Source organism: Streptomyces sp. NPDC012510 (genome assembly GCF_042955065.1).
In the GTDB taxonomy this organism is placed as follows: Bacteria; Actinomycetota; Actinomycetes; order Streptomycetales; family Streptomycetaceae; genus Streptomyces.
The window spans coordinates 409,840-467,067 of record NZ_JBIBEN010000004.1 but is presented as its reverse complement, the minus strand read 5'-3'; the positions used below and the strand labels follow the sequence as shown (position 1 = coordinate 467,067).

48 protein-coding genes and 2 pseudogenes (1 of these 50 only partly in view) are annotated in these 57,228 nt (G+C 70.7%); 26 read left to right on the top strand and 24 right to left on the bottom strand.

The window, feature by feature from the left end; all coding sequences use genetic code 11:
- Positions 1–561: 561 nt before the first annotated feature.
- Together helR and ACFY9I_RS09865 are read left to right on the top strand one after the other, a co-directional pair.
- On the top strand, positions 562–2,829 hold the full coding sequence (gene helR / locus ACFY9I_RS09870; protein WP_390999009.1) for an RNA polymerase recycling motor ATPase HelR: 2,268 nt from the start codon (positions 562–564) through the stop codon (positions 2,827–2,829).
- A gap of 110 nt (positions 2,830–2,939) precedes the next feature.
- Positions 2,940–3,560 carry a dihydrofolate reductase family protein gene (locus ACFY9I_RS09865; RefSeq protein WP_390999007.1) on the top strand — a complete coding sequence of 207 codons (621 nt, stop codon included), beginning with the start codon at positions 2,940–2,942 and terminating at the stop codon, positions 3,558–3,560.
- Here the strand turns inward: ACFY9I_RS09865 and ACFY9I_RS09860 are convergent.
- The 3 genes from ACFY9I_RS09860 to ACFY9I_RS09850 all read right to left on the bottom strand — a co-directional run bounded on the left by ACFY9I_RS09860 (position 3,557) and on the right by ACFY9I_RS09850 (position 6,294).
- A complete protein-coding gene (locus ACFY9I_RS09860) occupies positions 3,557–4,099 on the bottom strand; it encodes a hypothetical protein (protein ID WP_390999004.1) in 543 nt (180 codons plus the stop codon). The two genes, ACFY9I_RS09865 and ACFY9I_RS09860, sit on opposite strands and share 4 nt — an antisense overlap.
- Before the next feature lie 95 nt (positions 4,100–4,194).
- Entirely contained in the window at positions 4,195–5,571 is a 1,377-nt protein-coding gene (locus ACFY9I_RS09855) for a helix-turn-helix domain-containing protein (RefSeq protein WP_390999002.1), read from the bottom strand.
- Positions 5,572–5,766: 195 nt separating this feature from the next.
- Entirely contained in the window at positions 5,767–6,294 is a 528-nt protein-coding gene (locus ACFY9I_RS09850) for a hypothetical protein (RefSeq protein ID WP_390998999.1), read from the bottom strand.
- A 439-nt stretch (positions 6,295–6,733) separates the two neighbouring features.
- Here ACFY9I_RS09850 and ACFY9I_RS09845 point away from each other — a divergent pair, with 439 nt between their 5' ends.
- Positions 6,734–7,285 carry a DUF1062 domain-containing protein gene (locus tag ACFY9I_RS09845; protein ID WP_390998997.1) on the top strand — a complete coding sequence of 184 codons (552 nt, stop codon included), beginning with the start codon at positions 6,734–6,736 and terminating at the stop codon, positions 7,283–7,285.
- Between the two features lie 155 nt (positions 7,286–7,440).
- A complete protein-coding gene (locus tag ACFY9I_RS09840) occupies positions 7,441–8,076 on the top strand; it encodes a TOPRIM nucleotidyl transferase/hydrolase domain-containing protein (protein WP_390998994.1) in 636 nt (211 codons plus the stop codon).
- Positions 8,077–8,300: 224 nt separating this feature from the next.
- Here ACFY9I_RS09840 and ACFY9I_RS09835 read toward each other — a convergent pair whose 3' ends face one another.
- Both ACFY9I_RS09835 and ACFY9I_RS09830 read right to left on the bottom strand, forming a co-directional pair.
- On the bottom strand, positions 8,301–8,666 hold the full coding sequence (locus ACFY9I_RS09835; RefSeq protein ID WP_390998992.1) for a hypothetical protein: 366 nt from the start codon (positions 8,664–8,666) through the stop codon (positions 8,301–8,303).
- A 46-nt stretch (positions 8,667–8,712) separates the two neighbouring features.
- The gene (locus ACFY9I_RS09830; protein ID WP_390998989.1) at positions 8,713–10,059 is read right to left on the bottom strand and encodes a GH25 family lysozyme; all 1,347 of its coding nucleotides are present in this window, start codon (positions 10,057–10,059) and stop codon (positions 8,713–8,715) included.
- A gap of 150 nt (positions 10,060–10,209) precedes the next feature.
- Between ACFY9I_RS09830 and ACFY9I_RS09825 the strand changes: the two genes are divergently transcribed.
- The gene (locus tag ACFY9I_RS09825; RefSeq protein WP_390998987.1) at positions 10,210–11,277 is read left to right on the top strand and encodes a helix-turn-helix domain-containing protein; all 1,068 of its coding nucleotides are present in this window, start codon (positions 10,210–10,212) and stop codon (positions 11,275–11,277) included.
- Between the two features lie 16 nt (positions 11,278–11,293).
- On the opposite strand, the gene ACFY9I_RS09820 is transcribed toward ACFY9I_RS09825, so the two are convergent.
- Genes ACFY9I_RS09820 through ACFY9I_RS09810 form a run of 3 tightly spaced genes read right to left on the bottom strand, consistent with a single transcriptional unit; the run spans position 11,294 to position 12,733 of the window.
- Entirely contained in the window at positions 11,294–11,752 is a 459-nt protein-coding gene (locus ACFY9I_RS09820) for a peptidoglycan-binding domain-containing protein (RefSeq protein WP_390998984.1), read from the bottom strand.
- A gap of 28 nt (positions 11,753–11,780) precedes the next feature.
- Positions 11,781–12,233, bottom strand: a complete 453-nt coding sequence (locus ACFY9I_RS09815; RefSeq protein WP_390998981.1) for a peptidoglycan-binding protein — start codon at positions 12,231–12,233, stop codon at positions 11,781–11,783.
- Between the two features lie 41 nt (positions 12,234–12,274).
- Positions 12,275–12,733 carry a peptidoglycan-binding domain-containing protein gene (locus tag ACFY9I_RS09810; RefSeq protein ID WP_390998979.1) on the bottom strand — a complete coding sequence of 153 codons (459 nt, stop codon included), beginning with the start codon at positions 12,731–12,733 and terminating at the stop codon, positions 12,275–12,277.
- Between the two features lie 324 nt (positions 12,734–13,057).
- Between ACFY9I_RS09810 and ACFY9I_RS09805 the strand changes: the two are divergent.
- A pseudogene (locus tag ACFY9I_RS09805) lies at positions 13,058–13,222 on the top strand (transposase); the annotation flags it as partial.
- Between the two features lie 281 nt (positions 13,223–13,503).
- Here ACFY9I_RS09805 and ACFY9I_RS09800 read toward each other — a convergent pair.
- Positions 13,504–15,594, bottom strand: a complete 2,091-nt coding sequence (locus tag ACFY9I_RS09800) for an RICIN domain-containing protein (protein ID WP_390998977.1) — start codon at positions 15,592–15,594, stop codon at positions 13,504–13,506.
- Positions 15,595–15,907: 313 nt separating this feature from the next.
- Here ACFY9I_RS09800 and ACFY9I_RS09795 point away from each other — a divergent pair, with 313 nt between their 5' ends.
- Positions 15,908–16,933 carry a substrate-binding domain-containing protein gene (locus ACFY9I_RS09795; RefSeq protein WP_390998975.1) on the top strand — a complete coding sequence of 342 codons (1,026 nt, stop codon included), beginning with the start codon at positions 15,908–15,910 and terminating at the stop codon, positions 16,931–16,933.
- Positions 16,934–16,973: 40 nt separating this feature from the next.
- Here ACFY9I_RS09795 and ACFY9I_RS09790 read toward each other — a convergent pair whose 3' ends face one another.
- Both ACFY9I_RS09790 and ACFY9I_RS09785 read right to left on the bottom strand, forming a co-directional pair.
- Positions 16,974–19,454, bottom strand: a complete 2,481-nt coding sequence (locus ACFY9I_RS09790; protein ID WP_390998973.1) for a caspase family protein — start codon at positions 19,452–19,454, stop codon at positions 16,974–16,976.
- The gene (locus tag ACFY9I_RS09785) at positions 19,451–19,849 is read right to left on the bottom strand and encodes a hypothetical protein (RefSeq protein WP_390998970.1); all 399 of its coding nucleotides are present in this window, start codon (positions 19,847–19,849) and stop codon (positions 19,451–19,453) included. The genes ACFY9I_RS09790 and ACFY9I_RS09785 overlap by 4 nt, the downstream gene beginning before the upstream one ends.
- Positions 19,850–19,991: 142 nt before the next feature.
- Here ACFY9I_RS09785 and ACFY9I_RS09780 point away from each other — a divergent pair, with 142 nt between their 5' ends.
- From ACFY9I_RS09780 to ACFY9I_RS09760, 5 genes are all read left to right on the top strand, one after another.
- Entirely contained in the window at positions 19,992–21,197 is a 1,206-nt protein-coding gene (locus ACFY9I_RS09780; protein WP_390998968.1) for a histidine kinase, read from the top strand.
- The gene (locus tag ACFY9I_RS09775) at positions 21,194–22,063 is read left to right on the top strand and encodes a response regulator (RefSeq protein WP_390998966.1); all 870 of its coding nucleotides are present in this window, start codon (positions 21,194–21,196) and stop codon (positions 22,061–22,063) included. Before ACFY9I_RS09780 ends, ACFY9I_RS09775 begins: the two co-directional genes overlap by 4 nt.
- A 116-nt stretch (positions 22,064–22,179) precedes the next feature.
- Complete coding sequence (locus tag ACFY9I_RS09770; RefSeq protein WP_390999169.1) at positions 22,180–23,364, top strand: serine hydrolase; 1,185 nt, start codon at positions 22,180–22,182, stop codon at positions 23,362–23,364.
- 80 nt (positions 23,365–23,444) lie between these two features.
- Positions 23,445–24,581, top strand: a complete 1,137-nt coding sequence (locus ACFY9I_RS09765; protein ID WP_390998964.1) for a Rieske 2Fe-2S domain-containing protein — start codon at positions 23,445–23,447, stop codon at positions 24,579–24,581.
- 10 nt (positions 24,582–24,591) lie between these two features.
- Positions 24,592–24,951, top strand: coding sequence for a hypothetical protein (locus ACFY9I_RS09760; RefSeq protein ID WP_390998962.1), 360 nt, complete (start codon positions 24,592–24,594; stop codon positions 24,949–24,951).
- Between the two features lie 154 nt (positions 24,952–25,105).
- Here the strand turns inward: ACFY9I_RS09760 and ACFY9I_RS09755 are convergent, their stop codons facing one another.
- Both ACFY9I_RS09755 and ACFY9I_RS09750 read right to left on the bottom strand, forming a co-directional pair.
- Positions 25,106–25,579, bottom strand: a complete 474-nt coding sequence (locus ACFY9I_RS09755) for a carboxymuconolactone decarboxylase family protein (RefSeq protein ID WP_390998960.1) — start codon at positions 25,577–25,579, stop codon at positions 25,106–25,108.
- A gap of 186 nt (positions 25,580–25,765) precedes the next feature.
- Positions 25,766–26,266, bottom strand: coding sequence for a signal peptide protein (locus ACFY9I_RS09750; RefSeq protein WP_390998957.1), 501 nt, complete (start codon positions 26,264–26,266; stop codon positions 25,766–25,768).
- A 251-nt stretch (positions 26,267–26,517) separates the two neighbouring features.
- Between ACFY9I_RS09750 and ACFY9I_RS09745 the strand changes: the two genes are divergently transcribed.
- Complete coding sequence (locus ACFY9I_RS09745) at positions 26,518–28,182, top strand: alpha/beta fold hydrolase (RefSeq protein WP_390998954.1); 1,665 nt, start codon at positions 26,518–26,520, stop codon at positions 28,180–28,182.
- A 288-nt stretch (positions 28,183–28,470) separates the two neighbouring features.
- A complete protein-coding gene (locus ACFY9I_RS09740; protein WP_390998952.1) occupies positions 28,471–29,292 on the top strand; it encodes a hypothetical protein in 822 nt (273 codons plus the stop codon).
- A 53-nt stretch (positions 29,293–29,345) separates the two neighbouring features.
- Here ACFY9I_RS09740 and ACFY9I_RS09735 read toward each other — a convergent pair whose 3' ends face one another.
- Entirely contained in the window at positions 29,346–30,149 is an 804-nt protein-coding gene (locus ACFY9I_RS09735) for a hypothetical protein (RefSeq protein ID WP_390998949.1), read from the bottom strand.
- Positions 30,150–30,525: 376 nt separating this feature from the next.
- Between ACFY9I_RS09735 and ACFY9I_RS09730 the strand changes: the two genes are divergently transcribed.
- Positions 30,526–31,098: a hypothetical protein gene (locus ACFY9I_RS09730; RefSeq protein ID WP_390998946.1), complete on the top strand. Its 573-nt coding sequence runs from the start codon at positions 30,526–30,528 to the stop codon at positions 31,096–31,098.
- 108 nt (positions 31,099–31,206) lie between these two features.
- On the opposite strand, the gene ACFY9I_RS09725 is transcribed toward ACFY9I_RS09730, so the two are convergent.
- Both ACFY9I_RS09725 and ACFY9I_RS09720 read right to left on the bottom strand, forming a co-directional pair.
- Positions 31,207–32,019: a HEAT repeat domain-containing protein gene (locus ACFY9I_RS09725; RefSeq protein WP_390998943.1), complete on the bottom strand. Its 813-nt coding sequence runs from the start codon at positions 32,017–32,019 to the stop codon at positions 31,207–31,209.
- A gap of 484 nt (positions 32,020–32,503) precedes the next feature.
- Entirely contained in the window at positions 32,504–33,832 is a 1,329-nt protein-coding gene (locus ACFY9I_RS09720) for an alpha/beta fold hydrolase (protein WP_390998941.1), read from the bottom strand.
- 74 nt (positions 33,833–33,906) lie between these two features.
- Between ACFY9I_RS09720 and ACFY9I_RS09715 the strand changes: the two genes are divergently transcribed.
- Complete coding sequence (locus ACFY9I_RS09715; RefSeq protein WP_390998938.1) at positions 33,907–34,566, top strand: WHG domain-containing protein; 660 nt, start codon at positions 33,907–33,909, stop codon at positions 34,564–34,566.
- Between the two features lie 313 nt (positions 34,567–34,879).
- Here the strand turns inward: ACFY9I_RS09715 and ACFY9I_RS09710 are convergent, their stop codons facing one another.
- Positions 34,880–36,745, bottom strand: coding sequence for a lysyl oxidase family protein (locus ACFY9I_RS09710; protein ID WP_390998936.1), 1,866 nt, complete (start codon positions 36,743–36,745; stop codon positions 34,880–34,882).
- A 528-nt stretch (positions 36,746–37,273) separates the two neighbouring features.
- Between ACFY9I_RS09710 and ACFY9I_RS09705 the strand changes: the two genes are divergently transcribed.
- Positions 37,274–38,446, top strand: a complete 1,173-nt coding sequence (locus tag ACFY9I_RS09705) for a hypothetical protein (protein ID WP_390998934.1) — start codon at positions 37,274–37,276, stop codon at positions 38,444–38,446.
- Between the two features lie 117 nt (positions 38,447–38,563).
- On the opposite strand, the gene ACFY9I_RS09700 is transcribed toward ACFY9I_RS09705, so the two are convergent.
- Positions 38,564–39,256 (bottom strand): TetR family transcriptional regulator, encoded by a 693-nt coding sequence (locus ACFY9I_RS09700; protein ID WP_390998931.1) that lies wholly within the window; start codon positions 39,254–39,256, stop codon positions 38,564–38,566.
- A 235-nt stretch (positions 39,257–39,491) separates the two neighbouring features.
- Between ACFY9I_RS09700 and ACFY9I_RS09695 the strand changes: the two genes are divergently transcribed.
- From ACFY9I_RS09695 to ACFY9I_RS09685, 3 genes are all read left to right on the top strand, one after another.
- Entirely contained in the window at positions 39,492–40,670 is a 1,179-nt protein-coding gene (locus ACFY9I_RS09695; protein ID WP_390998929.1) for a cytochrome P450, read from the top strand.
- Between the two features lie 35 nt (positions 40,671–40,705).
- A complete protein-coding gene (locus tag ACFY9I_RS09690) occupies positions 40,706–41,617 on the top strand; it encodes a phosphotransferase (RefSeq protein WP_390998927.1) in 912 nt (303 codons plus the stop codon).
- Between the two features lie 122 nt (positions 41,618–41,739).
- Positions 41,740–43,170 carry an alpha/beta hydrolase gene (locus ACFY9I_RS09685; protein WP_390998924.1) on the top strand — a complete coding sequence of 477 codons (1,431 nt, stop codon included), beginning with the start codon at positions 41,740–41,742 and terminating at the stop codon, positions 43,168–43,170.
- A gap of 137 nt (positions 43,171–43,307) precedes the next feature.
- Here the strand turns inward: ACFY9I_RS09685 and ACFY9I_RS09680 are convergent, their stop codons facing one another.
- A complete protein-coding gene (locus ACFY9I_RS09680; protein ID WP_390998921.1) occupies positions 43,308–43,913 on the bottom strand; it encodes a hypothetical protein in 606 nt (201 codons plus the stop codon).
- Positions 43,914–44,032: 119 nt separating this feature from the next.
- On the opposite strand from ACFY9I_RS09680, the gene ACFY9I_RS09675 reads away from it, so the two are divergent.
- Positions 44,033–44,464: a Rid family hydrolase gene (locus ACFY9I_RS09675; RefSeq protein ID WP_390998918.1), complete on the top strand. Its 432-nt coding sequence runs from the start codon at positions 44,033–44,035 to the stop codon at positions 44,462–44,464.
- Between the two features lie 36 nt (positions 44,465–44,500).
- Here ACFY9I_RS09675 and ACFY9I_RS09670 read toward each other — a convergent pair.
- A pseudogene (locus ACFY9I_RS09670) lies at positions 44,501–44,792 on the bottom strand (hypothetical protein).
- 425 nt (positions 44,793–45,217) lie between these two features.
- Between ACFY9I_RS09670 and ACFY9I_RS09665 the strand changes: the two are divergent.
- The gene (locus ACFY9I_RS09665; RefSeq protein WP_390998915.1) at positions 45,218–45,478 is read left to right on the top strand and encodes a GntR family transcriptional regulator; all 261 of its coding nucleotides are present in this window, start codon (positions 45,218–45,220) and stop codon (positions 45,476–45,478) included.
- A 5-nt stretch (positions 45,479–45,483) separates the two neighbouring features.
- Complete coding sequence (locus tag ACFY9I_RS09660; protein ID WP_390998912.1) at positions 45,484–45,669, top strand: hypothetical protein; 186 nt, start codon at positions 45,484–45,486, stop codon at positions 45,667–45,669.
- A 506-nt stretch (positions 45,670–46,175) separates the two neighbouring features.
- On the opposite strand, the gene ACFY9I_RS09655 is transcribed toward ACFY9I_RS09660, so the two are convergent.
- The 4 genes from ACFY9I_RS09655 to ACFY9I_RS09640 form a co-directional block, all read right to left on the bottom strand.
- Positions 46,176–46,436 carry a hypothetical protein gene (locus tag ACFY9I_RS09655; RefSeq protein WP_390998910.1) on the bottom strand — a complete coding sequence of 87 codons (261 nt, stop codon included), beginning with the start codon at positions 46,434–46,436 and terminating at the stop codon, positions 46,176–46,178.
- A 407-nt stretch (positions 46,437–46,843) separates the two neighbouring features.
- Positions 46,844–48,298, bottom strand: coding sequence for an argininosuccinate synthase (argG, locus tag ACFY9I_RS09650; protein WP_390998907.1), 1,455 nt, complete (start codon positions 48,296–48,298; stop codon positions 46,844–46,846).
- 107 nt (positions 48,299–48,405) lie between these two features.
- Positions 48,406–48,999: an exonuclease domain-containing protein gene (locus tag ACFY9I_RS09645; RefSeq protein WP_390998904.1), complete on the bottom strand. Its 594-nt coding sequence runs from the start codon at positions 48,997–48,999 to the stop codon at positions 48,406–48,408.
- A 95-nt stretch (positions 49,000–49,094) separates the two neighbouring features.
- Positions 49,095–50,537, bottom strand: coding sequence for a serine hydrolase (locus ACFY9I_RS09640; RefSeq protein WP_390998901.1), 1,443 nt, complete (start codon positions 50,535–50,537; stop codon positions 49,095–49,097).
- 494 nt (positions 50,538–51,031) lie between these two features.
- On the opposite strand from ACFY9I_RS09640, the gene ACFY9I_RS09635 reads away from it, so the two are divergent.
- From ACFY9I_RS09635 to ACFY9I_RS09625, 3 genes are all read left to right on the top strand, one after another.
- The gene (locus ACFY9I_RS09635; protein ID WP_390998898.1) at positions 51,032–52,024 is read left to right on the top strand and encodes a phosphotransferase; all 993 of its coding nucleotides are present in this window, start codon (positions 51,032–51,034) and stop codon (positions 52,022–52,024) included.
- Positions 52,025–52,377: 353 nt separating this feature from the next.
- Positions 52,378–56,361 (top strand): glycoside hydrolase family 2 TIM barrel-domain containing protein, encoded by a 3,984-nt coding sequence (locus ACFY9I_RS09630; RefSeq protein ID WP_390998896.1) that lies wholly within the window; start codon positions 52,378–52,380, stop codon positions 56,359–56,361.
- Between the two features lie 269 nt (positions 56,362–56,630).
- Positions 56,631–57,228, top strand: partial view of a ricin-type beta-trefoil lectin domain protein gene (locus tag ACFY9I_RS09625; protein ID WP_390998893.1) — the start only. It continues 1,409 nt past the right edge of the window; 598 of the gene's 2,007 nt are visible here — the first part of the coding sequence; it begins with the start codon at positions 56,631–56,633; its stop codon lies off the right edge, out of view.

The window sequence follows — 57,228 nt, the reverse complement described above, 5'->3', positions numbered from 1 at the left end:
CGCTGCTCAGGGCTAGGGGTGCTGGAATTGCGGCTAGCCTGAAGGGCGAAGACGAAGGGAGCGAGAGTCCGAGGATGTGAACGGGTGATCGCCTAGAGAACGGCACTGAATACGGGCTCGGACGGAGTCACGCGCGGGGCTCGACGGAGTGACGCGCGGGGCTCGAACGGCGGGCCCCACGCGGGCGGGAACGGCGGCCCACGCAGGCGGGAACGGCCCGGAGGGGGCGGAAAAAACAAAGGCAAGGAGGTAACCCACTCCTTGCCACTCTCAACGTATAGCGCACCGGGGGGCTTGCGGCAAGGCCCCCGGTGTACCGCAGAATCTCCGGCCTGAGCCAAAATCCATGAGAACCGGGGGGCACGCAATGCGTGTGCTGTTGACGAACCACGACTCGCGAGGCGGCCTCGAACCACTGGTCGGGCTCGCTTGCCGTCCGCGCGAACCCGGTGCGGAGGTACGGGTGTGCGCGCCGCCGGACGAGGAGTTCGCACGGCGGCCGGCCCACATCGGCGTATCTCTCGTGCCTTTCGGCCCCTCGGAGCGTTCGGAGCGAATGAAGTGAACCCCCAGACCACCACCCCCACCGCGTTCGACCTCCCCGACCGTCTCTCCGCCAAGGCCGACCCGTCGCTGATCGCCGACGACGAGCGGCACTTCGTGGCCCTCGCGCAGTGTCTCGACCGATCGATCGCCGAGGTCTCCGCCCAGCTGGACGCCGCCCGCAAGGCACCCGGCGGCACGGGGCGTGCGGCGATGGACCGGGACACGGAGATCCACCGCCTGACCGCCCGTCTGCGCACCCTGCGCCGCTTCGGCCTGGACCTGTGCCTGGGCCACATGGTCAGCGCGGACAACCCCGGAGAACCCGTCTACATCGGCCGCCTCGGCCTCAACGACAGCACCACGGGCCGCCGCCTGCTGATCGACTGGCGCTCCCCCGGCGCCGAACCGTTCTTCGGCGCCACCCACGCCAACCCCATGGGCCTGACGAGCCGCCGCCGCTACCGGTGGACGGGCGGACGGGTCAGCGACTACTGGGACGAGGTGTTCACCTCGGACGGCTTCGCCGGACACCATGCCGCCCTCGACGACCAGTCCGCCTTCGTCGCCAGCCTCGGGGCCAACAGGTCGGAGCGGATGCGCGATGTCCTCGGCACGATCCAGGCCGACCAGGACGCCATCATCCGCGCGGGTTCGCGGGGTGCGCTGGTCGTGGACGGCGGCCCCGGCACCGGCAAGACGGTCGTCGCGCTCCACCGCTCCGCGTACCTCCTCCACTCCGACCCCCGCCTGGGCCACCGCCGCGGCGGTGTCCTCTTCGTGGGCCCCCACCGCCCCTACCTCTCGTACGTCTCCGATGTCCTGCCCAGCCTCGGCGAGGAGGGCGTGCAGACCTGCGTCCTGCGCGACCTGGTGACCGAGGGAGCGGAGGCCGGTGTCGAGTCCGACCCGGAGGTGGCCCGTCTGAAGTCGTCGGCGGATCTGGTGGGTTCGATCGAGAAGGCCGTCCGCTTCTACGAGGAGCCGCCCACCAAGGGCATGACGGTCACCACCCACTGGTCCGACATCTGGCTCGGCCCCGAGGACTGGACGGCGGCCTTCGAAGCGGCGGAGCCCGGCACCCCCCACAACGAGGCCCGCCACCAGGTCTGGGAGGAGCTGCTGACGATCCTCATCGACAAGCACGCCGCCCAGCGGAATGACCAGCACGGCGACCAGCACGGCGACCAACGCGAGGGTGACGTCCCACCCCACCTCCTGCGCAAGTCGCTCCTCCAGAACAGGGAGCTGGTCACGGCCTTCAACCGCGCCTGGCCCCTGCTGGAAGCGGCGGACCTGGTCGGCGACCTGTGGTCGGTACCGGCGTACCTCCGTCTGTGCGCCCCCTGGCTCACCCCCGACGACGTACGCAGGCTCCAGCGCGCCGACCCCCAGGCGTGGACGGTCTCCGACCTTCCCCTCCTGGACGCGGCCCGCGGGCGCCTCGGCGACCCGGAGACGGCCCGCCGCAAGCGCCGGCACGAGGCCGTCCTCGCCGCCCAGCGCGAGCGCATGGAGCAGGTCGTCGACAACCTGATCGAGTCCGTGGCCAACTCGGGCGCCGACGGCGACGAAGGCATCGGCCTGGTCAGGATGTTGCGTGGCGAGGACGCGAAGGTCAGCCTGGTCGACGAGTCCGAAGTGGACGCCCTGGACCCGGACTTCCTCGCCGGGCCCTTCGCCCACGTCGTCGTGGACGAGGCCCAGGAACTGACCGACGCGGAATGGCGGATGCTGCTGGCACGCTGCCCCTCCCGCAGCTTCACCATCGTCGGCGACCGGGCCCAGGCCCGGCACGGCTTCACGGAGTCCTGGCAGGAACGCCTGGAACGCATCGGCCTCGACCGGGTCACCCTGGCCTCGCTGACGGTCAACTACCGCACGCCGCAGGAGATCATGGCGGAGGCGGAACCGGTCATCCGAGCGGCACTCCCGGACGCCAACGTCCCGACCTCCATCCGCAGCGGCGGCGTCCCCGTCACCCACGGCTCGGTCGCCGACCTGTCCGGGACCCTGGACGACTGGCTCACCACCCACCCCGACGGCATCGCCTGCGTGATCGCCGCCCCGGCCCCCGGGAACGCGACATCCCGCCCGCCCCTGCCGCCCCTCCCAGCGACGCCCCGTATCCGCTCCCTGACCCCCGAGCTGTCGAAGGGCCTCGAATTCGACCTCGTGGTCCTCGTCGACCCGGAGAACTTCGGCGAGGGCATCGAAGGAGCGGTGGACCACTACGTGGCGATGACCCGGGCGACCCAGCGACTGGTCGTCCTGACGACCACCTGAGCCCGGAGGGCCGCACCGGAGGAGGCCGATGAGTTCGGCGTCGTCGAACGGTCTACGTCCGTGGATGCCAGACGTACCAGGCAGCGCCCCCGGAGAAAGGTCCTCGTCCCATGAGCAAGGTGGTCCTCCACGTCACGATGTCACTCGACGGTTTCATGGCCGGTCCGGACATCAGCGTCGAACATCCCATGGGCCGGGGTGGTCTGCGGCTGCACGAATGGATCTTTGCGTCGGACAGTGACGTCGACACCGTGGTGAGCCGGGAGGTCTCGGCTTCCACGGGTGCCGTCGTGCTGGGCAGAAGAACCTTCGACGTGGGTGTCGAGGTCTGGCAGGACACGCCCTTTCCCGTGCCGTGCTTCGTGCTGACCCACGCCCCGCGGAGCCGACTGGTCATGAAGAGCGGGTCCTTCACCTTCCTCACCGGTGACGTGAGAGGCGCGCTTCGGCAGGCAGAAGCGGCGGCGGGCGGCAAGGACGTCACGCTGATGGGTGCGGACATCGCTCAGCAGGCTCTCCGAGCCGAACTCCTCGATGAGATCAACCTGCAGATCGCGCCGGTGCTGATGGGCGAGGGCCGTCGGCTGTTCGATCATCTGGGCACGGAACACATCGAGCTGGAACGGACCAGAGTCCTCACCTCACCTCACGTCACACATCTGCGATTCCGGGTCAGGTACGCCCGCGGCACGCCCAGCGGCGAAACGTCCCTCCAGGGCCTGGGTTCCTAGCCGCTCCCCGGGCGCCCGTCGCCCCCCGGCCCGGGCTCCGGCGCTCGACCTCGACGAGCGGCCCCGTCCGGCCACACCACGTCCACGGGAACACCGGCCGCCCGCGCTTCGAGGACGGCATCGGCGGTGCCGCCGCCCTCACCGGTGGGCGGGGCGCCGTCCCATACGGCTACCAGACGGTCGGCCCGCTCGATCAGTACGGCGTTGGCTGCCTCGTACGCCTGCCGGCCGGCCGTCTCGTAGGGGAGCACGACGACCTCCACGGCGGCCTCGGCCAGTCGGTCGTAGGAGGCGTGGTGTGCGGGCTCGACCGTGCTCCGCCGATAATCCCGGGAGGGCACGACCACGACCAGCCGCCCCCCGACGGCGAGCACGGCTTCGGCGAAGAGCGTGTCGGCCCCCTTGGCGATGCAGGACACCCCGACGAGCGGACCACCGTCCCCGGCGTACGGCCTCAGCAGATGGTCCAACGCCGCGCGCACCCGAGGGACGGTCCCCTCGGTCAGATCCAGGTGCCCGGTCACCGCGATGGTCGTCATGACGTGGCGTCCTCCCCCATGAGCCCGACATCAGGTCGCGGATGGTATCGCCTGGGCCGGGACGACCACAGGGAGGGCGACGTGGAGACGTCTCCCTAGTGGCTGTCGAGCGGGACCCAGGCCCGCCCTCCCGCGTCGTCCCTGCCGTACCAGTAGTGCGGCAGTCCCTTGATGCTGGTGGTGCGGAACGGGCGGCCGTGGTCGTCGACGCGAATCGTGCCGGTGCGCCCCTGGGAGGACCACTCGAGTTCGAGGTACCAGCGGGCGTCGTAGGCCTGAGTCGTGGCGTCGACCTGCAGCACCTCCGGGTCCTCGGCGGAGACCTGGTACGGGAAGTGAACGGCCGGGATGGTGTGTCCACCGTCGGCGCCGTCCTTCGGGTGGGCGATGGGGCGGTCCACGTCGAGGTTCACCGTGAAGCGCCGGGGAGTGAGATCGCTGCCGCAGCCCTGGCCCATGGCGTAGGCGCTCCCGCCGCCCGGGGTGCCGCGGCTGACGATGCGGACGCGGAGCGCTTTGAGGACCACGGCCGTGGACGACCGCCCCTGCACCGAGATCTGTACCTTCGTCTGCCGCCCGTGCACCGCGTCCTGCGTCGCCGCCCACACCCCGGCGTCCTGCTGGAACGGCGGCGGAGGCACCTGCGCGGGTGGCTTGCCGATGACGTAGTCGTGGTCGCAGCCCTTGTCCCAGACCAGGGAGTCGACGCTCCAGGCCAGGGGCGGGGCGACGGCCGGCTTCGCGGTGGACGTGGGAGCGCTGCCGGAGGCGGACGGGACGGGGGTATGCCGGGGACCGGGCGACGCGGGGCTCCGGGTGGGGGCGGTGGCCGGCGGTTCCGCCGAACGGCCGGGTGCGCCGGCGGCGGTTGTCCGGGGGCTCGCAGAGTGGGAGGCATCCGCCTCGGAGGAACGGTCGTCCGACAGGGCCGACAGGCTGCCGACGGTGGCGAGCAGTGCGCAGGCGACGGCTGCGGGGGCCATCACCCGTCGGCGGCGGTACCAGGGGTGGGGGGCGGAGGAGGGGGAGCGGTCGTCCGGGTGGGGGTGTTCTCCTGCGTGGTCTGCGGAGCGGCTCTCCTCGACGCGTGCCCTGTCCGCGTCCATGTTCATGTCCGCGTCCACGTTCGCGCTCGCGTTCTCGCCCGCGCCCGCGTCCGGGTCCATGTCCGGTGCGGGTGTCAGAATCGCCGCCTCCGGTGAATCGGCCGTACGCACCCGCTGCCGAGCCGCCACTGCCGACAGCCACAGGCGGTGCAGTTCGAGCCGCTCCTGCGGTGTCGCCTCGCAGAAGGCCGCGAGCCGCTCCACGGGCGCGAAGTCCTGCGGCACCGCCTCGCCCGCGCAGTACCGGTGCAACGTGGAGGTGTTCATGTGGAGGCGGCGGGCCAGGGAGCCGTAGCTCCGGTCGGTACGGTCCTTCAACCGGCGCAGCAGCGCCGCGAACTCCTCGACCTCGCCCAGACTCGACATCGTTCCCCCGTCGTCCGCCCGCGATCCCGCACCCCGGTCCCTGATATGACTGCACGTCAGGCGAGCTGGAACGGTTCCACCGTTGCCCTCGGGAGCGGCAGTCGTCGCGCCTTCCTACTCGTCCCGGCCGCCGCTGTGCACGGGGCCGGTGCCCCGCTCGGCCGGGACGGGCCGGGGAGCGGAGCGGCTCCGCCGTCAGCGGACGCTCGTGGTGCCGATGTCGGCGATGCGGTTGTACCGCTCGACCAGGACGAAGAGCTTGGTCTTCTGCGCCGTGTTCCCGCTGCCGAAGGTCAGGGTGACGGTGACCTCATGGCTGTGCCCCATGCTGCCGTTGTCGGTCACCGTCCACTGCGACGGGACGTTCTGGGCACGCAGGACGCCGTCCGCCCCGTTCTTCTTCTCCCAGGCCGCCAGCCGCTCGGCGAAGTCGGGCGTCAGGTAGTGCTTGCGGAGCGCCGTGGCCAGCGTGACGTCCGGGTCCGTGTAGTCGCCCTTCGCGTCGATGTACGCGCCGTAGAAGTCGGCGACCCGGGTCACCGCGTGGCCGGGCGTGCCGGTGACCGACTTCGGTACGGCGACGGACGCCTTCGCGGGGGCGTGGACGGACGCCCGTCCCGGCCCCTGTGCGCACACACCGAGTCCGACAGCCAGGACGAGGCCGGCGGCGGCCGTGCGGAGGCCGGGACGACGGTGTGCAGGGGACTGCCTGTTCATGCTCATGCGCGTCTTCCTGTTCATGGGCGTCTTCCTGTTCATGGGCGTTGGGTGTCGTCGTGTGCCGCTGCTCGGGGCGGTCGCTATGCCTCGGCCGGTGCGGCACCCAGAGCTTCAAGGGACGGCCGTCATCCCCACAACCTCTGCCGCCACATCAGCGGCGGTGGAACGGTCCCACCTCTGTTGACCTGCGGAAACAGCAGTGCCTGGGATTCCCTGGGATGCCGTCCGGACGCGGCGGACCGCCCGCTGGGTCCGAAGGCTCGAAAAACCGGTGGAACCGCGCCGCCGTGCGCCACTACCGTGCTCGCGGACCAAGTCGTCTAGGCGAGGACGTGCCGTTGTACACCGTGTGAGACCCCCCAAGCGCTGATCGGTCGCGCGTCGCGCATCTGCGCCGCGCTGCTTTTTGCTGCGGATCTCTCACTGAAACCGGTGTGCTTCTGTGCTCGAAAACTGGGTGGTCATGCCCACCTGCCTGCCCCTCGTTCGCCGTCGTTGCCACTCGTGCGCGTCAGACCGCTTCCGGGCAAACGGAAAGTTTCGCGTCAACGCCAACCACAAGGTCCTCGACGCCTGGCTCCTCGTGCTCTGTACCGGATGCGGGGACACGGCGAAGCTCGCGCTCCTGGAGCGGATGAACGTACGCTCCGTACGACCTGAGCTGCTGGACCGGCTACATGACAACGACCTCGGTCTGACGGCTGAGTTGCTCCAGGATCCGGTCGTGCGGCGCCGTAATCGCATCGCCCTCGACTGGGACGACGCCTGGCGCCTCGACACCGGCGGATCGGATCACCTGCTGGACCGCGAGGTGATCGACGTCTCGGTCCGGTTCGAGGCGCGAATCCCGGTCCGGCCGGTGCGACTGATCGCCGAAGGCTGCGGTCTCTCGCGGGCCGAGGTCGAACGACTGATCACGGAGGGCAAGCTCGTCTCGGCGGTCAGGCTGAGCGGCAAGCTCTCCGGCGACTTCACCTTCACGCTCAAGCGCTGAGCATCGACCGGGGCCGGGGCCCGTCCGCCGAGCCACGCCGGACAGGCCCTGCCCCGTACCGACCCGCGCCTCCGCCCCGCCACCCTGCTCGCTCCCTCTCCTCCGCATCCGAGTATTCCGTGCCGAAGCCTGGGTGGAAGCAGCAGACTCAGCCCATGGTGACCATGAGTGCGTTCCGGGACGAGGTCAGAAACTGGGCGGAAGGCGGTTCCGGGGGGCCGGCCAGGGAACTGGCCGCGCGCCTGGGGGTGCGGACGGCGGTACTGCTGGAAGGGCTCAGCGACCTCGCGGCCGTCGAGGCGCTGACCGCCCGGCAGGGCCGGGACCTGGCCGCCGAGGGGGTGTGCGTGGTGTCGATGGGCGGCGCGATGAACGTCGGCCGCTACGCCGCGCTCCTCGGGCCGCCGGGTCTCGGGCTCCGCCTTGCGGGCCTCTGCGACGAGCGCGAGCAGCCCTACTTCGACCGAGGCCTCGACCGTGCGAAGGCTCCGCGCCGCGAGGACGTCTTCGTCTGTGTGTCGGACCTGGAGGACGAACTCATCCGCGCCCTGGGCGAGCCCAGGGTCGAGCAGATCATCCACTCCGAGAACGAATCACGGGCCTGGCAGACCTTCACCCGCCAGCCCGCCCAACACGGCCGCCCCCGCCATCAGCAACTACGCCGCTTCATCGGCACGAAGAAGGGCCGCAAGATCCGCTACGGCACGCTCCTCGTGGAGGCCCTGGATCTCGACGGCGTCGGCGTCGGCAACGTGCCGGCTCCCCTCATGGCCCTCCTGGCGAACCTGTGACGAGTACGGATGCGCAGGGCCGAGTGACTGAACGTCAGCTTGCCCCGGTCCGGGAAGAGGGCTTCCCTGCCCCTTCCCTGCCCCCTCCCGGGTGCCGTCATCGTGCAGCAGGCTCTTCTCAGCCCTTCGCGCCCGCCGGACCCCGACTGGCCGGAACACCCAGAGGTGCTCCGGCCAGGGAGAAGAGAAGCCCCGTCAGGTCAGCCGATCCCTTTCCGCGCGGATCAGTCCAGCTCCCGCAGCTCCGTGCTGTACACGGTGCAGTTCTCGCAGCCCTTGTGCTGGGCTCTGGTGATACGGCCGGCCGGGCTCTTGAGCTCCGCCTCGGTCGAGTCGTGCACCCACCCCGTCCACCCCGTGCCGGAGGCGTGGACGCGGAGCCAGGCATGCCCTGCGCAGGACCCGTTGTTCTGCTTGATGGTGACCGCGTACGTCGGGGCGACGGCTCCCGCGTACACGGTGTCGCAGTCCCTCCGCCATTTGATGTTGTTCTCTCCCGCGGTGATGATGCTGTCGGCGGAAGCGGCGGTCGTGGTGAGCAGGAACGCGGCGACGGTGGCGCCGAATACCGTGATGGCACGTTTACGCATGAAGAGTCTCCCTATTGGGTGTGATCAGGGTGTCGCTGACGCGAGGTCACCGATGGGCGAGGCGGTCGAGGTCCGCCTGGGTGCCGTTGAAGACGTCCGCGTTCACCGGGGCCTTGATGGCGTCGTAGAGCGCGGATTCCGTGTACTGCCACATGAGCCAGCTCGTCGAGCCGTTCGGCAGCGGGGGCTGGGTGATCGACTGGCGGTAGTCCGCGAGTTGGAGCGCGTACGAGGAGAAGGCCGTGGTCGAGCCCATGCAGTCGTCCAGGAAGGACTTCTGGGTGTAGATGACCGGCTTCCGGCCGAAGGCCGCCTCGACCCGGTCGAGCCAGGCCGTGACGTCGGCGACCGAGGCGTACGTGGGGCAGCGGCCCGTGCCGTCGTCCATGCGCTCCAGGTCGAGGACCGGGGGCAGGTCGCCGGGACGGCCGCCGGTGTAGCCGGTCGTACGCACGGCGGCGATGAAGAAGTCCGCCTGGGCGGGGCCCGTGGCGCCGGTCGCGGCGGTGTAGAAGTGGTACGGCGCGACCGCGAGCCCGGCCGTCCTGGCCGCTTCGAGGTCGGTGGCGAGGTAGGGGTCCGTGACGTTGAGGCCCCGGGTGGCCCGGACGGTCGCGAACTCGACCCCCGAGGCGCGCAGGGCCTTCCAGTCGATCGGCGCGCCGCCGGGGTGCTGGTACGTGGAGGTGTCGACGCCGTCGACGGGGTAGCCGCCGGGGCGGGGCGGCGTGCAGTACGCGTTCCGGCCGGACCAGTCCACGAGCTTGGCCCAGGTGTTGGGCCCGACGACTCCGTCCGAGCCCAGGCCGGCGCAGCGCTGGAACTCCATGACCCGGTTCTCGGTCCCACCGCCGAAGTCACCGTCGATCACCAGGGGGGTGTGGTGGCCGGGCTCCATCGCCAGGTTGAGCCGGCACTGCACTTCCTTCGCCTCGACCCCCTGGGCGCCCCGGCGCAGGGTCGGGCGGGCGTCGGTGTGTCCGCACACGGCCGCCTGGGGTGCGGTCGCCGTTCCCCCTGGGGTGCAGGTACGAGGCTGGGCGGACCAGGTGTTGAGGGCCGCCCAGGTCCTGGGGCCGATGGCGCCGTCGGCGGTCAGGCCCGCGCAGCGCTGGAACACCTTGACGCGTTCCTCCGTGGCGGAACCGAAGGAGCCGTCCACCGCGATCGGGGTGTACGCGGATGCCTTCGTCGCCAGGTTGAGTTCGCACTGCGCTTCGAGCGTGGGTACGCCGGTGGCGCCGGTTCTCAGCTCGGGCTGCGAGGCGGTGTGTCCGCAGACGGCGGTCGCGGCTACGGCCGTGTCCGCGACGCCGACCGCCGGGGAGCCGAACAGCAGCATGACCGCCGCTCCGGCAAGCGTGAAGGTCTCTCGAAGCATTCTTCGCCGCATGCGTTCCTCCTGGTGCTCATGGGCAGGACGTGGTGAGGCCGGCTGCGGGCCGACGCCGAGGCGGGCCCCGCAAAGGCACTTCTGGCATATTTGGCGCACCCCGGGGACGTCGCTCGCGTCCCCGGGGTGCTGTACGACTTGGGGGTTGCTTTGACGGGGTTCAATGAGACCGAGCGGTTCGCGTCCCGGCTGCGCGAGCTGCGGCAGAGGGCCGACTACAGCTACGAGGTCCTCGCGCAGAAGACCGGCATCAGCCGCTCCAGCCTGCACCGCTACTGCACGGGCACGTCCGTCCCCCAGGACTACGGCCCGGCCCATCGCATCGCCACGGTCTGCGGAGCCTCCCCCGCCGAGCTGCGCGACCTGCACCGGCTCTGGGCCCTGGCGGACGCGGAGCGGGCCGGGAACGCCCCCCTGGAAGACACCGAGGACGCGAAGGACACAGAGGCTGCGGAGGAGGAGACCGAGGACACCGCCCCGACCGGACGTCCCGGCCCCGACTCCGACCCCGTACCCGACCCCGACCCCGTACCCGTTGCCGCGCCCGCCCCGGTACGGAGCCGGGGACGGCGGCGCCTGGTCGTGACGAGCGCCGTCACCGCCCTCGTCCTCGCCCTCGCGGCCTGGGGGGTCTCCGCCCTCGCCACCGGGCCGGACACGAAGAAGGCGCCGGACGAGCGGCTGCTGTTCTCGGACAAGTGCGGACCCGTGATCAGCATGGGACAGAACGACGAGTGCGTACGCGAGGTACAGGCGCTACTCAAGGAACGGGGCGCCCGCATCGGGGTGGACGGCTCGTTCGGCCCCGAGACGCTGCGCCGGGTGACGGCGTTCCAGGTGCTCGCCGGCCTCGTGCCGAACGGGGTTGTCGGGGACCCGACGAAGGAGGCCCTCCACGAATCACGCGTACGCATGGAGACCTGGTCGCCGCAGAAGGTCCGACAGCGCGTCCGCGAGGTCTTCGCACAGGCCCCGGACGACGCCGTCGCCATCGCCGACTGCCAGTCCTTCCTCGATCCCCTGCACATCCTGCCGAACACCAACGGCTCCAGGAACTGGGGCGTGTTCCAGATCTCCGACGCGCGCCTCGGTGAACTGGGCGGCACTCCGGCCAAGGCGCTCGACCCCGAGTGGAACATCCAGGCCGCCCAGAAGCTGTGGAGCCGGGGGCACGACTTCAGCGACTGGCCGCACTGCGAACGAGCCCTGAAGAGATGAGGCCGGTTCTTATGGATCAGTCGCCGACGGAACTGGCGAACTTCGCGAACGCGGCCCTGGTTCCCGGTCCGGCGATGCCGTCGATCGCACCCTCGTAGTCGTAAAAATCCTCCAGGAACCGCTGGAGCGCCCTGATCGTGTTGGGGCCGGGAATCCCGTCGATGTCGTCGTCGTAGCCCCATTCCATATGCAGGTGGCGCTGGAGCGCCTTCCAGCTGTTGGTGCCCAACCGCCCGTCGATGGCGTCTTCGTACCCGTAGTGCACGGCCAGCCAGCTCTGGAGGTTCTTGGCCTGCTTGCTGGTCAGGCCGAGGTTCTCCGTCGCGAGGATGCCGACGGCTTTGGGGCTCACGGCCGGCCGGGGCGCCGGGGCGGACGCCGCGAAACCCGTACCGGCACCCGCGAGGATCCCGACCGCCAGCCCGGCCACGGCGGTGACGCTGACGATCGACCTGGTCATCATGTTCGGTCGCATGTTCTCCCCCTCGTTCGTTCGGTCCGGATCAGTCGGATTCGGCGAACCGCGCGAACGCGGCCCTGGTGGCCGGTCCGGCGATTCCGTCGATCGCACCTGTGTAGCCGAATGCCGCCTTCAGATACCGCTGGAGCTCCTTGATCGTGTTGGGACCGGGAATCCCGTCGATCTCGTCCTCGTAGTTCCAGTGCGCCGCCAGGAAACGCTGGATCGCCTTCCAGCTGTTGGTGCCCAACCGCCCGTCGATGGCATCGGTGTACTTGTAGCGGACGGCCAGCCAGCGTTGGAGTTTCTTGGCCTGGTCGCTGGTCAGGCCGAGGTTGTTCGTCGCGAGGATGCTGACGGCTCCGGCGCTCACGGCCGGCTGAGCCTTCGGTGCGGACGCCGCGAAACTCGTACCGGCACCCGCGAGAGTTCCCATCGCCAGCCCGGCCACGACGGTGGCACTGAGGATCGACCTCGTCATCACGTTCGGTCGCATGCTTTCCCCCTCGTTCGGTCCTGTAGTGAGGTGAGCGCGGATCAGTCGGTGTAGATGAAGTTGGCCCAGTTCGACCACGCGGCCCTGGTGCCCGGTCCGGCGATGCCGTCGATCGCACCCTCGTAGTTGGAGTGCTCCTTCAGGAACCGCTGGAGCGCCTTGATCGTGTTGGGGCCGACGATCCCGTCGATCGCGTCCTCGTATTTCCAATCCTTCGCCAGGTAGGTCTGCATCGCCTTCCAGCTGTTGGTGCCCAGCTGCCCGTCGATGTCGCCCTTGTAGCCCCAGCCCTTCAGCCAGCGCTGGATGCCCTTGGCCTGCTTGCTGGTCAGGCCGAGGTTGTTCGTCGCGAGGATGCTGACGGCTCCGGCGCTCACGGCCGGCTGAGCCTTCGGTGCGGACGCCGCGAAGCTGGTACCGGCACCCGCGAGGGTTCCGATCGCCAGCCCGGCCACGACGGTGGCACTGACGATCGACCTCGTCATCACGTTCGGTCGCATGCTGTTCCCCTTCGTTCGTTCGGTTCCGCAGTGACGGGAGGGACGCTGTCAAAGCGCTCGGAACGCCCGCAACGGAACACGGCCGGGTGGGACGCCGGGACGGTCTTACGCCTGTGACCTGGTATTTCCGCTGCTTGCCGGGACGGAGATGGGACAGGAAGGGACGAGGAGCGGTCAGAGGCACGCGCACCGCGTGAGTCAGTGCGTTGTGGCGAACCGGATCTCCCGCGTCCATCACGGCCACTCCGGAGCGTGACTGCCACGTGCACAGGTTCGGTTCGATCGCTCCGGGGCGGCGGGCGCGGTGCTGTCCGACTGACATGCATGACGGACGCGGAGTGGGCCGAGGTCCGCTCCGCGATGCCGGTACCGGCCTGGCTGCTCGAACGAGGTGGGCGTCCGGAGGCGCACTGCCACCGCGAGATGCTCGACGCTGTGCGCTACCTCGTCGACGACGGCGTGAAGTGGATGGCAGTCCCGGTCGACTTCCCGTACTGGCGGGTGGTCTACGACTTCTTCCGCCGCTGGCGGACCTACGACTTCTTCGCCGCTGGCGGACCTACGTCTACCCCGGCAGGGCGCGTCGGTGGGTCCGGCCTCTCCTACCACTGTGTCTACGGGCCGGATGCCGTGTCCCACGGGGCGGTGGCGAGTTCCGCAAGGCTTGCCGAACGCGGAAGCCCCAGGTCAGGGCCTGGGGCTTCCTCAGGGCCGTGGGGCCCCGGTTGTTCTGTGGTGAGGGGTGGCTACCACCCGGTGGGCTGTCCGGTCTACGAAACGTCGGCGTCCTTCGAGGCCGCCGCAGTCGGCGTCACGTCCGTCAGCTTCCAGCGCTGGTTCAGGCCCGAGTTCGGGGTCCAGACTCCAACGCCAGCGCCGTCGTTCGTCGACTGCCCGTGCACGTCCGCGAGTTGGCCGGTGGCCACGTTCACCAGGGTCCACGTGCCGTCGCCCGTGGAGGACAGGATCCACTGGGCGGCCTCGTCACGGGTGGCCGTGTCGCGTTCCGCCACCAGGGAGTCGAAGCGGATGGCCAGGCGCTTGCGCGAGGTCGGCTCCGTCAGGGCGTAGCGGGTGCGGTTGTCGGTCGCGCCCTTGCCGATGCGGTCCAGCGTCCACTGCTGGGCGTTACCGGTCGCGGTGCTCGGGGTCTTGATGACCAGGCTCTTGCCGTCGGGGCCGACGGCGAGGTTCTTGCCGCTCTGGACGCCCGTCAGGGTGTACGCGTGGTTGTCCTGGAGTTCGGCCTTGGAGGTCGCCACCCCCGAGACGCCCTGCACCAGGAAGGAGGTCACGGACTGCGCCGGGACCGTGATCGTCGCCTTCTTGCCGGTGACCTTGACCGCCTTCTTGCGGATCAGCTTGCCGGCCGCGTCCGTGACCACCGGGGTGATCGTCGCCTTCTTGGAGACCTTGCCGAACTTCGAGAGGTCGACCGTCACCGCGCGGGACTCGGTGGTGCTGTTGACGTGGACGACCGTCGCCTTGTCGCCCTTCTTCGCCACGGCGGCCGTGCTCGACTCGTCGTTGGTCTTGATCAGGCGGTCGCCCGGCTTGATGTAGTGCGTGAAGTTACGGGCCGTGTCGAACTTGGTGTTCGTGTAGATGGGGCAGGTCTTGAGGGTGTCCGACTTCTTGCAGGCGAAGGAGAGCTGGATCGAGCCCCAGTTGCCGCCCTTGGCGGACTCGCCGCCCGGCTTCATGTTGTCGTAGTCCTCGACCGGCTGCCAGAAGACCCAGGCCTGGGGCTCCAGTTCACGCAGGTCGTCGACGATGCGCTGGGCGAGGCCCAGGCCGGGGCGCATGTCGGTGAAGCTCTGGCCGTCGCCCCAGTCGCCCTCGACCTCGCTCATCCACAGCGGCTTGTCGGCGGCCTTGGCGAGGTCGCGGACGGTGGTGCGCTGGCTGGTGCCGTAGGTGTGGACGTTCATCTGGTCGACGAGGTCACGGACCTCCTGGGGGTAGGAGTTCCAGTTCGTGGCGAACGTGCCGGGGTTCGTCTCGTCCATCGCGGAGATCTTCGCGTGGCTGCGGGAGTCGTCCAGGACCGGGCCGAGCGCCCTGAGGACCTTCTGCTGCAGCTCGGGGCCCATGTGGGCGCCCTCCTGGCGGCCTCCGGTGGGCTGGCCGTCGGCGCCGAGCTTGGTTCCCCAGTAGTTGGTGTTGGGCTCGTTGAAGGGGTCGAGGGTGTCGACCTTGATGCCGTGGGCCTTCTCCAGGCGCTCGGTGGCGCCGACCAGGTACTTGGCGAAGTCCTCGACCGACTCCTCCTTCAGCTGGTCCTTCGAGGAGTCGAAGCCGCCGGAGACGTAGCCGCTCTCCGTCATGAACCACGGCGGGGAGTTGCTGAAGGTCTCCCAGTGCGTGATGTCCTTCTTGATGCGGTCGACCCACCAGCGCTGGGTGGCGTCGGCGTTCTTGTTCCAGTCCTTCTTGTCCTCGGCGCTCCACCAGTCGACGTCCTCGCGGGTGGTGCCCGCCGGGGCCTTCCACCAGCCCTCGACCGCGCCGCCGGCCCGCAGGTAGTCCTTGACGTCGGGGGCGTTGCCGCCGCCGATGTTGTAGCGGGCGATGTTGAGGTCGAGGCCGTCCTTGCCGAACAGGAGCTTGGCCAGCTTCTCGCGGATCGCGGGCGGGTAGTCGCCGGTGGCGTTGGCGAACCAGACCAGACTGGTGCCCCAGCCCTCGAAGCTCTGGCCCTTGTAGGAGGGGTCGGGGCTGACCGTCACCGATGCGGCCGCGGCCGCCGCCGTGTCGGCGTGTGCCATCGGCAGGGAGGTCGTGGCCATTGCCGTTCCGGTGGCCAGGGCCGTGATGCCGATGGCCCCGAGGAGCCGTCTCGTACGGGTGCGGTGTGCCATTCGAGTACTCCAACTCTTCCGTGTGCGCGTCCCTGCGAGACACGGAGATCGGGGCCGACGTTCAGCGTGGTGCGGGTGGGGCGACGCTCGTACGATGACGCTTCCGTTGTGGTTCGTCGCACTCTCGTATGGTTTGTCTCAGCGAATGTTTACGTAAACATTCACTGAGGCGGATGTCTACACTGTCCGAATCTCGGCGGTCAAGGAGTCGTCAAGAGTCCCGCGGGAAAGAGTCGAAAGTCGGGGGAACAAGGTGGACATGACCGACGGTCGTACGCGCGGACGCACCGCCCGGCCCCGGCAGGGGCCCTCCATGGGGGACGTCGCACGGCTCGCCGGAGTCTCGTCCCAGACCGTCTCCCGGGTGTCCAACGGGTTCGCCGGGGTCACCGAGGACACGCGGCGGCAGGTGCTGGCCGCGATGCGCGAGCTGGGCTACCGGCCCAACAGTGCCGCGCGGGCGCTACGGCGCGGGGAGTTCCGTACGCTCGGCGTGATCACGTTCTCCCTGTCCACCCTGGGGAACATCCGCACCCTCGACGCCATCGCCACGTCCGCCGCGCGCGAGGGGTACGCCGTCACGCTGCTGCCCGTCGCCGTGCCGACGCAGGACGAGGTGAACGGGGCCTTCTCGCGGCTGGGCGAGCTGGCCGTGGACGCCGTCATCGTGATCATGGAGGTCCATCTGCTCGACGCGGCGACCGTCTCGCTTCCGCCGGGCGTCCAGGTCGTGGTGGCCGACTCGGACGCCGGTGACCGCTACACCGTCGTCGACACCGACCAGGCGGGCGGCGCGCGGGACGCCGTACGGCATCTGCTGGAGCTGGGGCACCGGACGGTGTGGCACCTGGCCGGGCCCGAGGACTCGTTCGCAGCGCAGCGGCGGGCGAACGCGTGGCGCGCCACGCTCGACGAGGCGTGCGGGTGGCGGCAGGCGCCGCCGCTGGTGCGCGGCGACTGGTCGGCGGAGTCCGGGTACCGGGCCGGGCTGCGGATCGCCGAGGAGCCGGACTGCACGGCCGTGTTCGTGGCCAACGACCAGATGGCGCTGGGACTGCTGCGGGCCCTGCACGAGCGGGGTCGGCGGGTCCCCGCGGACGTGAGCGTCGTCGGCTTCGACGACATCCCGGAGGCCGCGTCCTTCCTGCCGCCCCTCACCACCGTCCACCAGGACTTCGCGGAGGTGGGGCGGCTGTGTGTGGAGGGGGTGCTCAGCAAGATGCGGGAGGGAGCGGGGGACGTCGCAGCCGCGTACGACGGGCAGGGGCAAGGGACGACTCTCGTCCCGACGCGGCTCGTGCGGCGGCGGAGCACGGCACCGCCGCCGGGTGACCGCTGAGCACGGTCGGCTGAGGGCGGGTCAACCGACCGAGGGCGGGTCACTTCCGCTTCGGGGCCGTCTGGCGGAGCAGTGCCATACGGGTGTGACGGCGGCCCGCATAGCGGGCTATGGCCTGGTCCAGCTCTTCCGGTGGGGCCTTGATCCCGTAGTCCTCCAGGGTCAGCAGGCGCAGCCCGCCGTGCCGGCGCCGGACACCCAGCCACAGCGCCCTCGGGATCACGGCGCCGTGGCGTGGCCACAGGACGAGGGCGTGCTCCTTCGGATCGGCGCGGACCACGATGCCGACGCGGTCGATGTCCCCCCAGGGGATGTGGAGCTGGTGTCTGCCCAGGAGCCAGGCCCGCAAGGTCAGTCCGGCCGGGCCCACATGGAGGTGGACGTGGTGTCGGCCGGTGAGGAAGTACGCCGCGTAACCGAAGACGAAGAACGGGATCACCAGCGCGTTCATCACCACCGGAAGCCAGTCGGGCGGTCGTGCCCTGTCGGTCGCCAGCACGCCGACCGCGAACGGGGCGAAGCATGCCGCGCCCACGAGGACGGAGATGTGTTCCCGGTGGCGGCCGCGGAAGGTGCGGCCGGTGACGGGCAGGGGCGGCGCGTCGGGCCGGGTACGCAGCCAGGACTCGCTCGGCAGAGCGAGCTGTTCCTCGTCGGCGAACCGCGAGAGCGCGGCCTCCAGGAGTTGCCGGTCGAGTACGACCTCTGGCAGGACGCACAGGGTCAGGGCTCCCGGCACCAGTCTCGGCAACAACCTGTTCGTACGGTCGACCCGGCCCTCCATGCTCCCGGCGGGCCGGACCACCAGCAGCCCCGGATAGGGAAGCCCGCGCGGCCAGTTCACCACGCCGATCCGCTCGATCTCCGTCCAGGCGTACGCGATCTTCAGCTCGCCCCGTGTCAGGGTGAGCCCGGCCGCGCCGACCGTCAGCCGAACGGGACGGACGCATCGCAAGGCGGCGAACCAGGCCGTCCCCAAGTAGAACGCGCACATGGCCAGCGATACGTACTCCGTCAGGATCTCCATGGGCCGGACGAGCACACCGAGGGGGGCGACGTCGAAACCCTGGGCCGCGCAGAGCACCGCCACAGCCGCCAGCGCGCGGCGGTCGGCCGTGAAGACCTGCTCGTTCGCGGCGGCCGGCGCCGGATGCGCGGCGATGCCGGGACTGGGAGCCCAGGCCGTCCCGGCGTAGAGGGCGAGCGCGGCCTCGACGGCCTCCGGGGTCGTCCTGAGCCTGCGCAGATCCGCGAACCGGAGGGTGCCCTCGGTGTCGTCCTGGTGGGGCCCGGGGGACCTCCGGCTCCCCGTGTGCGGGTAGACCCCGGGCATGGGGCGGAGCATCAGGTCGTGCCGGCGCCCCCGCAGCCGGCCCGGGGGCCGCTGCCGCAGCCAGCACCGGCTGATCCCGTGCCATGGGTACGAGAAGTGTTCGGAGACCCCGTACCGCAGCTCGATGCCGTCCGGACTCAGCACCAGCGAGTAGTCGGCCGGATTCCGCTTCCAGAGGGCCCCGAACAGGGTGACGGCGCCCACGAACGCGAGAATCGCGGCCATGTGGCGCCAGTCGGCCGGGTCGATGTTCTTGTCCTCGTCGGGGAACAGCGCTTTGCCCAGCAGCAACAGGCCGACGGAGAGCGGCGCTCCGATGACCCAGTTGCGGAGCCGGTGATAGGTGAGACTGGGCTCGAACCGGATCTCACCGCTCGCGGGGTGGTCGTCCGGTGCCGCCTCCCTCTCACCCGCCGTACCGGCCCCCGCCGCCGCCCCGGCCGACAGGGTCGCCGCCCGGTTGCGCACCAGCCCCAGCCGCGCGTGCCCGTCCGAGCTCTGCTGGCGGGGCTCCGGGTAGCCGCGGCGGGCCAGGGACTTGGCCAGCGGGTCGTAGAGGGCGCTGAGGGTGAGGAGGTCGGGCCCGCCCGGGACGCCTTCGCGCAGGAGGCGGATGAACTCGCCGGTGAAGGCGGTGTGGCGCTCGCCGACGGGGGCGTAGGAGGGGGCGTTCGCGGAGGACGTGAGGATGTAGGTGCCCCGGATGGTCAGGGCTTCGGCCGACTCGGTCGGCGTGCCCATCAGCGTGTCCAGGACGCGGCCGCTGTTGCAGCAGTCGAGGATCAGGATCTTGTTTGGGCAGGGCGATTCCTCGAGGATCTCCCGGATCGCGTCGAACGGGATGGACGTCCAGCGCAGATCGCTCTCGTCCGTGCCGGTCAGCGCGAGATGCAGGAGCAGGTTGTCGTTGAGGACGCCGTGGCCGGAGAAGTAGACGAGCAGGGTGTCGGTGGCCGTCATGGCGGCCTCGCGGATCGTGGCGCAGACCGGGCGCGGGTCCGGGGCGTCCTGCACGACCGTGCAGGACGCCCCGCTCGGGAAGCCGCCTGAGGCGTCGAGCGCCAGCGCCTCCCGCAGGTCCTCCAGGTTGTTGCGTACGGCGAGGAGGTCCCGCAGGTCGCTGTCGTAGACGGAGGTGCCGATGAGGACCGCGCGCGAACCTCGGGGGTCCGGCAGTCGGAGGGTCACGGCCGGCGGTGGTCGCGCAGCGCGGTGTCGAGGAGGGTCCGGGCGTCGTCGGCGGAGTCGGCGGTGACCTTCACACTGCGGCCGTCGGGCAGCGTGAGCTCCACGGTGGCCGCCGCCCGCCGTGCCTTGAGCAGCGCCGGGAGCGAGCGTACGAGGGCGGTGACGGCGCCACTGCTGCCGAGGGCGATGGCCAGCAGCTCGATGCCCGAGCCCATCTGGCCCTCCTCGGGGGCCTTGGTCACCAGGCGTACCCGGCCGCGCAGTTCGGGCTCGGCCACCAGGCCTCGGCGCAGGAGGGCCAGGTCGTCCTCGATGCTGTCGTCGGTGGCGTCGTCGGGGAGCAGTCTCAGCGTCACGTCCGGCATGTCGTCCCCCGCCCGTTGTGTCTCGATCACGCACGTGCAGGACAGTGTGCAGCACGGAGGGGGTCGGGCACAGATCTCCGGCCGGACATGATGGGACATCAGATGCGAGTGTCAGTACGACAGTTGCTCATGCGCCGTCATCGGACCCGTGTGGCCATTACGGTGAGGAACCGTGACGGGCATACGGGGTGCGCGGGGGTGGTGGGAGCGGGGGCGGGCGCTCGCGCATGCCAACCCGCTGGTGGTGGACGTCGGCGTCGCGCTGCTGGTGCAGGGGGCGATGACGATGCCGTTCGTGGTGCCGAGGGGGGCCGGGCTGGCGCCGGCGACCTGGGCGGCGTACGGGCTGATGACGCTCACCGTGGTGCCTCTGGTGTGGCGGCGGAGGGCTCCGCTGGCCGTGCTGCTGGCGATTCTGCTGACCAGCATGGTCTACAAGCTGGCCCCCGACGGGCCCGGGCAGCCGTTGCCGTACAACGGACTCGTGATCGTCTATACGATCGCTGTCCTGTCCCCGCCGAGGAAGCGGCTGGTCAGCGGGGTGCTGGTGCTGATCGCCGTGCCCGTGGGAGTGTGGCTCAACAGCCGGTCGGCGCGTGAACTGACCTTCTCCGCGTTCGTGTTCGCGGCCGCCTACGTCTTCGGGCGGCTCACCGACGCCCGTCAGCGCGCCCATCGGGTCGAGGCCGAGCAGGTCGCCGCGCGTGAACGGGCCCGCATCGCACGGGAGATGCACGACATCCTCTCCCACGCCGTCAGTCTGATGATCGTGCAGGCTGAGGCCGGCCCCGTGGCGGTGCGTACGGCACCGGAGCGGGCCGAGGCCGCCTTCGACGCGATCTCCGAGACCGGGCGGGACGCCATGGTCCAGTTGCGGCGGATGCTCGGCGTCCTGCGGGACGGCGAGGGGGGCGACGCGGGGGTGCGTGAAGGATACGCGCCCGGGCTCGCGCCCCGTGAGCCTCAGCCTGGGGTCGGGGATCTGCCCGCCCTGTTCGAGCGGGTACGGGGCAGTGGGCTCGCGGTCGGGTACGAGGTGGTGGGGTCGGAGCGGGGGCTGCCGGGGGCCGTCGGGGCGACCGTCTTCCGGGTCGTCCAGGAGGCGCTGACGAACACGCTCAAGCATGCGGGCGCCCGTACCGCCACCGTCCTACTCAACTACGGAGAACGCGACTTGAAGGTGCGGGTGTGGGATGACGGGCGGGGGCCGCGGGAGGGATACGGCGGCGGTGGGCACGGTCTCGTCGGGGTGCGGGAGCGGGCCGCCGCGCACGGGGGTACGGCGGAGGCCGGGGCCGGGCCCGGTGGGCGCGGGTTCGAGGTGCGGGTGCGGATACCCGTGCCGACCGTGGTGGCGACGGCGGAGGTGGGGCGGTGAGCGGTCGGGTGATCCGCGTGGTCGTGGCCGATGACCAGGAGCTGGTGCGGAGCGGGTTCGCGTTGATCCTCGACGTGCAGCCGGACATCGAGGTGGTCGCGGAGGCGGGTGACGGGGTGGAGGCGGTCGAGGCGGTGCGGCGGCACCGCGCCGACGTGGCGCTGCTCGACGTGCGGATGCCACGGATGGACGGGATCGAGGCGTGTCGGGAGATCAGTGCGGACGGCGCACCGGGCACGACTGGTGCACCGGGCGCGGGCGGCGCACCGGGAGAGGGTGGTGCACCGGGAGAGGGTGGTGCGGAGGGTGCGCGCGGCGGCTGTCGTGTGGTCATGCTGACGACCTTCGACTCCGACGAGTACGTGTACGAGGCGCTGCACGCGGGGGCCAGCGGATTCCTGCTCAAGGACGTCCGGCGGGACGATCTCGTGCATGCCGTGCGGGTCGTGGCGCGGGGCGACTCGTTGCTCGCGCCGTCCGTGGCCCGGCGGCTGGTCGAGCAGTACACACGGCCCACCACGAACGCCGCCCGGTCCCGGCGGCCCGATCCCCGGCTCGACGTGCTGACCGGCAGGGAGCGGGAGACCCTGTTGCTGCTGGCGCGAGGGCTGTCGAACGCCGAGATCGCCGCCGAACTGGTCGTCAGCGATCACACGGTCAAGACCCATGTCGGCAACGTGCTCGCCAAGCTCGGCCTGCGCGACCGCATCCAGGCGGTGATCTGCGCGTACGAGACGGGGCTGATCGCGGCGGGGGGCGCTCCGCTCGGGGCTGGGGGTTCCGCGCCCGGGGTCGGAAGTCCCCCGGCCGGGGGAGTCGCCCGCCCCGGGTTCTCCCCCGTGGCGGCGAGGGAACGGCGCCGCTAGGACCGCTCGCTCGGGCGATCCGTGCGAAGCCGCCGGTCACAAGGATGGGGCCACGACCAGAACACCGGCTCACACCAATGGAGTTGACCATGGCGATCGCGCTGTCCATGCCGTCCATGAAGGGCACCACCCGTACGCTGCTCGCCGCCGCCCTCGTCCTGGGGGTGGCCGCCGGGCCGGCGGTGCTGCCGGCCTCGGCGGCCGGAGGCACCGCCTCCCTGCGGTCGCAGTCGCAGCCGGACCCCGACCCGGCCGCCGCCCTGCGGGCCGCCATCGCCGGGCTGCCCTCCGCCGACGCGACCGCCGCGCTCGTGCGGGTCGGGGGGAGCGAGGGGGTATGGCGCGGCAGCTCGGGCGTGCACGACCTCACCACCGGGCGGGCGGCCGACCCGAACGGCCGCTTCCGGGCCGGATCGGTGACCAAGGTGTTCACAGCGGCCGTGGTGCTGCGACTCGCCGCCGAGGGGAAGGTCGACCTCGACCGGAGCGCCCGCTCGTATCTGCCGGAGCTGGTTCCGGCGTCGTACGGCGGTGTCACCGTACGGCAGTTGCTCAACCACACGCACGGTATCCCGGCACCCGACTTCCCGTGGACGACCGTCGAGGGGGCGTACGCGAACCGTTTCCGGATCCACGACCCGGAGGAGATGGTCCGCTCGGCGACGGCGAAGGAGCGGGAGTTCGCGCCGGGGGAACAGCAGCACTACCTCAACATCGGGTACACGATCGCCGGACTGATCGTCGAGCGGGTGACGGGGGACTCGTACGAGGACCAGGTCGCGCGGCACGTGCTGAGGCCGCTCGGGCTGCGGGACACGTACTTCCCGGGGACCGACCCGCGCATCGTCGGCCCGCACAACCACGGGTACCAGCGGATGACGCTCGACGACGGGACGACCGGGCTGCGGGACGTGACCGTGTGGGGTGTGACGGACGGGTGGGCGGCCGGGGACATCGTGTCGACCACGGCTGATCTGGAGCGGTTCACGAAGGCGCTGTTCCGGGGGCGGGTCGTGCCGCGCGGGCCGGTGCTGGAGGAGATGTTCACCGTGCCGGAGGTGACCGACCACAAGACGGGCAGGCCGGCCGAGTACGCCGTGGGGCTCGCGCGCACGGTGCTCGGCGGGCGGGAGGTGTGGGGCAAGACCGGTGGCCGCTGGGGCTACAACAGCGCCATCGCCTCCACCCGCGACGGCTCCCGCACCCTCGTCTACAGCGTCAACTCCACCGACGCAAAGGGCAGCACCGCGAACGAGGTGGCCATGAACCTGGTGGTGGCGGCGTACGGGATGCCGTCGTAACGAACACGATCAGGACAACCGACCTACAGATTGCGCTGGTCGAGGTGTCCGGGATCACATCGGCGCTTAGCATCGGCGGCATGCGTATGTGGCGGAGCCATGACAGCAGGGACCGGGGTCTGGGTCGGGGGCAGGACCGTGATCCTCGCGCCGACGCGTATCCGATGCCGAGCGTGCCGTACGGGTGGTACGCGGTGCTGCGCAGTGCGGAGTTACCGGCGGGGAAGGTCGTCGGCCTGCACTACTTCGGGCGGGCGCTGATCGCGTTCCGTGGGGCGGACGGGCGGGCCGCCGTGCGGGACGCGCACTGTCCGCACTACGGCGCGGATCTGGGCGTCGGCGGGAAGGTCGTGGACGGGACGGTGGAGTGCCCGTTCCACGGGTGGCGGTTCGGGGCGGACGGGCGGTGCGTGGAGGCGCCGTTCGCCGTCCGGACGCCCAAGGTGTCGATCGGCGGCTTCCCGGTGCGCGAGCGCAGCGGGCTGGTCCTCGTGTACGTCGGGCCGGACGCACCGGGTGGACCGGGTGGACCGGCGGGCTCGGGCGAACCCGAGTGGGAGGTGCCGGAGATCGAGGAGGCCGGGTCACGGCGGTTCGCCTCGCCCATCGACGACACGTGCCGGGCACGGATCCACATCCAGGAGATGCGCGAGAACATCGTCGACGAGTCCCATTTCCACTTCATCCACGGGCAGAGCGAGCCGCCGGTCCAGGAGTGGCGGGAGGACGGGCCGTTCGCCGAGGCGCGCGGGACGATCAGCCGGCGCGTGTTCGGCCGGGACATCCACAACACGTTCGACGCGTTCATGTACGGGCCGGGCGTGATGGTCGTCCGGGCCCACGGGCCCGTGCTGTCGGTGACCGCCGTCGCGCTCAGCACGCCCGTCGACGACCGTACGAGCGAGCTGCGGATGCTGTACTACCTCCGTAAGCCACGCCGACTCCCCTTCCTCACCCCCCTGTGGAAGCTCGTGTTCCGGGCCGATGCACTGGGCGAGGTGCGGGAGGAGGTACGGATCTGGGACCACAAGATCCATCAGACCCGGCCGGTGCTGCTTCCGCACGAGAAGGGGATCAGGGCGCTGCGGCGGTGGTACGCGCAGTTCTATCCGGCGCCTGCGGGTGGGGTCGCGCCGCGTCCGGACGGAGCCCGCCCGCGTCCCAGGGCGAGCGTGGCGGAAGACGCGGTCGAGACTGCCCCGTCAGAACGGCCCTAAGCTCCCCCCCATGGAGCGATCCGAGATCATGCAGCGCGTCGTCGGGATTCTCACCGAGGCGGTCGAGGTGCGGCGACAGACTCGCGAGAACCCCGGTGTCGAGGTGGCGTTGACGGGGGCCGTCTCCGCGCTGCTCGTGGAGACCCTGCCCAAAGTCGAGCTGCCCGCCGACGCCTCCGCCCAGGAGGTCGCGCACATCATCACGGACGCCCTGGCGCCGGCGATCGTGACCTTGGCCAACTGTTTCTCCTACGCCTTCGTGCATCTCGCCGAGGTGCACGACGAGGGGCGGAACGACACGACGGCCGCCGACGTTCTGCGGTCCCTCTCCCTCCAGTTCGCACAGCGGGACGGAGAGCACGGAGAGTAGGGCGTTCGTTCCCCGCCCAGCGTCACACCTACCTCCACGGGAGACGGGTGCCGCCGGAACGGACCGTCGGCGACCCGACGACGAACCGCCCACAGCCCCGGGCTCGTTCACGGCCTGGGGTCATGAGCGGTTCCGCGTTCGGGAAGGGGCCGGACTAGCCGAACATGCCCACCTGGTAGTCGCCCGCCGGCTGCCGCAGGATGACGTTCAGCCGGTTGAAGCTGTTGATGAGGGCGATGAGGGCCACCAGGGCGAAGAGCTGGTCCTCGTCGTAGTGCTTGGCCGCGTTCTCCCAGACCTCGTCCGGGACTCCGCCGGCCGCGTCGGCGATCCGGGTGCCCTGCTCGGCCAGCTCCAGCGCGGCGCGCTCGGCCTCGGTGAAGACCTTGGCCTCACGCCAGGTCGCGATGAGGTTGAGCCGCTGTGCGGTCTCCCCGGCGTGCGCGGCCTCCTTGGTGTGCATGTCGAGGCAGTATCCGCAGCCGTTGATCTGGCTGGCGCGGATCCGCACCAGTTCCTGGGTGGTGACCGGCACCCCCGCGTCGTCGGTCGCCTTGCCGGCCGCGACGAGATGCTTGATGAGCTTTCCCGCTACGGGGTTGGCGAGGGCGTTCAGACGAGCTTCCATGGCTGGCTCCTGGTTCCGTCGTGTGCGGTGACAACACAAGGACGGAGCGGCCCGGTCGGGCGTGACACACAGGGGTGTGACCCCCCTCACGCCGAGACGCGAAGGGCCGGACCCCGCTCCGAAGAGCGGGGCCCGGCCCGGTGCCTGTGATCAGTTCGATCAGTTCGATCAGTGCGATCAGTGCGATCAGTACAGGGCGACCCTGGGGTGGATGGTGCCCACGGCGGTCGGGTCGGTGACGGTCAGGCGGTAGACCTGGGTGAGGGTGCCGCCCGCCGGGAGCCTGCGCTGGGCGGTGGTGAGGTCGGTGAAGAGGGTGCCGGTCTGGCTGCCGAGTTCGACGGTCCGCCAGCAGCCGCCGGCGGAGCGGCTCTCGACCTTGACGTCCGACGGGTCGAGGAAGGGGCCGGCGTCCGGCGACTCCACCAGGAGCTGCGGGGCGACGGTCCGGTCCGTCGCCGAGTCGTTGTGGTAGGTGACGGTGACCTTGTGGCTCTTGCCGTCCGCCGTGAGCGGGCTGGTGGCGAGGTCCACGAAGTCGACGGGTATCGAGGGCGACTGCTGGGGCGTGGAGACGGTGGTGGCCTGCGGCGTGGCCGCCGCGGCGGGTCCCGCCAGGGCGAGGCCGGCGACCGCCACCGCGACGGCGAGGAAGGCGACCCGGAGACGGCTGTTCTTGGATGACACGTGCGCGGATCCTTCGTGATCGTGGGGGATCCGGCCGGCCCCATCGCTGGATACCGGCCAGGGACGTGCCCAAGATTACGAAGCGAAGGCCGGAGACGGTAACTACCGCTGGGTAGCGGAGAGATCGCGTGGAGACTCGGCCACAGTGGCACCACTCCGGCCTTTTTCCCCTCTCTTCAGCTAGACAGTCTCCGATCCCACCTCGACCAGTGGGTACTTGGGGATTCTGACCGCTCAGGGGGGACACACCCATGTCCACGTATCACCACACACCGAGACGTCTCCCGCGTCTCAGACTCGTCGGTGCCGCCGCGACCGCGCTCGTCCTCGCGGCGACGGCGACGGCGACGCAGGCGATGGCCGCGCAGAACACGCCGCAGAAGCCGCAGTCGACGAAGACCCCGCCGCCGCCGCCCGTGCCCACGCTCGCCTGGACCGACTGCCAGGGCGGCTACGAGTGCGCGAACGCGGACGTTCCGCTGGACTACCGGAACCCGCAGGGCCGCACCATCACCCTCGCGGTGGTCCGCAAGAAGGCCGCCGACCCGGCGAAGCGCAAGGGCACGCTGTTCATGCAGCCCGGCGGGCCCGGCAACTCCGGGGTGGACTTCGTCCGCAACAACTACGACGACCTTCCGGCCGCGCTCCGCGACTCGTTCGACGTCTTCGGCTACGACGTGCGCGGCGTCGGCCGCAGTTCGGCGCTCACCTGCTTCGACGACGCCCGCTACACCAAGGCCGTCACCGACGCCAAGGGCGTCCCGAGCGGCCCGGACGCCTTCGGCCCGGCACTGCGCGAGGCGGCCGAGTTCAACCAGGCCTGTCTGGACAACTCGGGCGAGCTGCTGCCGTACGTCGGCACCGAGTACGTCGCCCGCGACATCGACCTGCTGCGGCAGGCGCTCGGCGAGGAGCAACTGACCTACTACGGCCGGTCGTTCGGCTCGTACATCGGGACCGTCTACGCCGCGATGTTCCCCAAGCGGGTGCGGGCGCTGGCGCTCGACGGGGCGTACGACCCCAAGAAGCACACCGACCAGCCGTACGCCACCGACCGGGCCCAGTACCTGGCGCTGGACGGCGCGATGGGCCGCTTCCTCGACTGGTGCGCCGCCGACCCGGCCACCTGCGGGTTCGGTGACGGGGAGCCGCGCGCGGCGTTCGAGAAGCTGAAGGGCGACCTCGACGCGAACCCGGTGCCGACCGCGAACGGCGGGCAGGCCAACGGCTACACCCTCGTCTACCGGCTGATGTTCAACATCAACGAGGGCAAGGTCATCTGGCCCTCGCTCGGCGCGGCGCTGCAGAAGGCGCAGGCGCGGGACAACACCTCGTTCCTGCTGCGGCCGCCGTCCCCGGCCAGCTACGACTTCCTCGGCCCGAACGTGGTCGTCGAGTGCGTCGACAAGGACTACCCGCGCAGCCTGCGCAAGCTGCAGCGGAACGTCACGGCCAACGCGAAGGCGGCGCCGCTGCTGGGCCCGGCCATGGCGTACGGTCCGCCGACGTACGACCACCAGCACGCCACCGCGTGTGTCCAGTGGCCGGCCGAGAAGGTCAGCCGCTACGACGGCTCCTTCCGGGCCAGGGGCTCGGCGCCGATCCTGGTGCTCGGCACCACCGGTGACCCGGACACCCCGTACCAGGACGCGGTCGCTCTCAGCCGGCAGTTGGACAACGCCTCGCTGCTGACCTTCCAGGCCGAGGGGCACACCGCCTTCGGCCGCAGCGCCTGCGCGACGGACGCGGTCGTCGGCTATCTCGTCGACCGGAAGGTCCCGGCCTCGGGCACGACCTGCGCGGACGAGACCCAGCCGCCGTCCTCCGCCCCGAAGACGGCCCCGCCCGGCACGACCCTCGGCGAGCTCCGCAACGGCGTGAACGAGCGCGTGGAGCGTATCGGCGACGTGAGCTGACTGTTCCGTGAGCTGATCGGTTGCATGAGCCGCCCGGTTTCAGTGAGCTGACCGGTTCCATGAGTGACCGGCCGGTACGAACCCCGGGACGCCCGCCCTCGCACGGCGAGCGCCCCGGGGTTTCGCATGTCCGAACTCGGCGGAGTAGCCGACGGCGCCGACGTCGGTGACGTAGATGGTGCGGTCGTCGGGCCCCGGAGGATGACCGTTACCAAGATCTGATGAACGTCGTTGGGCCGCTGCAACCCCAGCATGTCCGGCCCGACCTCAGCAGGCGCCATGTTCAAGATGTTCAAGACAGTCAAGATGTTCAAGGCATGCAAGCCGTTCCAGGCACGCAAGCCCCTCCAGGCACGCAAGCCGTTCCAGGCATTCGAGACGGTGCTCAGGACGTTCGTCGAGCAGTACGCCGAGAACCAGCGGATCAAACGGGATCTGCTGGTTCAACGCGGTGAGCAGGAACGGCGCTGGCGGGAGGAGGACCGCGCGGTCCTCCGGGCCGCCCTCGCCGCGAACCGGGTCGCCCTCGAACAGCACAACGCCACGCTCCAGCGCGCGGCCGGCGTCTCGTACCTCACCCTGCGCTGCCACGAGGACACCTGGACCTTCCTGGCCCGCACGGCGTTCGGCATCTGGGAGCCCGGCTGGACCCAGAGCACCCGCGACCCGTACGACCGTGTCGGCCCCGGCGCGACCAAGGCGGCCCGCTTCACCGCGGACCCCAACCTGCCGCCGGGCCGCATCACCAAGGGGGACGGCGGTATGCAGGACGTGCCGGTCTCCGGCCACAACCTCGTCCTCCTGCTGGACGCCCTCCGTGCTGCCACGGCCGCCGAGGCCACCGCCGACGGGGCCCGCTGCAAGACCCTCTACGACCGTCTCGCCGCCTTCACGGCCGAACTCGACCCGGCGGCGCCGCCCGGCCGCACCACCGGCGTCCTCTGGCGCATCGACGACAGCCTGCACAGCCGGTACGTGAACAGGGCCCCGAACGGCGGCCTCGGCACGACCGCGCGCACCACGGCCACGCCGCTGCTGCGCAAGGTCCCGTCCCCGGCCCCGGCGCCCCGGCGCCGCCACCCGGAACGCAGCGGCTCACCGGTCCAGTGACCACCGGTCCGGAGATCACCGGTCCGGTGAGCACCAGGTGACGGCGGAGCGGATCAGTCGCACTCGGTCCCGGCCGGACGGTCCTCCTTACGGAACGTCATCAGGGGCGTGCCGTCCTTCTTGAGTTCGTCGGCGACGCCGTCGATGTAATTGCCGTAGGAGTAGACGCGGTCGTATCCACGGCCACGCCAGGAAGTGACGTCAACGACGTCCTCGCGCTTTCCGGTCGGATTCCAGGTGTACGACTCGACCTTGAAGACCGGATTCACACGGACGACGCGCTTGGTGGGACTCGCCTCGATCCAGGCCGTTTTCCCCGAACCTATCTCGATGACATCGTTGTTGCTGACGGCGACGGAGTTCTCGATGGCCCAGGAGTAGCTGTAGGAGGCCTCGGCGGAGACACCGAACCAGTCGCCGATGGAGGACTCGACGCTGGTGGAGCCGCCGACGGTGTGGGAGTACGACCTGGACGTGGCGTAATCGCGGGCGAGTTCCAGGCTGTAGCCGCTGTCGGTGCAGTTGGTGCGGGTCTCGCTGATGGGGCGCCAGGCGGCGCGGTAGGTCCAGCTGGAAGCGACCGGGTACTCGCAGCGGCCCTCGAAACGCTCCCAGCCCGGCTGGAGCGTCCACCTGCCGTCGTCCTTGTGCCACACGGGGGCCTCGCGCCACGCGGAGTGGTCGCGGAGTTCGCCGGTCGTGACGTTGACGTACCAGTCCTGGTAGCCGGTGTCGCCGCGGGTGCCGCAGACCCGCGCCATCATCGCGTCGGTGTTCCAGGGCTCCTGGCCGCGGATGTTCACGGCGCCGCCCGGGCCGGCCGCGTGCGCGGGCTGCGTCGCGAGAACGCTCGCCAAGGCTCCGAGAAGAGCCGCTCCGACCGCCGCCGCCCGCCGCACCCGTAAACGGGACGTGATGCTGTTCTTCGCCACTGAGGGTCTCGCCTTTCCTCGGCGTTCCGGGAATCCGGGAACGCGTTCTTACTCGCCGGTAAGTACGTGAGCACTATCGAATTCCCGGGCTTCCACTGTCAAACGCCCTGGATGAACGGGAGTCAAGACGCCGCAACCGGACATCCGAACTGCGCGAATCCAGCGGTTTCCCCTCGGCCCCGGAACCCGCTGTTACACCTTTGGGACAATCCCGAGCCTCCGGCGTACAACCGTTCGGCATAGCAGGTCGTCTCACCCGATACCTTCATCACATCGGCCTTACTTCTCAGGGGGGTACACCATGAGACGAATCGGAACAACGGTCGTGGCACTCGCGCTCGCGGGGGCGACGATCGGGGCGACGGCGATCACGGCGAGCGCCGCGCCGGGGGGCGCCGCGCGGGCCGCCACGTCCTGCCCGACGGGCTGGGGCAGCATGACCAAGGGCAGCCCCGACGCCGGTGCCGTGCCGCTGGCGGACGTCAGGACCGGCCGGCACGACTGCTACGACCGCATCGTGTTCGACGTTCCCGGCGGGGGCGGCCACCTCGGCTACTTCGTCCGCTACGTCGACCGGCTCCACCAGGACGGCTCGGGCAACCACATCCCGGTGAACGGCGGCGCCATCCTCGAGATCCGCCTCGCCGCACCGAGCTACGACCCGGAGACCGGCGGGGTCGCCTATCCGGGCGAGGTGGCCAAGCCCCTGCCCGGCGTCAGCGTCTCCGGCTACCGCACCTTCCGCGACACCCGCTTCGCCGGCAGCTTCGAGGGCGAGACCCAGATAGGCCTGGGCGTCCGCGCCCGCCTGCCGTTCCGGGTACTCCAGCTCTCCGACCGGCTCGTGGTGGACGTGGCGCACAGCTGGAGCTAGGGGGCGGGAACGAGGGGGTGCGCGAGGGGGCCGCAGATCGACGGGCACGCCGGATGCCGGCCCCTTCGGCTTTTTGCCGCATCCGCGCATCCGCGTCGGAGCTACCGCTCACACCCCATCGCGTACCGCCTCCACCGCCTCCACCGCCTCCCGGACGTCTTGATGGGGATCGTCTGCGAGGGGGGACAGGAGATCGGTGACGCCGGGGGTGGTCCAGCCGGAGACCGCCCAGACCAGGTCCTCGCGTACACCGGGGTCGGGGTGGGTGGAGAGGCGGGCCAGTCGGTCGAGGGGGCCCCGGCGGCGCATGCCGAACCAGTGGAGGGCCTCCCGGAGGGCGACCGGATCACCGGGATCACCGGCCGCGTCGACGCGGGCGAGGAGGACGCGGACGGGCGGCGGTGGACCGTCCAGGGGATGCGGCAGCCGTTCGCGCAGACGACGTGCGCCGTACCCGCCGCGCACCCGGCAGCCGTAGCACGTACAGGGCCGGGTGCCGTGCGCGTCCGGGAGGTACCGCCATCCCACCACCTGCGGCGCCGCCCGCACCCGGTGCACCTCGCGCGGCCTGATCGCCCGGGGGACGAACACCTCCCACCCCCGTGGATCCGCCAGTCCCGAGATCCGCCGCACCGCCTCAGCCGCGCTGACGGTGTCCTGCCCGCCCCGCGCACGGTCCGTGTACCGCCCGACCAGCACCCGTTCGGCGTCGTCCAACCGCACATGGACGGCCGCCAGCCCGCCCCTGCTGCCGAATCGGCCCAGTTCGCGCAGCCATTGGTGGGTGAGGGTGTACGAGGGCAGCACGGGGAAGCAGTACACGCCGCGCGCCCCGCCCTGGCCGTCGCTCACCGCGCGGACTCCGGTCCGCCGAATACGCGGCGCGGCATGCGCCGAGGTGAGGTGCACGAACATCGCCATGGTTCGGCATGGTAGGCGGCGGCGTCGCTGCGCGAGGGCCGACTTGTAGGGTCCCCACGGTGGCCGATGTTCCGGGGCACGCTGGCGGCGGGCGCGGTCCCCGTGCCGCTCGCCCCGGAGCCGCGCAGGATCGTTCCGGTGTGGGAACTCCTCGGCAGGCCACCCGTGGTCGTCGCCGAGCCCGTCGCCCCGCGCGTCTGGCGGGAGTTCACGGCGCAGACGGCCCCGGCGGGTCGTACAGGCCGGGACGGGGAGCCGTACACGTACAGGCCGGGACCAATCCGGGCCTCTCCTAAGGCGCGGGCGGCACCGTCGTCTGGCGGAAGGGCCGCCCACTCGCCCGTACGGCGGTGCCCGCGAAGACGACCGGGGCAGGAGCCGAGACCTTTTCCGGACCAAGAGCTCGTCCTTGGGTGTACTTCGCGCAGGGCCCGGGCGGCTTCGAGGGTTCGCCCGCCGTTGCCGGTGACGGGCTGCAACGTCTTCATTTGCGGTCGCGCAGGAAGGTGGGGATCTCATCGTGGGTCGGGTAGTTCGGCAGGGGGGCTGGCTTGTCCTGGAGGAACGCGGTGATGACGGCGGAGGCTCGGTCGTTGTTGTCGTCCAGGCCGTTCCACATGCGGTGTCCGACTCCTGGCATGTACTGCGTGCGCTGGATGGCGGGGCCATTGGCAAGGATGGCGGTCGCCCACTGACGGACCTGGGAGGAGCATTCGGCGATCATCAGCATCGCGGGGGTCCGGGACTGCCTCAGTAGCGGTGCGATGGAGGGCGAGTCCTTGATTGTCTGCTGGACGCGGAGGCTGGCAGCGGGGCTGAAGGAGAAGTTCTGTGCGGTGTCCTCGGCGGGGATGCGGTGCGCGTCGCGCGCGCAGTAAGCGGATGCGGTGTCGCTGCCGAGGTCTGCGGCGGTGAAGGCGTTGTCGCCTTCGGCCTGTCCGATCAGTCCGGTGTCGGGGGTAAGGAGTCCGAGTCGCATGAGGCCGAATGCCACGGCGTACCGGGGGACGTGCGTCGATCGCGGTCCGGTCGGGGCCGGGGCGAGGCCTCGTGCGGATGCTCGGCCCTTGTGCCCGGTGATGTGTGCGGTGGGGCCGTCCATGGGCCCGGGTTCGGCGACGATCGCCCGGTGCAGGCGTCCGGCGACGCCAGGGTCGGTCAGGGCTCGGGTGAGCACGACTCCGCCTCCGGAGAATCCGAGGATGTCGACCTTGCCCTTGTCCAAGCGGTCGACGAAGGCGGCGAGGTCACGGACCGACCTGGAGATCGTGTACTGGTCCATGGAGAGCAGGTCGCTTCGTCCGCCGCCGGCCTGTTCGTAGGCGTAGACGTCGTGGCCCTGGCGGGCCAGGAGTCGCAGGAACCGGTGGTCCTGCACCGAGATGCCGCGGATGGGTCCTCCGTGGAGGTACACCAACGGGACGGGATGCCGGGGGCCGGGATTTGCGGGCGGGTAGTGATACACCGCGACACGGCTGCCTGTGGCCAGGTTCCAGTGCTGCGTGGCCACGAAGGGTAGGGCGGGCGGGTACTGCCGGGCCGTCGGCGCGGTCGGGATGCAGACCGTCGCCGTCAACGCCGCCGCGACGATCACCGGCAGGAACGGCACGAGTCGCGCCGGCCAGGTGCGGTGTCGGCCCCGCCACAGTGCGAGGACAGTCCCGGTCCCGAGGGTCGTCAACCACGCGGCCAGCCCCGAACCTGCCCCGTCCGTGAAGGCGATCAGTGCGAGGAAGACAACGACCAGCACGGCGACGGCGGCCAGGGCCAGCAGTAAGCGCCCGGTGAAGCGGGCGAGACGTATGGCGGGCATGGGCACGGCGGACCTCCGACAGTTTCAGAACGCTGTTTCAAAACGACGTTATCAAAGAAGGTAGGCTGCTGACCGTGGGTAGGCCCAGAACAAACGACGAGGCCGTCAAAGAGCGGCTTGTGGAGTGCGCGACCGAGATGCTCGCCACCCGTCCGCGGGAGTCGGTCTCGGTCCGCGCCGTGGCCGCTGCCGCCGAGGCCTCGACCACGGCGGTGTATTCCTTGTTCGGTGGTAAGGACGGGCTGATCGGTGCGGTGCGCGACAGAGCCGTCGCCGGCTTGTTCCAGGACGTGTCGGCGGCGCAGACCTCGGCGGACCCTCTGGCCGACCTCTACGCGCTGGCCGTCGCCTACCGTCGTTGGGGGCGCGGACACAGCCACCTGTACACGGTGCTGTTCGGTGGTGTGCAGTCCTTCGACCCGTCGGGGGAGGTCGGTGCCAGCGACCCGATCCGTCCGCTCCTCGCGGCGATCGATCGCGCCTTGACGGCATCCGTCCTCGCCGGCGACGCGACGGCGATCGCCCTGTCGATCTGGGCCACCCTGCACGGGCTCGTGACTCTCGAACTGGCCGGGGCCCTCGACGCCACCACGTCCGAGGCGGCATTCCGCTCGTCGATTCACGCCACGCTGCGCGGATGGGCGACCCCGGCGGTGTTCCGCGGTCTTCGCCAAGCCGAACTCGCTCAGCGACAGGATCAGGGCCGGTATCCGGGCTCTCCCGATCCTGGCTGAAGCAGTGGTGCATGGCCGGTGAAGACCGGCATGCCAAGGTCAACCAGCTGCGGCCGGCCATCGGTCGGATAGCCCGTTCGAGGCTGTTTGAGCTTGGCCATCGCGGCGTCAAAGCTGACTTGAAGTCCTTCGACCTCGCCGAGCCAGCCGTTGCGCGGGCCTCGCGAATGCGCTCGCGGAGGTTCTGGATGATCTCCAGGAGGCGTGGCCTCTGGCGAGGGCGGCCCCCGGGTGAGCGCCGACCGCCCCGCACGGCGAAACCCCCGGGCCTGGGCCCGGGGGTTTCTTCACCGCTGTCGGAACGAAGCTCCCGTTACGGCGCGTCGATCAGCTCGTGCGGCGGCACCTGGACCGTACGGGCGCCGGGCTCACCGCCCAGGACCACCTTGCGGAGGGCGACGTTGTTCTTGTGGTTGGTCTCCTGGAGACGGTTCTCCGGGTTGGCGATGACCTGGATGTAGTACGTGCCGTTGGGCAGGTCGGTGATGTCGAAGGACTGGCCGGGACGGTACTGGGTGTACGTGTCGCCGGAGCCGACGTCGAGGACCTCACGGACGTTGATGGCGTCCTGCGAACCGCACGCGGTGGACAGGTCGGTGTTGTCCGGGTGCCAGTTGGCGTTCTTCACCGTGTAGTCGATGGCGTCGGTGTTGGCCAGGCAGAACGCCTCCTTGCCGGAGCGCACCTCCTTGGTCTGGTCCTCGCTCAGCAGGCGGTAGCTGGCGAAGTCCGTGAAGTGCCAGTGCTCGTGGCCGATGCGCGGGTCCCACTCCATGGTGCCGGCGGGGGCGTAGCCGACCTGCTTGCCCTTGGCATCGTAGAAGTACTGGTACGAGTCCATCAGGTCAGCGCCCGGCTTGCGGAAGCCGTCGACGACGAGGGGCGCGGGGCCCGCGTTCCAGACGTTCGCGCTGAACGCGAGGTAGTCCTTGCCCGGTGCGTCGCCGTCCTCGCCGTCGGTGACGGCGATGTCCCAGGCGGGCAGCGACCGCAGGTCCGGCTTGGGGACGCCCGCCGGGGCACCCGCCTTACCGGTGGGCCGCTTGGGGGCGGCCTGCAACGCGGGGGCGATGCGGGAACCGTCGGTGTGGCCCTTGCCGTCGCCGAGGTGGTGCGCGAGGCCCCGGTCCTTGAGGGCGTAGGACAGCTCGGGCGGGGTCGGGGCGTCGGCGCCGCGCGGACCGTAGTGGTGGTTGTCCGGGGCCGGCTGTCCGGCCGGGGCGGAGTGGTGCGCGGCGTGGTCGCCGCCATGTCCACCCTGGCCCCCGTGACCGCCGTGACCGCCTCCGTGGTGGGCGGAGGACGAGGACTTCGACCTGGTCAGGCCCGCGCCGCCCTCGCCGCCCGCGCCGCCCTCCTCGGTCTCCTCCCGCACCGTCACCTTGATGGTCGGCCGGTCGTCGGGCATGCCGAACAGGTCGCGGTACTTCTTCGCCACACCCACCTGGGCGGTGTACTCACCCACGGGCAGGTCCACCGCCCTGTCGTAGTCCCAGCTGGTGGTGTTGGTCGCCCAGCCCTTCTCTACGCCCCACACCGAACCCAGGGTCCACGGGTTGGTGGAGCAGCTCTGCGGATAGTGGTTGGTCGCGGGGGCGTCCGGGCGGATCCGGCCCGAGGCGTTGTTCGGGCAGAAGCTCCCCTCGCTCTTCACCACCTCCTCCCCGGCCGCGTTCTTGACCGACATCTCCAGGAAGCCCGGCAGCCCGGAGAAGTCGTCGACCAGGCCCTTGGGCAGGGTCTTCGTCTTGGTGGTCTTGCCGTCGCGGAGGATCTGCTTGGCGACGATCGGGTCCTTGTACGACTTCCGCGTCACCTGGAACTCCAGGGGCGCGTTGTCAACCGAGACGTACGTACCGAGCTGCAGTTGGACGCCGTTGTCCCACTGGGAGCGGGTGAGCGTCACGGAGTTCGACGCGGCGATCAGCTTGAGCTGCGGCTTTCCTGGCGTCGTGGCGGGCGCGGCACCGGCGCCGGGCGCGGCCCCCGCCACGGCGGCCACCACGGTGAGCGTCGCCAGGGCGGCGAGCCCGGGGCGCTTGAGGCGACGGCGGCGCTCCTGCCCGCTCGTCAGGCCGGCCGTCACCCCGGCCGCCCCCTCGGTCGTCCCCCCGGTCCCCGGGCTGTGCGTTGAACTGGTCATCTCGCTGGTCATCGGTTCCTCGTCTGCGAGTGCCATGGTCAGTGGCATCGGACTGGACAGCCCACGACGACGACCGACCCGCCGACCGGCTGCGCGGAGGCGCCCCCGACACCCCCGCACCCGGCCGACCCGGTCCGCCCTCCCTGTGAGCAACCTGAGAGATCGCTAAATGGAGTGTCCGGGTTGCCTGTTGAGGAGGAATTCCACGGAAGGTGTGGCCAGCACGCCTCAAACACATGCCCGCACATCCCTGCGAAACCGGCCCCAAGTCCCCCGGGAATCCGCGCAGGAGCGTCACGCCGCCTGCACACAGCCCTGAGAATGGCTCGTTAGCGTTGCTGAACGCTCGATCCGCTCGATCCCACGTGCGAACGTGACGTGACCGGGCCGCGGCCCGGCGGGTCGACGGCATGCCCACACAGGAAGACCTCGATGGACTACTGCTCCTCATGTCGCCGACATCTCAACGGCGCCCTCGTGTGCCCCGGCTGCGGCGCCTACGCGCCCGACATAGCTCCGGACACGATCGACAGCCGCGTCCCGTCCCTGGCTACCGGGTCGGTGATGATCCCCATGACATCGGCGGCACCGGTGCCTGCGGCGACATGGGAGCACGGGGCGATGGGCAGCCGTTGGCACGAGGGCGCGCCGGAGGACGGGTTCGCGACCCACGCGTTGCCGGGGGACGCGTTCGCGACGCACGCGTTGCCGGAGGGCGGGCCCTCCGCGGCCGGGTTCCCGGCCGACGGGTTCGCACCGGACGGCCTCCGGACGGACGAGTTCCCGACAGACGAGTTTTCGAGGGACGAGTTCTCGACGGACCGCTTCGCCATGGGTGGGCTTCCGACGGACGACTTCCCCACGGAGGGGCTCGCGGCCGAGCGGCACACCGACCGGTTCGGCCGGGACGGCGCCGCGCTGCCCGCGCGGCGGCGTGCCGAAGGACTCGTGGGCGCGCCCCTGCCCGCGGCGGCGTCCGACGTCGGGAACCGGAACGCGGACGCGGACATGGACGTCGATCTGGACGTGGAGGGTGTGCCGACGGCGCCGCAGGGGCGGGCCGCGCGGCGGCGCCAGTTGGCACGGTGGAAGAAGAACCAGCGCCGGGCCGTGGTCGCGACCGCCGTGGCGCTGGTCGGTGGCGGTCTGACCGTCGTCGGCATGGACCGGCAGTCCACCGACCGCACGCAGGCGGCCACCGCTCCGGACACCGAGAGCCTGGGCGCCGTGGAGGAGCAGGGCTCGCAGCGCGGCCGTACGTCGGCGACGGAGACCGACGACGCCCGGCGCGCCTCGGACAGCCCCGCCACACGGTCACCGGGCAACAGCACCTCGCGTGATCGCGCCCGTTCGGCCGCCGGCGCGCCGAACGCCGGCGCCGACAACCTGAACTCGTCCCGTACGGACTCCTCGACACCGTCCGCCCAGCGGGCGCGGACCGGCGGCTCCTCCGGCACGGGCAAGACGGTCACCGACGCCGTCACCGGCACACCGACTGACGAGGTGACCACGCCTCCAGCCACCGACGACTCCGGCTCCTCGACCGGCACAGGCACAGGCACCGGCACCGGTACGGACACCGGCACCGAGGCCGGCACGGGCTCGGGAAGCGGGACGGACTCCGGATCGGGATCCGGTTCCGGCTCGGGCACCGGCGCGTCGGACGGTTCGAACTCCGACACGGCGACGACGTCACCGTCCGGTCTGTGCCTGCTCGGCCTCGTGTGCGTGAGCTGACGACGACCAGCCGTCGACGGACGGGCTGACCACCTGACGGTGGTCAGCCCGTCCGTCGTAAGAGCACCAGTGCTCGTCGGCCGTGGGACGTGCAACCGCGTCCCCCGGCGGCCGCCCCTATCCCCTCGCCACCCGGTGAGGCCCCAACTCCTCCAGTACATCGCCCAGTTGTGCGGCCGTGAGGGCGGTTCCCGGCAGGGGCGGGGCGTGGACGATCGAGGTCTTCGGGGGTCTCAGGCTGTCGAGGAAGAGGGCGAGGGGACGGCGCCAGGCGTCGGGCGTGGTCGCGGCGGTGAGGGCGGGGACGGCGCGGCCCAGGGCGGCGAGGGCGAAGAGGACGTCCTCGGTGGTGATGTCGGGGCGGACGGTGCCCTCGTCGCGACCGCGCCCCAGCAGGTGGTCCACGGTCCGCCGGTTGTGCTCGTGCACGTCGTCCAGGACGCCGACGCCCCGTACGTGCGTGGTCATCAGGTCGTTCGTGCCCCGGTCGGCGGCCAGCGTCGCGAAGACCACCGCGAGGTACTCGTTCAGCCCGGACCAGGCGTCCGACGCGTCCCTGACCCGCTCCCCGACGGCCATCGTGTCCGTGAGCTGGTCGCGGAAGACGGCGTCGATGAGGGCGGCGCGGGTCGGGAAGTGCCGGTAGAGCGTCGCGTTCCCCACCCCCGCCCGGCGGGCGATCACATCCAGCGGTGCGTCGAGCCCCTGCTCGGTGAACACCTCGTGCGCAGCCGCCACCAGCAGCTCCCAGTTGCGCTGCGCGTCCCGCCGCCGTGGCGGCGGTGTCGCACGGTCCGCACCGACGATCATCCTCATCCTCCACGATCAACGGGAACCGCTCCCCGGCGCCGATACCCGATGTTATCGTCGACCCATAAAATGGGGATCACTCCCCACATAGGTCACTCCCTCCCCAGCCCAGTCCCCGCGCAGGTCAGTCACCACACAGCTCGTCACTCGCTCGTCACTCCCCTCAGACCCTGGAGCCGCGAACAGCCCCTCCCGACCTCCCACCCTCCGCGACCCGAAAGGCGACGACCAGGCCATGCGAGCACCCACGCTGGACGAACTGGCCCCCGACGGCCACGACTTCGCGACCGACCCGCACCCCGTGTACGCGGCGCTGCGGGCGAAGGGACCCGTGCACCGGGTGCACATCCCGCACACAGGTGACTGCTGGCTGGTGGTGAGCCGGGACGCCGCGCGGGCCGCTCTGACGGACGCCCGGCTGAGCAACGACATCCGCCACTCCGCCTGGAACACCGACGGCGGGAACGCGATCGGCGTCAACATGCTCCAGAGCGACCCGCCGCACCACACCCGCCTGCGCCGGTCGGTGGCCGCGCACTTCACCCCGGCCCGGACGGCCGCGTTACGCCCCCGGATCGAGGAGATGGCGTCCGGCCTGCTGGCGGACCTGCCCGCGCGGGGCACGGTGGACCTGGTGAGCCGGTACGCGCTCCCGCTCCCCGTGGCGGTGATCTGCGAGATCCTGGGCGTCCCCGCCACCGACCGGACCGTCTTCCACGACTGGTCGACGGAGCTGGTGATGCCGACGTCGCCGGAGGCGGGGGCAAGCGCGGCGGCGTCCCTCGCCGACTACCTCACCGACCTGATCGCCCGCAAGCGAACCACTCCCGACGCCACCCTGCTGAGCGAACTGGCGGCGACCGACCCCGAGGCCCTCTCCTCCGAGGAACTCCTCGGCATGGCCTTCCTCATCCTGGTCGCGGGCCACGAGACCACGGTCAACCTCATCTCCGCGACCGTCCACAGCCTGCTCACCCACCCCGGTCAACTGGCGTCACTACGCGCGGACCTGACCCTCGCCGACGCGGCCGTCGAAGAATCCCTGCGCTACAACTCCCCCGTCCACGGCACGGCGTTGCGCTTCGCCGCCGAACCCCTGGTCCTCGCCGAGACCCCGATCTCCCCCGGCGACGCCGTCCAGGTCTCCCTGGCCGCCGCCTCCCGGGACCCCGCCCACTTCCCGTCCCCCGACCAGTTCGACCTCACCCGCCGCCCCACCTCCCACCTGGCCTTCGGCCACGGACTCCACCACTGCCTCGGCGCCCCCCTCGCCCGCACCGAAACCACCGTCGCCCTGCGCCTCCTCCTCCACCACCACCCCCACCTCACCCTCGCCACCACCCCCGACTCCCTCACCTGGCGAACCAGCCCCCTCCTCCGAGGCCTGCCGGAACTGCCGGTCCGCCTGGGGTGAGCTGCGCGCGGGACGCACCGCTACCGTGTCCTCGCATGACCGACTCCGACATCGAGATCGAAATCACCGCAGAGCTGGTGCACGACCTTCTCGAGGACCAGCATCCGGACCTCGCGGCACTGGCCGTCCGCGAGGTGGCGGGCGGCTGGGACAACCACATGTGGCGCCTCGGGGACGAGTTGGCCCTGCGCATGCCGCGCACGGAACGTGCCCCGGACCTCCAGGTCAAGGAACGCCGGTGGCTGCCCGTCCTGGCCCCGCGCCTTCCGCTCCCGGTTCCGCTCCCGGTGCGGGTCGGCGAACCGTCCGCGCGCTTCCCGAGGCCCTGGAGCATCATGACGTGGGTCCCCGGCGAGCCCCTCGACCGCAGCTCGATCAGCCGCGGCGACCACGCGGCCGACACTCTGGCGGGCTTCCTCAGGGCGCTCCATGTGGAGGCGCCCGCCGATGCACCGACCAGTTCGGACCGTGGTGCTCACCCCAAGGAGTGCACGGACGGCTTCGAGGAGTTCCTGCGGGCCATCGCCCCCGGCGGCACCGCCGCCGACGTCCGGGCCGTCCGGGCCGTCTGGGACGATGCCGTCGCGGCCCCCGAGTGGGAGGGCCCGCCGGTGTGGCTGCACGGCGACCTCCACCCCGCGAACGTGGTCGTCTCGGACGGGACGCTCTCGGGCGTCGTGGACTTCGGTGACATGTTCGCCGGCGACCCGGCCTGGGACCTCGCGGCCGCGTGGCTGCTCCTTCCCGCGGGCGCGGCCGCACGGTTCTTCGAGGTGTACGCGCGTACCGACGAGGCGACGATCAGGCGCGCCCGAGGGCTGGCCGCGCTCAAAAGCCTCATCCTCATCCTCATGGGCCAGAACGGGGAACGGGGCCTCCCGGGCGGCAAGCCGACATGGGGCCCCGCAGGCCGAGCGGCACTCGCCCGTGTACTGACATCCGGCTAGAAGTCTCGGACCGGCCCTCTTCCGCCCCGGCGGCCAGAAGCCCCGGTGATCGGCCCCCGCGGGCGTCGGGAGAAGCTTGGGGACGTGTCGTTGCCCCCCAACTTCCAAGGAGACGACCGGAGATGACGAAGCGGCTGGTGCGGAGAGCGGTGTTGCGCGGTGGGCTTGCCGGAGGGCTGGCCCTGGCGGGCGCGGGTGTGGGGGCGGGGAGTGGGGCCGCATGGGCGGCCGGCGCCGGGCCGGAGCCTCGTGAGGGGGCCGGTGCGGAGGTGTACGTGCCGATCGCCGTCGGGGCCGGGGGCGGGCCCGTCGGGAGCGATCGGGTGCATGTGCTGAAGGTGGGGCCCCGGGACGCGGGCACCGTCCTGGTGCTGGTACCGGGGATGTTCGGGGCTGCCAACGACTTCCGGCTGATGGCCCGGGATCTGGTGGCCGCCGTGCCCGGGGTGCAGGTGTGGGCCGTGGACCGGCGCGAGGAGAACCTGACCGACCGGAGCGGGTTCGCGGGCACGGTCGACCCCGTCGCGTACTACCTCGACGGGCGGTACCGGGCGTGGCAGCCCTCCGCCGCCGGGTTCGTCGGCGGGTGGGGGCTGGAACGGGCACTGGAGGACCTGCGGTGTGTCGTGCTGGCCGCTCGGGCAGGTGGACGGCGACGGGTCGTGCTCGGGGGCCATTCCTGGGGTGCGACCAGTGCGTTGGCGTATGCGGCCTGGGACTTCGGCGAGCGGGCGGGGTACCGGGATCTCGCCGGGCTGGCGGTCGTCGACGGGGGCGTACGCGGGGCGTTCGAGGGGACCGGGGCACCCGTGCAGGACTCGCCGGAGGAGGTGCGGGAGCGGCTCGCGGCCATCTCCGGCGGGCGGGTCTTCGACATGACACTCAGCGGGGTGGGACTGGGCACCCGGACGGAGAGCACGCAGATCTGGTACCAGCTCGCCGGGTGGTACGCCCATCACGATCCCGAGGGCCGGTCCGTACTGCAGGACCGGGTGCCCGAGGCGCTCCGCGTGCCGTTCCCGGTGACGAACGCCGCGCTGCTGGGAACCTTCGTCGACGCCGGGTTCGGCTGGCCGAACGACATCAGCGTCCACTCGGGACGACTCGCCGCTGAGGGTGAGGGCGCCGATGACGGCAGTGGTGTACGGGGGTGGGTCGACGACGGGATCACGCCGATCGCGCGCGTCGCCGAGGCGTACGCCGGGCCCGTGCCGGGCGTGTGGGAGTGGTACTGGCCCGCCCGGCTCTCCGTCGACCTCGACGTCAGCGACGTCTACGCCGACACCGACCTCGCCCGCTCCCTCGGCCTGCGCCTCCGTCACGCCGCCGGCCTCGACACACCCCTCTACGCCTTCCAGACCAGCTACTCCAAGGGGACGGTCGTGGAGGCCGCCCGCCGCGTCACCGCCGAGTCCCGCATCCCGTACGCCGTCTACGAGACCGACGAGACCATGAACCACCTGGACCCCCTCTTCGCCGCCACGGCCCACAACACGGCCACGCGGACACTGGCGGAGTTCGTGAGGAGGGTGGGGGCGGCGGAGACGCGGTGACGGTCGGCGTGCGGTGACGGTCGGCGTGCGGTGACGGTCGGCGTGCGGTGACGGTCGGCGTGCGGTGACGGTCGGCGTGACTGACTGACGGCTGGAAGGGAGGCCGTCCTGCAGCGAGGCTGGGGCCGGGCCCGACGTCAGGTGTAGACGATCGGGCAGCCCCGGCGTATCGAGTGCTGGGCGGCGCGCAGGTACAGGGCGACGTAGAAGGCCGTGTCGAGGTCGTCGGCCCAGGGGCCGGGCCGGGTCGCGGCCAACCCCTTCGCCGCTCCGTCCAGGAACCACATGGTCAGACCTAGGTGGTCGCCCATACCCGGGACCTCGGCCGTGGGCAGCTCGACGGCCGCCGCGAGGCGCTCCGCGAGCACCAGCATCTGTGGAGCACCGGCGACCATGATCGAATCCGTGTAGGCGGACTCGACGTCCAGCCGGATCTCCTCCTCCAGCGAGAAAGGCACCAGCACCGACCAGCCGCACAGGATCTCCGCCTCCTCCAGCGTGAGGTGGGCGTCGCACAGCCTGCTGAACCCGTCCATCGGCGGGATCAGCTTCTCCTCGAACACCCTCCCCGAGCCATGGACGAAGCCCGTCTCCCCGGGCACCGCCGCGGGCCCGTACTCCGGCAGCCCCCGGCGTCCCAGCTCCTCGTTCAGCGCGGCGGCGACATGCCCCCGCCCTCCCTCCTCCTCACTCGCCTCACCGAACCATTCCTCCGCCTCGACACTGACCAGGTAGATGCCCATGGCCGGAACGTACCGCCCACCAGGCGGGCTGCGTGAGTTCCTGATCCAACACGCTCCGGTACGCACGGAGTTGGTCCCTATACCGTTGCCCCGTCACCTGTCGTTCGTGGAGGTCACCCGTGTCGAGTGAGTCGAATAAGACAGACGAGTCGGTAGAGACCGTGCTCACCCACATTCCGCCGGACGGGGTCGCCCCGGGGAACGGCTACAGCCATGTGGTCGTGGGTGAAGGCCGACTGGTCGTCATCTCCGGGCAGGTGGCGCTGGACGAACGGGGAAACGTGGTCGGGAAGGGCGACGCCGCCGCGCAGGCCCGCCAGGTCTTCGAGAACCTGCGGCGCTGCCTGGCGGCGGGCGGCGCGACGTTCGCCGAGGTCGCCAAGCTCACCTTCTACGTCACCGACGTCGCCATACTGCCGGAGGTCCGGGCCGCCCGCGACGCGCACATCGACACCGCGCGTCCGCCTGCGAGTACCGCGGTGCAGGTGGCCGCCCTGTACCGCCCGGAGCTCCTGCTGGAGGTAGAGGCCCTCGCCATCATCCCCCGGTGAGTCGGCCAGTCCTCGGCCGAGTGGCCCCCGCGTCCCTCAGTTCAGCTGCCGCAGCCTCCGCCCACGGCTCTCGGCGATCCGCAGCGCCTCGCTGAGCGCCTCGGTCAATCGCTCGGCCAGGAAACGGAGTTCGCCGCGTGGGGCGTCGGGCAGCAACTCCCGTGCGTGGTCAAGGAGTTCCGTCCCCATGCCGAGCTGAACGGCTTCGGTGGCATCGGCCAGCCGGGACACCGCTCCGCCCTCCTCGTCGGTGACGAGATAACAGGGGCTTCCCTCCGGCCCCGGTCCACGGCAACAGCCGCACCTCGTCCTCTCCCGCCGCCGCCATCAGGCCGCCACCTCCGTCCCGTGATTCCAGTACGGCCCGGGTACGGCGGTGACGTACGGGCGTACCGCAACGGTGGCGGCACCGTCGAGGAAGCCGTGGAGGCCGTAGGGACTGCGGTGGACCGGGAGTGTGCACCGGGGAGGAGGGGCGAGGACGGGAGGGGCGGGTAGTGGCGCACAGGGGCGCGCGACACGGCGATGTACGCCGGTGGGGTTGAGCACGAGGCCCACCCACGCGAGGAGACGACCGATAAGGTCGGTCACTGTCATCAGCTCCGATCAGGTTCCGCTGGTGGCCGCGCCCCCGGACGGCTTGCTCCCGTCGCGGGGGTTTTCGCATGCAGCACAGTACAGGTAGCGAGCCAGGCGTACTAGGGTAGCTATCCCTCGCACTGGTGTCCTGAGTGTGCGCATGGTGGTGTGGTGATGCAGTTCGCTCCCGACATCCCGCGCTGGCGCCAAGTCGCCAAGATCATCCGCAGCCGTATCGACGACGGCACCTACACTCCGCGCACGCGCGTACCGTCAGTTCTTCAACTCACCGCCGAGTTCGGCATCGCCAACGCAACCGCGCAAAAGGTGCTCCAGAACCTTCGCAAGGAAGGCCTCATCTACACCGAACCCGGCCTCGGCTCCTTCGTCGCCCAGAACCCCCCGGCGTCGGCCACCACCACAGAGAGCGACTGACCACCGTGCTCATACTCATCCTGTCCGTCGTCATCCTGCTCGCCCTCGGTGGCTGCGTCTGCGTCTACTGGACGGCCCGGGGCGACGCCCCGCGCTGGGCACGCGGCGTGGCCAAGGCGACCGACGTCGCGAGCAACGTGGTGCTCCGGGCGAACAGCAGGACCCGTTCCGGCAACGGCGGGGGCGACTAGGGCGTGCCAGTGCGTTGGCCTACGCTGCCTGGGATTCCGGCGGGCGGGCCGCTTACCGGGATCTCGCGGGGCGGGCGGTCGGCGACGGCGGCGTGCGCGGGGGCGTTCGGGGGGACCGGCGGGCCCCTGCACGCACACTGGCGGAGTTTGCGGGGAGGGTGAGGCAAAGGCCGTGAGCCGGTAGCCGTCGGCCGCCGTCGCGAACGCTTCCGCGAGCCGGTCTCCGGCCTCCATCTCTTTATGCGGCGCCGAGTCCTGGCACAAGCGCACGCGTTCGCCCGACTTCGAGATGTCACCGGTCGGAGACATGGGTTGGGTCCGGGCACGTTCCTCGCGAGCGGTGGAGGCCGCCCCGGACCCACCCGACAGACGCCTCGTGCGACGAAGGCGGAACAGGCACGCGAAACCCGCGCCTCGGCCGTCACCCCAGAGCACATCCGGCCCGCCGGCCCCTGCCCCCGTCGGACCCTCCGGGGCGACGACCCCGACCTCCACTTGCTTCTGAACTACACGCCCGCGCCGGAATCGGACGTCACGACGCCGCCGTCGAAGTCCTGCTCGCACTCCACGGTGCCCTGGTTACCGGTGATGAGGCCGGACGTACCGTCGCCCTCGCCGGCGTCGGCCGCGGTGTTGATCACGGTGCAGAAGCTGCCGACCGCGGGCGTGTCCTCGGCGTGCGCGACGGTGCCGCCGACAGCGGTGCCACCGATCATGACCGCTGCGCCGGCGACCGCTACCGCGGCGGCCTTCATGAGCTTGTTCATCACGTCTCCGATTCCTTCGTGCGCCATGTCCCTTACGGCCATGACTGGGCAGAAAATAGCGTCTCGCCCACTTTCCCCAGCGTTTGCGACACGTATGGGACCTGGATTTGCGAAGCGGGCGGGCCGCCGACCGCGCTTTCCGCACGGACGTGCAGGTATCTGCCCCTCTCACGTCCCTCAGTTCGACTGCCGCGGCATCCGCCCATGGCCCGGCCCTCGGTGATCCACAGCCTCGCCGAGCGCCTCGGTCAACCTCTCCAGGCGCGGGACGGGCGGATCTCCTCCTCGACCCGGCCCATGCGGGGCAGGTTGGATGGGGACCACTTCTCCGGGAGACGGCGGAAGGCCGGCTCGACGCGGTGGGCGTCGAGCCGGCCTTCCCTCGGTGTCCGTCGGTGCGGCCGGTGTCAGTCCGTGCCGGACTCCATCGCCGCGCGGTCCAGCAGCGCGTCCTCCTCGGAGACCGCGCCCCGGGAGGCGATGGCCTCGGCGCCGCCCTGGGGCAGTTCCGGCATGGTGCCGATGAGGCCGGTCGCGGCGGCCTGGGAGGCGCCGATGGTGGGGCTGCCGGTGCCGATCAGGCCGAGGCCGGCGTACTGCTCCAACTTGGCGCGCGAGTCGGCGATGTCGAGGTTGCGCATGGTGAGCTGGCCGATCCGGTCCACCGGGCCGAAGGCCGAGTCCTCGGTGCGCTCCATGGACAGCTTGTCCGGGTGGTACGAGAACGCCGGGCCCGTGGTGTCGAGGATCGAGTAGTCCTCACCACGCCGCAGCCGGAGGGTGACCTCCCCGGTGACGGCCGCGCCGACCCACCGCTGCAGGGACTCCCGGATCATCAGGGCCTGCGGGTCCAGCCAGCGGCCCTCGTACATCAGGCGGCCGAGGCGGCGGCCCTCGTTGTGGTACTGGGCGAGGGTGTCCTCGTTGTGGATGGCGTTGACGAGGCGCTCGTACGCGGCGTGCAGGAGGGCCATGCCGGGGGCCTCGTAGATGCCGCGGCTCTTGGCCTCGATGATGCGGTTCTCGATCTGGTCGGACATGCCGAGGCCGTGGCGGCCACCGATCGCGTTGGCCTCCATCACCAGGTCCACGGCGGAGGCGAACTCCTTGCCGTTGATGGTGACCGGGCGCCCCTGGTCGAAGCCGACCGTCACGTCCTCGGTGGCGATCTCGACGGCCGGGTCCCAGAACCGGACGCCCATGATCGGCTCGACGGTCTCGACACCGGTGTCCAGGTGCTCCAGGGTCTTGGCCTCATGGGTGGCGCCCCAGATGTTGGCGTCGGTGGAGTACGCCTTCTCCGTGGAGTCCCGGTAGGGGAGGCCGTGGGCGACCAGCCACTCCGACATCTCCTTGCGGCCGCCGAGCTCGGTGACGAAGTCGGCGTCCAGCCAGGGCTTGTAGATGCGCAGGTGGGGGTTGGCGAGCAGGCCGTAGCGGTAGAACCGCTCGATGTCGTTGCCCTTGAAGGTCGAGCCGTCGCCCCAGATCTGGACGTCGTCCTCCAGCATCGCCCGGACCAGCAGCGTGCCGGTGACGGCACGGCCGAGGGGGGTCGTGTTGAAGTACGCCCGCCCGCCGGAACGGATGTGGAACGCGCCGCAGGTCAGCGCGGCCAGGCCCTCCTCGACCAGCGCGGCCCGGCAGTCGACCAGGCGCGCGATCTCCGCACCATAGGTCTTCGCGCGGCCGGGCACCGAGGCGATGTCGGGCTCGTCGTACTGGCCGATGTCGGCGGTGTAGGTGCACGGGACGGCACCCTTGTCGCGCATCCACGCGACCGCGACCGAGGTGTCGAGTCCGCCCGAGAAGGCGATGCCGACGCGCTCGCCGGCCGGAAGAGAGGTGAGGACCTTGGACATAGAAATATTATGCATGCCAATGCATGATCATGCAAAGGCGATTCGTCTCCACCGTCGGGCTCAGGAAGTTCCAGGGGGTGCGGGTCGGTACGGCCGGCACGGCACCCCTACACAAGCCCCTTGGGCAAGCTGACCCCCTTCCCGGCCAGGTGCCGCAGCGTCGCCGCGATGGAGTGGCAGTCGAAGAGGGCGGAGTGCTCGTCACCGGGGGCGGGGCGGGGGAGCCCCAGGGTCTGCCAGAGGCGGCCCGAGTTGACGGACGCCGTGGCCGGGGCGACCGCGTTGAGCCAGGGGCGGATGTTGACGAAGCCGGGGGTGAGGGCGTTGTGCTCGATCTTCTCGCCCCGGACGCGGGCCCAGCCGATGTTCTCGCCGAGGACGAGCATGTCGTTGCCGTAGGAGAGGACGGACCGGCCCCGGCAGAAGGCGAGGAAGTCGCTCAGGGCCTGGGCCGGTGGGAGGCCCTCCCGGTCGACCGTGCGCTGGTCGATGCCGGTGAGGGTGGTGAGGAACGGCGAGAGTCGCGGGTTCACCACCGGCCGGACCAACGCCTCGTACTCCTCGACGACCGAGTACTCCTCGCTCATCCGCAGGGCGCCGATCTGCACGATCTCCCGGAGCTGACCGGGTGCCGACCAGTCCTGTTCCATGGCGCCCGGCCAGGTCGTGAACTCCAGGTCGAAAATGACGAAGGTGGGCAAAGCGCTGCGCTCCCTGCGGTACGAGTACGAGTACGAGTACGAGGACGAGTACGGAAGCGTTCTACCCACCGGCGGCCGTCGGGTCGGTACGGTCGTCAGTTCGGGGCAACCGCCTGGATTCCGGTGGAAAGGTCCACGCCCACCAGGCCGTCCGGGAGGATCCGCGCCGCGTCCCTCACCGACATCCCGGACTTCAACTCCGCCCCCGAACCGGAGACAGACCCCGTCTCCGTCTCCGTCTCGGGCGTCGGGCACAGCGCCTCCGCGATGTGCCCGTTGATCGCCGCGTCGATCGGGCTGGGCTCCAGGGCCGTGCCGTCCGCGTTGAGGCGCTGGTACTTCATGAGGTTCCAGCCCATGGAGAGCTGACGGTCGCCGTCCTCGCTGGTGAGGCTGAGGGTGCCGGCGCCGAAGACTCCGCCGTCGTGGCCCCAGAAACGCCCGCAGCCGGGGAGTTCCAGGGTGTAGATACCGAGGCCGTAGTCGATGGCCGCGCCCGGGGCGACCTCCACCGGGACCGTGTGCCGCATCTCGGCGAGCGACGCCGGGCCGACGAGGTCGCCGGTGAGCAGCTTGCGGTAGAAGCGGTTGAGGTCGTCCGTGGTGGAGACGATCGCGCCCGCCGTGTAGGCCCACGACATGTCGTAGACGCTGTAGTCGCGGGGCGGGTCGATGAGGCCGTAGAACGACTCGTACATCTTGGGGTGCGGGCCCTTGATGTACGGGCTGCGCGGGTACGAGGTGTGCTTCAGGCCGGCGCGGTCGATGACGTGACGGGTGATGTACGTCGACGCCTTCTGGCCGGTCACCTTCTCCAGGATGAGCCCGGCGATGACGTAGTTGGTGTTGGAGTACCTGCCCGGCTGCGCGCCGGGGCTGCCGGTGGCGGGGGCCGCGAGGCCCAGCCGTACCAGCTCCTCGGGACGGATCGAGCGGAAGCGCTCCTCGTCGAGGCTGGCGGTGGAGTTCCGGGCGAGGGAGGGGAAGGCGCCGAGGATGTAGTCGCTGATGTGGCTGGTGTGGTTGAGGAGCATGCGTACGGTGATGGCGTCACCGCGCTCCCGGGCGTCCCCGCCCGAGCCCGCCCCGCCCGAGCCCGCCCCGCCGGAGCCCGCCCCGTCTGCGGCCGTCCCGTCTGCGCCCGTCCCGCCGAACAGCTCCGGAACGTAGTCCGTGACCGGCGCGTCGAGGCTGATCCGGCCCCGCTCCACCTGCTGCATGATCGCCACGGCCGTGAACGTCTTGCTGATGCTGCCGACGCGCTGCCGCATGTTCGGGGTCACCTTGCGGCCGGTGTCCACGTCGGCCAGGCCGGAGGCGCCGGCCCAGCGGTCGCGTCCGTCCCGCACCGACGAGAACGTCCCGTACATGCCGGCCGCGTGGATCGCGTCGAGCGTGCCGCGCAGCTCGGTCCGGTCCAACCCGGTGGGCGCCGGGGCCGTGGTCCCGGATCCGGGCGCGGCCGACACCGTGGGCGCCGCCGTGGCGAGCAGAAGTGTGGTACCCAACGCGGTTCCGACGAGACGCTTGATTCGCATGTGCTGTTTCCCTCGTTCCATGACGCTCCCGATGGCCCCGGACGGTCAACTCCTGGGCGCTGCAAGGGAATTGTCACGGCAGATCGATGTGCCTTACATCGTTCCCGTGGATGAGCACCTTCACGGCGGGGCCATGACATCTGTCATGACATCCGTCGCGACAGCGGTGAGTCGCAGGGCCCCGCGAACAGCGGTGATGAGGGGAGGTGTCAGAACGTCAGCTTGACTCTGTCGGGGATCTCGGAGTTTGCCGGTGCGCCTGCGTGATCAGCGGTGCGCGTGGCGCGCCGCGAGCTCAGCCAGACCTCGGGCGGCGGCAACGAGCACAGGCTCGTGGCTGTTTCTTGTCGGCCCCCAGCGGGGCTGGGGTGCGTGCATGCGACACGTCGCCCAGTACCACCTGGTGATGGCCGTGATGCCGGAGGTCCGAGATCGTTGGGTGGGGCGACTAATTTACTTGCCGCTGGGGTGGCGGGCGGATTGACTGACCGGCTATGAACCTGGCACAGGCGGCCGAGCGGCTCGGGTTGGGGCAGTTGCTGGATGCCCCGCTGCTGCTCAAGGATGACGAGCAGAGCCCGGTGTGGAAGGCCGTTACTGACTCCGGCTCATGGGTGGTGAAGATCGCCCAGCCCTGGGGTGACTTCTGGCTGCCCATGGCTGCCCAGGCAGGGGCGCTTGAAGCCGCCGCATGGGAGACCGGTGTCGCGATGCCCGAGCCACAGTCGACGACTCTGGAGGAAGCGGGTCTGTGGCGACCGATCGGGGACGGTTTCTACGCCCGTGCGGTGCGCTTTGTCGAGGGCGCGCATCCGACCGCGCCGACGTCGGAACCGTTGGCCGCCTGGGCCGGCAGGCTCGTCGCTGACCTTGCACGGTGCGCCATTCCAGCCGACCCGACCGTCGATGGCGACTACCGGTCGCACCCCCAGGAGGAGTGGGAGGAGTGGTTCGCTCAGGCCGAACGCCTCGAGGTCCTCAGTTCCGAGCATGTCCGCATCCTCAAGCTGTCGGTGAAGCAGGCCGAGGCCATGGTCGAAGACCAGCAGGAGTTGTGGCGATCCAAGTTGGTCATGCATCGCGACATCCGGCACCAGAACATTCTGACCAGATCCGGTGGACCGGTCCTGTTGGACTTCGATGCCGCCGGGGCGCAGGACCCGTGGTGGGAGCTGGTCTTCACCGCTTTCCATCTCGCCGGCTTCGACCGCGGCCAGGGAGTGCCCGACCGCCGTATCGTCGAAGCGTGCCTCTCCGGGTATGTCGCTGCGGGAGGGGCAGTCGGGGCGGTCGACGAGTCGGCGTTCACCGGTATGTTCGCCGGGCGCGTGGGAGCGGCGGGTTGGCAGCTGTGGATGGCCTGCGGCCACCGGGGCGGGAGTCCGGAGTACCAGGCCGGCTTCGCTCAGACACTCAGGGAGTCGGTGGGGGCGATGGCCATGATGCGCAAGGCCATGCCGACCTGGTCCACCTGGCTCAAGGCCTAAGCCGGGGACGCTGGGCAAACAGCGTGCCCTGCAAGCACTTCCCGTCATCCAACGGCACCGGACCAGCCGCCCCAAAGGCGATGCTCATGCACACCGCCGCGCACAGCGCCAGCACCACACCCGCCGCCATGCGGGCACCGTAACGACGGGCCCCCGCCCCTCCCCTCGCTGCCCTCCCCCCTCCCCTCCCCCTCCCCTCCCGCACCCATGACCGCACAGAGTCCGACAGATTCATTGCTTCACTTCTGTTCGAAGTCCTAGGGTGTCCGGGATTTCTCAACATCATCGGACAGCATCCGACGCTCCCTCAGGTACGCGCGCCACCACATGTCGTCACGAGGAAGGCCCCGGCAATGTCCCATCCGCACCCGCACCCGCAGCCACAGCCGCAGCCCCACCCGCGCCCCCACCCGCACCCCGTCAGCCGCCGCAGGCTCCTGGAAGGCGGCGCCGCCCTTCTAGGCGCCCTGGCGGTGTCCGGCGGCACCGCTCACGCGATCCCCCGCACGGAGACGGCGACCGCGGCCGACGGCACCCCCGAGTGGTCCGGGAACATCGCGCTCTTCCAGGTCGGCGCGGAACCGCCCCACACCACCCTCATGCCGTACGCGGACGTCAGACAGGCACTCGCCGGCGACCGCACCCGCTCCCCGTACCGGCTGAGCCTCGACGGGAGGTGGCGGTTCGCCTACGTCGACCGCCCGGACGACCGGAACGAGGACTTCTACCGGACGGACGTCGACGACAGCGGCTGGGACACCATCCCGGTGCCGTCCAACTGGCAGTTGCACGGCTACGACTTCCCGATCTACATCAACATCACCTACCCGTGGTGGGGCCCGAACGGCCTCGGCGAGGAGGCCCAGCCGCCGACCGCGCCCACCCGTTACAACCCCGTCGGGCAGTACCGGCGCACCTTCCACCTCCCCAAGGACTGGACGGCCGGCGACCGCCGCACCTTCCTGCACTTCGAGGGCGTCAAGTCCGCGCACTACGTGTGGATCAACGGCGAACTCGTCGGCTACCACGAGGACTCGTACGACCCGGCCGAGTACGACATCACGAAGCACCTCAAGCCGGGGAAGAACCAGATCGCGGTCGAGGTGTACCGGTACTCGGACGGCGACTGGCTGGAGGACCAGGACATGATCCGGCTGAGCGGGATCTTCCGCTCGGTCTACCTCTACAACACCCCGGCCGTGCACCTGCGCGACTTCAGACTGGACACCCCGCTCAGCGACGGCTACACGGCCGCCGAGCTGTCCGTCACCGCGAGCGTGCGCGCCTACGCGGCCGGGCACGAGGGGGCGTACTCCGTCGAGACCCAGCTCTACGACGCCCGGGGGCACGCCGTCTGGTCGCGGCCCCTCGTGCAGTCCGTCGCCGTGGGCGGGGGCGCCTCGGCCGTCGGCGAGGACGTGACCGTCCAGGCCGCCAGGTCCGTCCCCTCCCCCGAGCTGTGGTCCGCCGAGCACCCCACCCTCTACACGGCCGTGCTCCGTCTGCGCGACCCGCGCGGCAGGGTCGTCGAGACCCTCTCCCACCGGGTCGGCCTGCGCGAGTTCGCGCTCAAGGACGGGCTGATGCGGATCAACGGCAAGCCGGTCTCCTTCCGGGGCACCAACCGCCACGAGATGCACCCCGACCGGGGCATGGCGCTCACCCGTGCCGACATGGTCGAGGACATGGGGATCATCAAGCGCCTCAACATCAACACCGTGCGCACCTCCCACTACCCCAACAACCCGCTCTGGTACGAGCTGGCGGACGAGTACGGCCTCTACCTCGTCGACGAGACGAACCTGGAGACGCACGGCATCCGGGACCGCTTCCCCGGCAACAACGCCGACTGGACCGCCGCCTGCGTGGCCCGCGCCAAGAACATGGTCCACCGCGACAAGAACCACGCCTCCGTCGTCATCTGGTCGCTCGGCAACGAGGCGGGCGGCGGCTCCACCTTCGTCGCCATGCGCGACTGGATCGAGTCGTACGACAAGACGCGCGTCATCCAGTACGAGGGCGACGACCGGCCGACCATCAGCCAGATCCGCTCGGAGATGTACGACAGCCCGCAGCGGGTCGAGCAGCGGGCGAAGGACACCTCGGACACCCGGCCGTACGTGATGATCGAGTACTCGCACTCCATGGGGAACTCGACCGGCAACTTCAAGAAGTACTGGGACATCATCCGCCGCTACCCCGTCCTCCAGGGCGGCTGGATCTGGGACTTCGTCGACCAGTCGCTGACCTGGCCGGTCCCGAAGCTGAGGGTCTTCACGGATGCCGGTCCGAGCGCGCTGAAGGGTCAACTCCTCACCGCCGCAGGAACGTTCAGCCGCAGCAAGGGCCTGTCCGGCGCCACGGGCTTCACCCGCGACCCCGCCCTCGACCTCACCGGCTCGCTGACCCTGGAGGCGTGGGTCACCCCGCACGTCACCGGCGGCCACCAGCCGCTCGTCGCCAAGGGCGACACGCACTACGCGCTGAAGCAGACCGACAACAGCGTCGAGTTCTTCATCTACGGCGGCGGCCAGTGGGTCAGCGTCAGCTGGGGCGTCCCGGCCGACGGCTGGACCGGCCGCGAACACCATGTCGCCGGGGTCTTCGACGCCGAGGCCGGGTCCCTCACCCTCTACGTCGACGGCGAGGTGAAGGCGACCCGCACCACGACCCGGCGGCCCAGCGTCAACACGGCGCCCCTCTCCCTCGGCACCGACACGGACAACCCGACGCGGGAGTTCAGCGGCACGATCCGGCGGGCCGGTGTGTACGCGCGCGCCCTGAGCGGCACCGAGCTGGCGTCCGGAGGGCGTGGGCCCGGGGACGAGGGCGTGCGGTTCTGGTTCGACGCGGCGACGGTGAAGGTGGGGGAGCGGAAGCGGGAGGGCTTCGCGAAGGAACGTTCGTTTTTCGCGTACGGCGGCGACTGGGGCGACAACCCCAACGACGGGGCCTTCGTCGCGGACGGCATCGTCAAGGCCGACCGGGGCCACACCGGCAAAGCGACCGAGGTCAAGCAGATCTACCAGGCGATCCACGCGGCACCGGCCGCCGGCGCCGGCACCCTGACCTCGCGGACGGTCACCCTCACCAACGAGTACCTCTTCACCAACCTCCGCGAGTTCGACGGGAGGTGGGCCCTGGTCGCCGACGGCAGGGAGATCCAGCGCGGCCGTCTCACCCGGTCCCAACTGGACGTCGGCCCCCTCTCCACCAAGGACGTCACCGTCCCCTTCCGCCTCCCGTCCTCCCCCGCGCCCGGCACCGAGTACTTCCTCCAGCTCTCCTTCACCACCAAGGAGCGCACCCCGTGGGCCAGGGCCGGCTTCGAGGTGGCCAAGCAGCAGCTCGCCGTCGACGCGGGGAGCCCGGCGGTGCGGCCCGTGCCGCTGGCGGACGTTCCGAAGCTGACGTACACGGACGGGGCGGACAGAATCACGGTCACCGGCAGGGCCTCGTCGAAGGGCCGCGGCTTCTCCGTCACGGTCGACAGGGCGAGCGGCACCATCACCTCGTACAAGGCGGGCGGCGTCCGACTGATCGACTCGGGCCCCGTGCCGAACTTCTGGCGGGCCCCCACCGACAACGACCACGGCAACGGCCAGCACACCCGCAACCAGACCTGGCGGGACGCGGGCACGAACCGCAAGGTGACGGACGTGACCGTGCGGGGCATCGCCGACCGGGCGGTGGAGATCAAGGTCAGCGGCACACTGCCGACGACCGTCGAGTCGACGTACACCACCACCTACACGGTGTTCGGCAACGGCGAGATCAAGGTCGACAACACCCTGCACCCGGGCGCGGCCTCCCTCCCCTACATCCCGGAGGTCGGCACCCTGCTCCACCTCCCCCGCCGCCTCGACCGCCTGCGCTACTTCGGCCGCGGCCCCGAGGAGAACCACTGGGACCGCAACAACGGCACCGACGTGGGCCTCTACTCCGGCACGGTCGCCGAGCAGTGGTCCGGCTACATCCGCCCCCAGGAGAACGGCAACAAGACCGACGTCCGCTGGGCCGCCCTGACCGACCGCGACGGGGCCGGCCTCCTCGTGTCGGGTGACTCGCTGATCGAGGTCAACGCCTCGTTCTTCACCCCGGAGGACCTCTCCATCGGCCTCCGCCACGACTACCACCTCATCCCCCGCGACGCCGTCGTCCTGCGCGTCAACCACCGGCAGATGGGTGTCGGCGGCGACAACAGTTGGGGCGCCCACACCCACGACGAGTTCAAACTCTTCGCCAACCGCGACTACTCGTACACGTACCGGCTGCGGCCGCTGGGGGACGTGGACGACGCGATGAGGGCGTCGAGGAGGCCGACGGCCACGAAGTAGCCGTACCGGCGGAGGCCCTGCTCGACCGGTGACCTCCGAGCCGCGGCCGGCACGTCCGGGGAGGCGTCACGCCGACGCCTCCCCGGACGGCGCCGTTCACACGGCGGATACGGTCCGGCTGCCGTCAACCTGTCGGCCCGCTCCCGAAACCACCTCTGCCACACCCGTTGACTTCGATCTCTCCCGGCTCTATTTTCGGCCAGCCGATACGTTCGGCAAGTCGATCCTTGTTCGAGATATCGACCTCCGATATCCATCGAAGGAGCCGCATGTTTCCCCCTCCCCGCGCCAAGTCCTCCGAATTCAAGAGCCGTTGCAGATCCGCCGCCGTGCGCGCCCTCGCCCTGGCGACCACCGCGACGGCCGCGCTTCTCTTCGCCCAGCCGTACCAGGCGACGCCGGCGCCCGAAACTCGCCTCGACGCCGCCCCGGTGGCGGTCACCGACCGCCAGATACCCGTACCCGAGGCCCCCATGGGCTGGGCCTCCTGGAACGCCTTCGCGGCGAAGGTCGACTACAACGTGATCAAGCGGCAGGTCGACGCGTTCGTCGCGGCCGGGCTGCCCGAGGCCGGCTACGAGTACATCAACATCGACGAGGGCTGGTGGCAGGGCACCCGCGACAGCGCGGGCAACATCACCATCGACGAGGCCGAGTGGCCCGGCGGTATGAAGGCCATCGCCGACTACATCCACAGCAAGGGCCTGAAGGCGGGCATCTACACCGACGCCGGCAAGGACGGCTGCGGCTACTACTTCCCCACCGGCCGCCCGGCCGCGCCCGGCAGTGGCAGCGAGGGCCACTACGAGCAGGACATGACCCAGTTCTCCCGCTGGGGCTTCGACTTCGTGAAGGTCGACTGGTGCG

Coding starts and splice junctions, on each gene's coding strand:
- ACFY9I_RS09865 (WP_390999007.1), top strand. CDS start 2,940: ATGAGCAAGGTGGTCCTCCACGTCACGATGTCACTCGACGGTTTCATG.
- ACFY9I_RS09800 (WP_390998977.1), bottom strand. CDS start 15,594: ATGGCACACCGCACCCGTACGAGACGGCTCCTCGGGGCCATCGGCATC.
- ACFY9I_RS09755 (WP_390998960.1), bottom strand. CDS start 25,579: ATGGAAGCTCGTCTGAACGCCCTCGCCAACCCCGTAGCGGGAAAGCTC.
- ACFY9I_RS09740 (WP_390998952.1), top strand. CDS start 28,471: ATGTTCAAGACAGTCAAGATGTTCAAGGCATGCAAGCCGTTCCAGGCA.
- ACFY9I_RS09725 (WP_390998943.1), bottom strand. CDS start 32,019: ATGGCGATGTTCGTGCACCTCACCTCGGCGCATGCCGCGCCGCGTATT.
- argG (WP_390998907.1), bottom strand. CDS start 48,298: ATGTCCAAGGTCCTCACCTCTCTTCCGGCCGGCGAGCGCGTCGGCATC.
- ACFY9I_RS09685 (WP_390998924.1), top strand. CDS start 41,740: ATGACGAAGCGGCTGGTGCGGAGAGCGGTGTTGCGCGGTGGGCTTGCC.
- ACFY9I_RS09635 (WP_390998898.1), top strand. CDS start 51,032: ATGAACCTGGCACAGGCGGCCGAGCGGCTCGGGTTGGGGCAGTTGCTG.
- ACFY9I_RS09695 (WP_390998929.1), top strand. CDS start 39,492: ATGCGAGCACCCACGCTGGACGAACTGGCCCCCGACGGCCACGACTTC.
- ACFY9I_RS09795 (WP_390998975.1), top strand. CDS start 15,908: ATGGGGGACGTCGCACGGCTCGCCGGAGTCTCGTCCCAGACCGTCTCC.
- ACFY9I_RS09730 (WP_390998946.1), top strand. CDS start 30,526: ATGAGACGAATCGGAACAACGGTCGTGGCACTCGCGCTCGCGGGGGCG.
- ACFY9I_RS09835 (WP_390998992.1), bottom strand. CDS start 8,666: ATGCGTAAACGTGCCATCACGGTATTCGGCGCCACCGTCGCCGCGTTC.
- ACFY9I_RS09760 (WP_390998962.1), top strand. CDS start 24,592: ATGGAGCGATCCGAGATCATGCAGCGCGTCGTCGGGATTCTCACCGAG.
- ACFY9I_RS09830 (WP_390998989.1), bottom strand. CDS start 10,059: ATGCGGCGAAGAATGCTTCGAGAGACCTTCACGCTTGCCGGAGCGGCG.
- ACFY9I_RS09655 (WP_390998910.1), bottom strand. CDS start 46,436: ATGAACAAGCTCATGAAGGCCGCCGCGGTAGCGGTCGCCGGCGCAGCG.
- ACFY9I_RS09710 (WP_390998936.1), bottom strand. CDS start 36,745: ATGGCACTCGCAGACGAGGAACCGATGACCAGCGAGATGACCAGTTCA.
- ACFY9I_RS09680 (WP_390998921.1), bottom strand. CDS start 43,913: ATGGGCATCTACCTGGTCAGTGTCGAGGCGGAGGAATGGTTCGGTGAG.
- ACFY9I_RS09665 (WP_390998915.1), top strand. CDS start 45,218: ATGCAGTTCGCTCCCGACATCCCGCGCTGGCGCCAAGTCGCCAAGATC.
- ACFY9I_RS09850 (WP_390998999.1), bottom strand. CDS start 6,294: ATGAGCATGAACAGGCAGTCCCCTGCACACCGTCGTCCCGGCCTCCGC.
- ACFY9I_RS09820 (WP_390998984.1), bottom strand. CDS start 11,752: ATGCGACCGAACATGATGACCAGGTCGATCGTCAGCGTCACCGCCGTG.
- ACFY9I_RS09765 (WP_390998964.1), top strand. CDS start 23,445: ATGCGTATGTGGCGGAGCCATGACAGCAGGGACCGGGGTCTGGGTCGG.
- ACFY9I_RS09720 (WP_390998941.1), bottom strand. CDS start 33,832: ATGCCCGCCATACGTCTCGCCCGCTTCACCGGGCGCTTACTGCTGGCC.
- ACFY9I_RS09860 (WP_390999004.1), bottom strand. CDS start 4,099: ATGACGACCATCGCGGTGACCGGGCACCTGGATCTGACCGAGGGGACC.
- ACFY9I_RS09630 (WP_390998896.1), top strand. CDS start 52,378: ATGTCCCATCCGCACCCGCACCCGCAGCCACAGCCGCAGCCCCACCCG.
- ACFY9I_RS09855 (WP_390999002.1), bottom strand. CDS start 5,571: ATGTCGAGTCTGGGCGAGGTCGAGGAGTTCGCGGCGCTGCTGCGCCGG.
- ACFY9I_RS09690 (WP_390998927.1), top strand. CDS start 40,706: ATGACCGACTCCGACATCGAGATCGAAATCACCGCAGAGCTGGTGCAC.
- ACFY9I_RS09770 (WP_390999169.1), top strand. CDS start 22,180: ATGAAGGGCACCACCCGTACGCTGCTCGCCGCCGCCCTCGTCCTGGGG.
- ACFY9I_RS09840 (WP_390998994.1), top strand. CDS start 7,441: ATGGTGACCATGAGTGCGTTCCGGGACGAGGTCAGAAACTGGGCGGAA.
- ACFY9I_RS09810 (WP_390998979.1), bottom strand. CDS start 12,733: ATGCGACCGAACGTGATGACGAGGTCGATCGTCAGTGCCACCGTCGTG.
- ACFY9I_RS09700 (WP_390998931.1), bottom strand. CDS start 39,256: ATGATCGTCGGTGCGGACCGTGCGACACCGCCGCCACGGCGGCGGGAC.
- ACFY9I_RS09705 (WP_390998934.1), top strand. CDS start 37,274: ATGATCCCCATGACATCGGCGGCACCGGTGCCTGCGGCGACATGGGAG.
- ACFY9I_RS09640 (WP_390998901.1), bottom strand. CDS start 50,537: ATGCGAATCAAGCGTCTCGTCGGAACCGCGTTGGGTACCACACTTCTG.
- ACFY9I_RS09815 (WP_390998981.1), bottom strand. CDS start 12,233: ATGCGACCGAACGTGATGACGAGGTCGATCCTCAGTGCCACCGTCGTG.
- ACFY9I_RS09745 (WP_390998954.1), top strand. CDS start 26,518: ATGTCCACGTATCACCACACACCGAGACGTCTCCCGCGTCTCAGACTC.